This window comes from Lebetimonas sp. JS085 (assembly GCF_000523295.1).
In the GTDB taxonomy this organism is placed as follows: domain Bacteria; phylum Campylobacterota; class Campylobacteria; order Campylobacterales; family Nautiliaceae; genus Lebetimonas.
In genome coordinates this window covers 1,365,044-1,422,714 of sequence record NZ_ATHR01000001.1, presented here as the reverse complement: position 1 = coordinate 1,422,714, position 57,671 = coordinate 1,365,044, and the positions used below count along the sequence as shown (strand labels likewise).

Sequence of the window (57,671 nt, the reverse complement as noted above, 5' to 3'; positions counted from 1 at the left end):
AGAGAGCTTAAAAAACAACAACGACTATATTGCAAATAAAAATCTTTATCGTGCCATTTTTGAAAACACACCGCTGGCAATTCCCGTAATAGGAGAAAATATAGAAAATATCACTAAAGATGATATAAAAAATTTTTTTAACGAATTAAGCGAAAACGTAATTATAATCAACGGAGGAGAAAAATTTGATTACGAAAAATTTATAAAATTATTTCCAAAAAAAGAAAAAGAATATCCTTTCTTTGAGCCTATTCAAAAAAACATTAAAGAAAATAAAGAAGTAGAACAAAGTTATATCTATTTCGCAAGTGAATACAATATTGAAAAAAAAGAGATTCATTTGGCTAAAATAGCAACTTTTATTTTGGGAAGCGGGGGCTTTGGAAGCCGTATTATGGAAAAAATCAGAGTAAAAAAAGGTTATGCATATTCGGCATATGCATTTAACACTTTCAAAAAGACCCATAAAATTTTAAGCGGATATATGCAGACAAAACTTGAAAATACTGAGGATGCAATTAATTCTTTAAAAAATATAATTAACGATTTTACACAAAACGGAATAACCGCTGAAGAATTAAACGACGCAAAAAAATTTTTACTTGGTAGCGAACCGCTTAGAAACGAGACACTAAGTCAGAGACTTCTTAAAAAATTTAATGAAGTATATCTTAATTTACCTGAAAATTATTATCAAAAAGAACTTGATTTAATCAAAAACACCAAATTAAATGAAATTAACGATTTTATTAAAAAATATAAAAATATAAAAAATTTAAGTTTTTCAATTCTTACAAATGACTGATTTAAAAACACTTGAAACCGCATTAATAAAACCAAAAGATTGGGAAGATAATCATCTATATCCCTATCTTTTAAACAGACCCCAGGCATTTGAGGCCGAAATACTCGATATTCAAAAATCATCTAAAATCACCAGAATTAAATTTTTTTTAAAAAATATCAATCAGATTATGTGGGGAGTATTTTTTGTTTTTAAAAAATGGCATGAAGCTGTTTTTAAAAAAGGTAAAACTCTATATATAAGAGGAGAAATCAGAAACAACCAATTAATCCAGCCAAAACCAATAAGCAGAATAAATGAAATAACCTCTGTATATTCATCTGTAAAAATAAAAAATGAAATAAAAAAACATCTGAGCTTCGAAAATTTAAAAATACTGCCGCAGGAAATTGCCGAAACTTTGATAAAAATGCATTTTCCGACAACTCTAAAAGATATTGAAGAAAAAAAAATAGAATATGCACTAAAATGGAGCGAAATTTTTTTATATTTATATAAGCTTCAAAACAAAAAGAAAATATTTCCTTCAAATCCGATTATTTCAGAGCCGACGCCTTTTATAGATTCCCTTCCGTTCAAACTTACCAATGACCAGTTAAAAGTTATAAAAGATATACAAAACGATTTATCAAAACCCGTTCAGGCAAGAAGGGTAATAATTGGCGATGTAGGAAGCGGAAAAACAATCGTTATGCTCTCTACTGCATTTATGGCTAAAAAAAGCGCAATTATGGCTCCTACATCAATACTTGCCAATCAGATTTACGAAGAAGCGGATAAATACTTAAATGGAAAATGGACAATGGAAAATGGAAAATTATTTAAAGTGGTATTGGTTACGCAAAAAAGTAAATTCACTGAATATGATTTAAAAAACGCAGATTTATTAATAGGCACGCATGCTCTTTTATATCAGGATTTACCAAAATTAAACGCTGTAATGGTTGACGAACAGCACAGATTCGGAACCAATCAGAGAGCAAAGCTTGAAAAACTAACTTCAAGTGGAAAAGTCTTACCTCACTTTTTTCAATTCAGCGCCACCCCCATCCCAAGAACACAGGCTCTTATTATGAGCAGTTTTGTAAATGTAAGTTTGATAAAAGAACTTCCTTTTAAAAAAGATATTGATACAAAAATAATAGATAAAAGTGATTTTAAGGATTTAATAACCCATATTCAAAAAGAGATAAGCTTAGGCAATCAGGTGGTAATTGTTTATCCTCTTGTAGAAGAATCGCAAAATTTTAATTATCAAAGCATAGAAGAAGGAAAAGATTTCTGGCTTAAATATTTTGGCGGAGTCTATATAACACACGGAAAAGACAAAAACAAAGAAGATATTTTAGTCGAATTCAGGGAAAAAGGAAATATTTTAATAACAACAACCGTAATTGAAGTTGGAATTTCTTTGCCCCGTTTAACCACTATTGTAATAGTCGGAGCCGAAAGGCTCGGACTCGCAACACTGCATCAGCTAAGGGGAAGAGTCGGAAGATATGGACAGAAAGGATACTGCTTTTTATATACAAATAATAAAAACAACAATAGGCTTATTGAATTTTCAAAAACGCTTGACGGATTCAAAATAGCAGAACTTGATCTGAAATTCAGAAAAGCCGGAGACCTGCTCGACGGCAAAAAACAAAGCGGTGAAAAATTTAACTATTTTGATGAAACAAAAGATTTGGGAATTTTAGAGGATGTTAAGAGATATATTGAAAAAAATCTATCAGATTAAACTTTCTTCAATAAATGTTCTTTTTATTATAGGATAATTATTATTTACACCGTTTGAATATAAAATTTGATATAAATGCTGTTCTCCTATATAAAAAGAAACCGCAGATGAAATTAGATATAAATCCCACATTCTGTAAAATTTTTCATCAAATTTATTAATAACAGTATCTTTAATATTGTGAAACTTATTTCTCCATTCAATTAATGTTTTATAATAATGCAATCTCCAATCATCCATATCCATAAAATATAAATCACTCTCTTTTGAAGAATCAAATATTTCACTAACGCAAGGTAAATGGCCGCCGGGAAAAATATATTTTCTAATCCATTTACTTGTAGGTGCAGGATGTTGTTTGCCTATTGTATGAAGCAAAAAGAGGCCTTTTTTTTCAAGAATATTATTAACAACTGAAAAAAATTTTTTATATCTTTCTTTACCGACATGTTCAAACATACCTATTGATACGATTCTGTCAAATTTTTTATTTAATTTAGGTAAATCTTCATAATGCATTAAATAAACCTCTACTAAATTATTTAAATTTTCCTCTTTTATTTTTTCTTTGACATATTCATACTGGTTTTTTGAAAGTGTAATTCCGATACAAGGTATATTATATTTTTTTGCAGCATTAATTATAACTGAACCCCATCCGCATCCAATATCCAAAAAATTTTTTGCATTTTTTAATCTTAATTTTTCATAAATAATATTTCTTTTTTCTTCCTGGGCTTCTTCTAAACTCATATCTTTTTTTGTAAAAAAAGCACATGAATAAGTCATAGATTTATCCAACCATGATTTATAAAAATCATTACCTAAATCGTAATGATATTGAACCTCTTTTTCCTCAATTTTTTTCAGCATACCCAAAAAATTAAAAAAGAGTTTCGTAAAATCTATCTGTTTTTTTTCTTTATCCATTAAATTAACATATGTAAGACCCCCGATTAACAATTCTTCAAGAGAACCGTTTATATTTATGTTTCCATTTACATATTCTTCAGCAAAACCCATCTCTGGATTTATCAAAATTCTTTTTGCTGTTTTATAATCTTTCAAAATAACCCCTAATTTTCCATCCCCCATTTTTTTATCTGGGAATTGCACATAAATTTTTTCAGGCATATATTTATTGAATTCTTCAATAAATTTGTTTATTGTCTTTTCTAACATAACAAATCCTTTTTTTTTATTATAAAACTAAAAAAAGAAAATGTCAAAATTATAAACCTCTCAATTGATAAGTAATATCCCCCGCTCCGAAGCCTATAACCAGTCCGTCTTTTATTTTTTTAATTATTTTATTGTCTTTAATTAACATAATATTATTTCTATTAGTTTTTATCTTATCTGCAAATATAGGATTGTATTTTGAAAAATGCATTTTAAAATCAATATTTACTTCTTTTTCCCCCGCTGACCATACCGGTAAAATTATAAGTTCATCCACCCCTTCAAAACAGTTTACAAAGCCTTCTAAATTATCAACCGTCCTTGAATATTTGTGAGGTTGCCAGATGGCCGTTATTTTATCTATTCCGTTTAATTTTGCATACAAAAGTGCCGAATGAATGGTTGCTTTTATTTCTGTTGGATGATGCCCGTAATCGTCTATTAATATAAAATTATCCTCTTTTTGTAAAATATCAAATCTTTTTTTAATGCCTTTATAATTTTTAATATTTTCAGCAATTTCTTCCATTGAGATAAATTCATTTGCAGCTTCAATTGCAAGGAGAGCATCCAATACCAAATGTTCACCAAATCCGTAAACTTCAAATTCGCGAGTCTTATATTCGAAAATAGTTTTTGGCTGATTGTCTCTTAATTCATATCGTATGTTTTTAGCATCAGTTAAATAAACTTTTTTCATAGGCAAATCAAGACTTTTTATAAATTCATCATTCCCGTTTACAACCCTGATTTTTGCACTCTTTAAAAATTTTTCATAATGGGAATAAAAAAGTTTTAAATCATGATTATAAAATTCCATATGTTCAGGTTCGGTATTTGTAACAACTGCAACAAATGGATTTGAATCTATAAAACTGCCGTCGCTTTCATCCGCTTCAAACACCATTAAATCGTTATTACTAAATCTGGCATTGGAATTAAAATCTTTACTTTCAGCCCCTATCAGGGCACTGGCATCTTTTAAAACAGAAGCCAAAATAGAAGTTGTTGTGCTCTTACCGTGGGCACCGCAGACTGAAATTACCTTTTTATTATTTAAAACAAAAGGCAAAAATTCCCTTCTGCTTATTGTTTTTATACCTTTTTTCTTAGCGGCAACCCTTTCAGGATTATTTTCTTTAGCAACAGCAGTAAAAACGATTAAATCGATATCATCGGTTATGTTTTCTTCTTTTTGTGGAATATAAACTTTTACACCTAAACTCTTTAGTTTTTCTGTCAACGGAGTGGCATGTATGTCGCTTCCGCTAATTTTATAGCCTTTTGCGCTTAAAAATCTTGCCAAAGCGCTTAAACCTATTCCTCCTATACCGATAAAATGTATTCTCACTCTTGAAACTCTTTTACAAACTGATTTTTATATTTAATAACAAGATCATCTATTTCATCGTTAAACCCTGTAAAAAAATAATCTTCGTAAATTTCACTTAAATCTACATATTTTTCAAAAAATTTATCTAAACTGAATCCGGCCAACATTCCAATTACAAACATAGAAAACATCTCTTTTAGTTTAGCATCTTCAATTAAATATACCATATCATAACCAACCTGTTTAGCTTCGCTAACAGCACCTTCATCCCAAAGTTCAAGCATATATTCCATCATCGCCCTGATTGCCATTTTCTCTTCCGGATTTTTAACATCAAGAGTTTTTTGCTCTTCTATTTTTTTATTAATTATTTCAAAAGTTTCTTTTAAAATTTTTTTAAATGTTTCATCTATCTCATCTTCTCTGTTTTTTCTAACTAATTCATCCAATTTTTTATATTTTTCTACCAAACTCATAAAATTTCCTTTAAAATATTGAGTGCCGTTTTTATTTTTTCCATATCATAAACAAGAGCTATTCTGACATAACACTCTCCTGCGCTATTTCTTCCCATAAACCTGCCGGGCAATACTTTTACACCTCTTTTATATGCTTCAACAGTGAATTTTATATCATCGTCTACTTTTAGCCATATATAAAAAGTGGCTTCCGGGATATCCACCCCTAAAATTTCTTTGGCCACTTCAAAATTTTCAATATATTTTTTTCTGAAAATTTCCGGATATTCTTCATCCTCCCATGCCGCTTTTGCCGCATATTGCAAAGGCAGAGGAATGGCGCAACCTGTATAAGTCCTAAAAAGCAGATATTTTGTTAATATTTCTCTCTCTCCCGCAATAAACCCGCTTCTAAGCCCGGGGGCTGAACTTCTTTTTGAAATGGAATTAATGGCGAGTACATTTTTAAAATTTCTGTTTCCCACTTTCATACTTGCCTCAAGAATTGAAGGTGGTGGATTTTTTGTATAAAGCTCGCTGTAACACTCATCATTTAATATCACAACATCTTTTTTTAGGGCATATTCCACCCATTCACATAATTCGTCCAAATTCATAACACTTGAAGTAGGATTATTAGGAGAATTTAAAATAATAAAATCTTCATCTCCTTCAAGCTGGGACAGACTTGGTTTAAAATTATTTTTTTCGCTGAGCTCTAAATAGTTAATTTTACTCCCGGCTGCAACGGCAGCCCCTTCATAAATTTGATAAAAAGGATTCGGAAAAGCCATTTTTCGAGGCTTTAAAAAAAGCGGAAAATTAAATAAAACTTCCCGTGTCCCGAATGTAGGAATCAGTTCATCTTTTCGAAGTTCTACATTAAATCTTCTTTTTATAAAATCTCTTTGGGATTTTTTTAAAATTTCCTCCCCGGCGGTTTTGGCATATTTATTTAAATATTTAACATTTTTACATAAACTTTTTTCAATAAACTCAGGTGTTTCAAACTGCGGCTCTCCTATTGTCAAAGAAAACACCTCCTTTGGATGAGGCACATCTTTTAACAATTCATTTAATTTTTCAAAAGGATATTTTTCAAACATCACTCCTCCACTAAAGCAAGCTCTATTTTAAATCCGCTTTGAGAAAGCACTTTTACTTTTATTTTATCCCCAACATTGAAATCTTCCGGATTTTTTCCGTTGAGTTTTGATTTATGCAAAAGCCCCTCAACACCTGGTACCAATTCTACAAAAAGACCGAAATCTACGATTTTACTTACTTTTCCTTCTATTATTTCACCTGTTTTAAAATCAGGAATTTTCGGTTTGTCATCTTTACAAATCACATTTAATATATAATCTTTTGTTGCTTGAAGCTGCTCATGACTTTCACCGAAAATTTTCACTTTTCCGCTGACTCTATCCAAATCTATTGTTACTCCGAATTTAGAAATGATATCTTTTACGGTTTTACCCGCAGTACCTATAATATCTATAATTTTATCCGGTTCGACTTTAAAACTAATAGCTTTTGGAAGCACAGCTTCGTTATATTTAATCTCTTTTGCGGCTTTTTCCATAAGTTCGAGTATATAACATCTTGCGTCCCTAGCCTGATAAAGGGCCTCTTTTAAAACATCAAGAGAAATTCCCCCTAATTTTATATCCATCTGCATAGCGGTTATTCCTTCATAAGTTCCTCCGACTTTAAAATCCATATCTCCGTCATGATCTTCAAGCCCCATAATATCAGTAAGTACCGCATATTTATCACCTTCACTTATAAGACCCATTGCAATTCCCGCCGCCATTTTAAGTAGAGGAACTTTTGCGGCTTTTAATGCCAAAGAACCTGCACAGATCGTAGCCATTGAGCTACTTCCGTTACTTTCAAGTATTTCACTTACAACCCTTACTGTTTCATCAAATTCCGGGTCTAAGAGCGGCTCAATTGCCCTTTTTGCCAAATTTCCATGACCCAGTTCCCTTCTGCTCGGAGGTCCCAATCTTTCCGCTTCACCTACTGAAAAAGCCGGAAAATTATAATGAAGCATAAATCTTTCAAGCTTTTCTTCTTTATCTGTCAAATTTCCGTAAACCTGGGCATCCATATCACCGCCTCTGGTTGCAACAGCCAAAGCCTGGGTCTGTCCTCTTGTAAACAGACAGCTTCCGTGTGCTCTTGGAAGAACGTTTGTCTCTATACTTATAGGCCTTATTTCATCGAGTTTTCTTCCGTCTGCCCTGATTCCCTCATATAAAATCATACCTCTTACAATTTCTCTTTTAACTGTTTTTACAGCTTTTAAAATAACATCATAATCTTCTTCTTTATCCAATAAACCTGCTATTTTTCTTGCAAATTGTTTTAATAAATAATCCCTTTCGCTTTTGCTCAAATATTTTATTATTTCTTTTAATTCATCTATATATTTTTCTTTTATTGTTTCAATATATTCACCCGGGTCTTTTTCAACTCTCTCTTTAAATTCGGCAGGGGCTTTTTTAAATTCTTTTAAACCTTCCTCATAGGCTTTAACACCCTCTTTTATAGCATTTTGAGCAACTTTTAAAACTTCTATTAAATCATCTTCTTTTATTTCATTTGTTTTATAATTTACGATTGTATTTTCAATAGGCGCCCCGTCAAGCATTATATCTTCGACAGGAATAATCTCAATATCTTCCTGACCCTGGGCGGCAAATTCTATCATTAAAAGCTCGTCTTTGCTTCCGGTAACAAACAGATTAAATTCTCCTTTTTCAAGCTCACTTAATGTAGGGTTCACAATTATTTTACCGTCTATTCTGGTAAGTCTTACCCCGTAAACCATTTTTGAAAAAGGCAAATCACTTAAATACATGCAGGATGCGGCGGCATTCATGGCAGCAGCCTGCAGGTCACTCTCTTCATCCGCACTTACCGCCATAATAGTAAGAACGGTATTGTATCCGTATTCTTTAGGAAACAGAGGCCTGAGGCTTCTGTCAACTATTCTGGCTGTTAGGGTTTCAAAATCCCCCGGTTTTTGTTCTCTTTTTACAAACCCTGCAGGAATTTTTCCAACCGCATAGGCTTTTTCGACATATTGAACCACAAGAGGCACAAAATCCTCTTCCACAAGTTCATCCGGATTATACGTAAGCGTAGCAATCATTACCGTATTTCCGTCTTGAAACCATACAGACGAATTTGCCTGTTTAGCTAGCTTATTTAAAACAAATTTCTGAACTCTGTTATTAACTTTTAATTCTACACTGCAACTCATTTATTCTCCTTAATATAAAATTCGGTATCTATATAATCTTTTAGTTTTTGAATATAAAAAAGATTATCTACAATTTTTTCTATTTTATCGGCTGATTCTTTTGAAATAAAAGGCACGGCAACATTTATTTTTAAAACTTTTGCATTTATACAGCTTTTAATGGCACATAAAAGGGTAAGTGCGGTATTAGAGCCTAAATCAACCAATAAAATATTTTTATTCTCAATTGAAATTATACTCTCTCCCAAGCGGAATTTATGCATTTTAGGAATTATTTTTTCTTCATAAATTCTATTTGCTTCGTTATAAATATAATCATCCGTTATATCAAAAGCATTTTTAAGCTCGTCTATTATAACCAATTCTCTAAACTCACTCACGGCACCTATTACAGTTTCTTTGTTCACAGGGGAAAAAATAGGTTCAATAAACAGCATATCACCTTCTACAAAAGAATTTTTTAATCCGATTTCACGGGAGAGAAAAATTGACCTTTCATTTATGCTTAAAATTAACAAATTGTTAAAAATAGTTTTATCTATAATATTGTTTAACTGATAAATAATCTCTTCCGTTGATAATTTCATTCAAAAACCTTAAAATTTTTATGAAATTCCTCCGGGTACTGTTTTTTTATTTCATCTTCGCTGAATGTAAATTTAAAGTTTTTTATATAATCTTTTAAAATATTATAGGCTTTGTTTATTTCTTTCATTTTTTCTTCATTCCCTCCTGTGTCGGAATGATATTTTTTAGCAAGTTTCTTATAATTTTTTTCTATTTCTTTTGCGGTGCTTAAAGGTTTAATATGTAGGATTTTACAGGCTTTTTTTATTTCAGAAATGATGTTGCACCCCCTGAAATTATACTTTTTAAATCATTGTCTCTGAACCTTATACCAAGACCCAAAAACAGTGAAGCAGCACGCGAATTTAAAATATTTTCAAATCCGCCTAAAAATTCAAGATGTTTTAGATATATATATTTGGCTGCTAAATTTAAATGAGGGTTAGTGCCCCTTATATCGTTTACGGCGTTAAAATCATATATTTCGGAACTTAAAATTACTTTGTCATGGTCTAAGAAATAATCGGCTCCGATTCCTCCCGTGCTTTCTATAATACCGCCTCTTATTAAGAGATTATCAAATCTTTTTCCATATTCGGCAGTAATATATGATTTATTTTTAATATGGTTTTTATTTATATTATCCAGATTGGAATAATCTTTTGAGGAAGTCACACCCAGAATATAATATTTTGTCGGAGTCGGCAAATAAGCAATCTGTGCGTAAGATTTTGAATAACTATCACGTGAAAGAAATTTATTGTTAAATTCAACTTCAATTTGGGATTTTGTCGCACTTGAAAGAAGTTTGTCAATTTTTTTAAAGCTTTCACCCCCGCTTACAAAAAAATCTTTAGCCGAAGCTATCGCTGTTTTTATACTTTTTTTATTATCGTTAAGAATAGAATTGGCATTAACCCCTAATTTTTTATATTCGTCAATGGTGGGGCCTAATTTGGAATTAAGGGTATCGCCTGTTTTATTGAGTTTAGCAAGAAGTGTGTCCGACTTATTTATAATATCGGGAATTTTTTTGTTTATTTTTATCCCTATGTCTTTATAAGTGGCAATCAATTCATTTGCGTTATCAAGCAGACTCGGTATTTTTTTATTTGCATTTTTTATAACCGATTTCAAATCAACAGAAGCGTCTTTTATATTTGCCAAAATCTGGTGAAAATTATTTATAGTGTTTTTATCGAGAGTTTTATTTAATTTTTTGATCAATACTTTTACATCATCGACGGCACTGTTGACATTATTCATCAAATCATCTAAAGAAGCCGCATTTAAATATTTTTTTATTGTTTCGTTTTTTGAATAGTAAATATGATTTTTAGAAGGGATTATTTTTACATATTTTCCGCCGAGCATATTATCCTGAGCCAGGGTAACCATGCTTCCTTTTGGTATTTTAACCCCTTGCTTTATTATAAGTTTTAATTTCACTAAAGAATTATTAAGTTTTAAATCTTCTACTTTACCTATTTCAACGCCTCTTAATTTTACTTTTGCTTTTTTTTCAAGCCCGCTTGCATCATTAATATAAGCATAAAGAGTATAACCTTTCTGATTAAAATCCTGAAGGGATTTTACCTGAAACGTCAGATAGAGTATCGACAAAATTCCCAAAAAAACAAATATTCCCACCTTGGTTTCTGTTTTCATTTGTTTCCTTTAAAAATAAATGATTGATTTACGCCGCCTATCGGATAAAATTCCACCGACAGATTAATTATATTGTCTTTTCTGTAATTTGTTCCACTTGTTTCCAGCACAGGAACCCTGTCTTGTTTAAAGCTTATTTCATATTTATAACATTTTTTATTCATACTAACCCCCAACATCCAGTATTTTATATATTTTTCGTTTAAATCAAACGAATATTCAAAATAATATCTTTTATATATATTTGGTTTATATCCGCCTCCAAGTGTAACGGATTTTAAATTATCCCTTTGATATAGATGCGATATAAAATAATCAATTTTACCATTATTATAACCAAATTTTATATTATTATAATCTATTTTCCCCTCATCCACAGAATACTTATTGTTTTCATTAATATAATAATTTAAATAATAAAAATTTAAAATATTTTCCAAATCGGCAAATTTCCTATCATCAAGATAATAAATTTCATTTAATGTATGATCAATGTTTAAATTATTAAATTCAAAAATTTGAAACAGGCTGAAAAGCAGATAATTTTTCATTTTGGGGACATTTATCAAATCCGAATAGATTTCTTTATGTGAATAATTTTTTATATTTATGGAAAAAGAAGGATTTATAATATGATAAAAATTATTATAACTTTTTGCCAAAGAAGTAAAAAATTTAAGCTGGGTCGTTAAATACAGATATTTAGAAACCCCCAGATTATTTTTCTGATAATATTTTCCGTATCCAGAATATAAATTTTCTGTAAGCTTGAATTTCATATAATCATTAAACAGACTTTTATAAAATGAAACCGGCAAATTAATATCGGAAAAAATAAAATTAGAGCCTTTAGCTCTGTAATAATTATAAATATTAAAATCAAGTGAATCTAAAAACACCCCTCTTTTTTCCAAAAAACGGTGATAATTAATCTGCGGCAGAATCTGCCAGGTTGCAGAGTTACTGAGAAGTGAGGTGTCTATAAAATATTTAAAATACATACCGTAATAATTTTTATTTAACGCTCTTATATAATTCAAATAAGAAGTTATTATTTTATCCGTCAGATAAGAAGTGTCAAATCTGTAATTGTAAGCATCTAAATAGAAATAATCAACATCATTTGCATATTTCAAATCAAGATACAGCTTGTCTTCACCAAAAAGTTTATCTCTTTTATAATACAATGAATAACCATAATGTTTTTTATGTGCCAGATTGTTTTTTTCATAATAACTGTTTTTGTCGCTGAATAAACCGAATTTTATTTTACCCTCTGAATAAGGCGAATCAACAAACCTAAAAACAGAATAAACCCCTTTTCCCCTTTGGGTACGCACAGTAGGTATTATTTCCAAATCGGAATTTAGTGATGTTACAAAATAAATTGGTTGAGAGTATAATAAGCCTTCTTTGTTTGAATATCCTATATACGGCCTTAAAAGACCGCTTCTTCTTTTTTTGTTAAAACTAACCTGCCAATAAGGGAAATAAAACACAGGTACATTGTGGACAACCAATACAATATTTTTAAGTTTTAATAATTTTGAGAGTCTGTTATAATTTCCGCTGCTTGCCTTTATAAACCAGTCCGGCTTATCACTGCAGCATGTGGAAAAATAAGGGCTATTGAAATATAATATATTTTTTTTGGAATCGGCTTTATTTGATCTGACCCAGCCGTCTATATTTTTGTCATAAAAGAAAATATTTTTTATTGTGATTTTTTCTTTTGAATAAGCCAGCAATGAATCGCCAAGCAAAACATCCTGATTTTGATAAAAAACAGTTACGTTGCCAAAAAGTTTTATTATATGATTTTTTTCTATTACCCCGTTTTTAGCCTGTAAAAAAATATTGTTTTTATATATAATAAGCGGATTTTGAAGAAAATAGTTCCCTTTTTTTTCAATTACATCTGTTGAATATATTTTTAAGGCAAATACAACAAAAGGTACAATTAAAAAACTAATTACTCTTAACAGCAACACATTTTCCTACAATATCATGAATTGCCCTGTTGTATGGGTCAAAAACAGCATAAATCATTCCTAAATAAAAAAACATTTCATCAAAATTTCTCATCACGCTTCTTATAAACGCCCTTAAAAAACTGGGTTTGTCAAATGAATCTACATCTATTATTTCTATTTTCACGAGCATTTTCCCTATTGTTTTACCGTAAAGTGCAATAAAAATCCAATGATAAAGTGTATATGCCAAAAAAATATAAACAAAAAGAGAATCAATTAATAAAACCATTTCCTCATATGTTTTCACATTGGCAAATCTGTCATAAAAGGCCAAAATAACCAAAAAACTTATTAAAAAGTCATCTATGCTCATGGAAATGGCTCTTTGCCAAATCGAAGCTGTTTCCCGCTCTTCCCTTTTGAGTTTTTCCCCAAGCATCTATTTTCCTATTGCCTGATAAGCAATGTCACTTCTGTATTTTTTACCTTCAAAATGAACTTTTTCAACTATTTTATATGCTTCATCCCTTGCTTTTTGAACATTTTTTCCAAACCCGACACATACTAACACTCTTCCGCCGGTTGCATAAAGTTTCCCATTCATTTTTTTAACTCCGGCAAAGGCTATATACCCGTTACACCCGTTTAATTTATCTATCGTAATTTCGGCAGGCTCGCTTCTTGAATAAGGATAATTTTTACTTGCACATACAACCCCCACAGCAACCGTATCTTTTATTTTTACATCAATTTTATCAAGCTGCTTGGTCGCCCCGTTATAAAACATATCATAAAGTGAGCTATCAATTAAAGGCATAAGTTCCTCACATTCAGGATCTCCGAATCTTACATTATATTCAAGAACATAAGGTTCATTATCCACTATCATAAGTCCTGTAAACAAAACACCTTCAAAAGGTGCGCCTTCATTTTTCATTCCTTCAAGTGTAGGCTTTATGATTTTTGTTTTTACTTTTTCATATATATCCTCCGTGGCAAGAGGGGTAGGCGCATACGCTCCCATACCGCCTGTATTAGGCCCCTTATCTCCGTCAAGAAGTCTTTTATGATCCTGTGCGGCCGGAAGCAAAACAAAATCTTCCCCGTCGCATATCGCAAACATGCTAAGTTCAAAGCCGTCTAAAAATTCTTCAATTATGACTTTTTTACCCGCTTCCCCAAATGCTTTACCGCTCAGCATTTCCTCCACTGTTTTTTTTGCTTCGTTTTTGCTATTGGCGATAATTACACCTTTACCGGCACAAAGCCCGTCCGCTTTTACAACAATCGGTGTTTTTTGCATTGAATCTATAAATTCATAAGCCTTGTCTTTATCATCTGTTTCAATATATTTAGCGGTGGGAATATTGTATTTTTTTAAAAAATTTTTCATATACACTTTGCTGCCTTCCAGTCTTGCCGCTTCTTTGCTAGGCCCGAAAACACTAAGACCTTGGGATTTAAAAACATCGACAATTCCTTTTACCAAAGGATCTTCAGGCCCCACTATAGTCAAATCAATATTATTGTTTTTTGCAAAATCAGCAAGTTCATTAAAATCTTTTATATCTATATTTGTGGCAAAATCCTCGGTCGCCCCATTTCCAGGTGCATAAAAGATTTCAGCTTCGTTTTTTAAATGATAACCGATGGCATATTCTCTTCCCCCGCTTCCGATTATTAAAACTTTTTTCATAATAAGCCTTTTTTACGAAATTATATCAAATTACCCGCCAATCCTGCCTACTCACCACTCACCACTCACTACTCACTAATATTATGTCCTGTAATTAATGAAAAAGCAATTGGCCATACCAATATTAAAATAACCGCAACAGCCGCGACAACATACCAGATATTAGGTTTGGCTTTTTTCTTTACACATTCAATATCAGGATTATGAATGCCCCCACAGTTTTGTATATCCCTGTCCAATTTGTTCAGATATAAATAATAATAACAAAAACCGCCCAGCAGCGAATTTACAATTATAACACCCACAGGGGAAACATATCCCACCATTAAACTGACAACCAACACTCCGAAAGCTTCGTTAAGTGCTTTTCTGTACAGCAGATAAAACCATCCGAACAAAAATCCCCAAAGATGAAATTTCGCCCTGCATTTTCCAAGACCATCTTCACCCATTATTTCTTCAAATTTTTTTAAATCTTTTTCATTAAGGTGATAATAACTCTTTTTTAAAATTTCCAAATATTTATTTTTCATAAATATTGCCTTTTTTTAGTAAAATTATAATTAAAAAAGGACATAAATGAAAATAAAGGTCCCAAAAGCAATAGATATCAACATAAAAAATTCCGAAAGTGTAAGCAGACTCTCTTTTGCGGCAAAAAACGGCGGGATAACGGCGGCAGTGATGATACCTTCCCACAAGCCTATTTTTGACAAACTTCATTTGGCTTATAATTTAAAAAGGGCACATGAATCCGATTTTAATCTTTTGATAGCTATTGAGGGAATACATGAAAACAGACTTTCTAACATTTCAATTCTAAAAAAAAGGGGTGCAAGTGCAATTTATATAAATTCGGATGAGGATATGAATTTAATAAAAAGAGTCTTTGAATATGCACAATTTCTGGATATACCTGTTTTTGTAAACTGTAACAGCAAGTCCCTCAGCGGTATTATGAATGACAGTGAAACAGCATATTCCCTTGGTATAAGCGGAATCCCGAATTATGCGGAAAGTGCGGAAGTCGCTAAAATATACGAACTTTCCCGTCATTTTGACGCTAAAATAGTGTTTTTGTCAATAACAGCAAAAGAATCGCTTGAAATATTAAAAAATAAAAACAAAAATATTTATATAGACGTGGCAATAGACAATTTATATTTTACGGACGAAATGTTAAAAGAATTCAACACCGTATATAAGACTTTTCCGCCCCTCAGAAGCGAAGAAGATAAAAACGCCCTTTTAAAAGCATGTGAAAAAGGGATAATAGATTTTATATCTTCAAATCATATCGCTGCAAACAATAAAGACCTTCCCATTGAGGAAGCGGAATACGGAATAAGCAAACTTGATATTTTTACCCAGCTTGTCTATTCTCTTCCTTTAAAAAAGGAGACTGTCACAAATTTAATATCCACTAATCCTGCAAAATTATTTAATATACAAATAAATGATTACATTACCCTTGAAAAAGGCGAATTTGAAATAAATACCGAAAATTTTGCAAGCAAAGGGAAAAATTGCCCATATAAAAAGATTAATTACAAAATAGTTGAGTAAATAAGACTAAAATTTCTTTACTTTTCCCCTATTTTTTGATATAATATATTAATCTTAAATTAAGGAGGGGAAATTGAAATTTTTTGAAAAAATAGATAATACTAAAATAAAATGTCTTTTATGCAGACATCACTGCATTTTAAAAGAAGGCCAGGTTGGAATCTGCGGCATAAATATGAATAAAAACGGAGAACTTGTAAATTTAGTATACGGGCATCCGTCCTCTGTAAATGTAGACCCGGTTGAGAAAAAACCGCTTTTTCATTTTTTACCGGGAAGTGCGGTTTTAAGTTTCGGAACAGTGGGATGTAATTTTAAATGCCCGTTTTGTCAAAACTGGCAAATTGCCCATACAAGTAAAGTAAATGATAAAATTTACGTATCACCGCAGGAAATGGTAAATCTTGCTATTGAATATAAATGCAATTCTATTGCGTATACATATAATGAACCGAGTGTTTTTTATCCGTATGCAAGAGATGTGGGTATATTGGCAAAAGAAAAGGGACTTAAAAATATTTTTGTTACAAACGGTTTTGAAAGTGTGTATGAAATAGAAGATATGAAAAGCTGGGTGGATGCATGTAATGTAGATTTAAAAAGTTTTAAAAAAGATTATTACAAAAAAGTTTTAAAAGGCGATCTTGATTATGTACTCGATACAATCAAAAGATTAAAAGATGTCGGAATTTGGCAGGAGATTACCACTTTAATAGTCCCGGGAGACAATGACAGCGAAAAAGAATTAACACAAATCGCCGAGTTTATTGCCGGAGTTGGAGTGGAAATTCCCTGGCATATTACAAGATTCCATCCGGATTACAAAGTCCAAGACAAAGGCCCTACTCCTATTGAAACAATGCTTAAAGCCTATGAAATAGGTAAAAAAGCGGGGTTAAAATATGTATATCTCGGTAATGTGGCAATGCCTGTAATTACATACTGTCCAAAATGCGGCGAAGAGCTTATTGTAAGAAGTATTTACAAAATTGAAAAAAATATTTTAAAAATAGATGAAAATGGAATCGGACACTGTCCGAAATGTGGTGAAATTATCGAAGGAATATGGAAATAAATAGTAAGTAGTGAATAGTGAATTGTGAGTTTGCCCGGCCGCTTGAAAAGCGGCGGGGTGATAAAAGTCAAAATTAAAAGGAGTGATTATGAGAAATGCGGTAGTAAAAGAATGGTATGGAGTGACATGCGAAGGAATTGAGGGTTATATAAACCATTTTAATAAAATTATAGATGAAAATGTGGATAAAATTAAAGCAAAAGAGATATTTTCCTTAAAACCAAAAGCTATAATAGTTCCGCATGCAGGATGGGTTTACAGCGGATTTAGCGCAAATTTTGCTTATAGAATCGCAAGCAACACCAAGCCTAAAAGAATCCTGGTAATAGGCCCGAGCCACAAATTTCCGATTGAAGGAATAAGTGTAACATTGGAAGAATCATATGAAACCCCTTGCGGCATACTGCCTATAGATAAGAATTTTTCAATTGAACTTATGGAAAAATTTGATGTAGCTAATCTTGAATATGTCCATGTAGAACATTCGACAGAAGTTCAAATGCCTTTTATTTATCATTATTTTGGGGAAATTCCTGTAGTTGAATTAATTTACGGAAACTATTCGCCAAATAAATTAAAAGAAATAATAGAATTCGCAATTGATGAGAATTCTTTAATTGTAATTTCAAGCGATTTAAGTCATTATTATGATATAAAAACGGCAAATGCACTTGATTCACACTGTTTGCAGGCCGTTAATGATTTGGATTTATTGGAACTTGAAAAATGTGAAGCCTGTGGTAAAATAGGTATAGCAGCCATTATTGAAGCAGCAAGGGAAGAAAAATTAACACCTTTTATTGTAGATTACAGGACAAGCGCCGATGTAAGCGGCGATGAAAGCCAGGTTGTCGGATATATGAGCGCCTTATTTATAAAAAGCTAATAATTTTTTGTTATAATTTACAAGTTTAACACTTCTTAAAAAGGAGGGTTAATGGCAAAGGGTAAATTTAAAATGAAGAGGAAAAGAAGAAGAGTTTTATATTCCAGATAATTCTTCTTTTCGAAAGAGAAAAAATGTGATAAAATTTGATAAATTAAAAAATGAACTGTTAATATCCAAAAATTTAAACACTTCAATAACTTTTCTTTCAAAGCTTCTTGATAATTTCAATATTGAAATTGTCAATGTAAAAGAAAATAACGATACCCTGATTTTAAAGATTAATATAACACATCAGGATTTTTTTGAAAAATATAAAAAAATTTTCTTTGATATTATAAAAAAAGCTATTAACAAACAAATAACTTACAACTGTAAATTATATTATTTTGCATGGGTCGGGTTTGATTTAAGAAAAATCGCTTTATTAAGAGCTGTTTTAAAATATCAAAAACAGCTTTTTTATGAATTTAATGAAAGTGCAATTATTAAAACTTTTATTAAAAATTCTGATGTGGTGGAATCGGTTATCAATTATTTTCTTCAAAAATTTTCAAAAAAAGATGATTATTCATATCTTGAGAACAGACTTGAAGAAAAATTAAACACCGTCAATGAATTAAGTGAATATAAAATTTTAAAAATATTTTATTTAATTATAAAAAATATACTTCGGACAAATTATTTTCTTAATAAAAAAACAATTTCTTTTAAAATTGACACTTCCAAATTAAAACCTTATCTGTTTTCTGTTCAACCCAATATTGAAAGTTTTGTTTATCACGAACAATTTAACGGAATCCATTTAAGAATGAGTAAAATTTCACGAGGGGGGATAAGATATTCAAACAGGGAGGATTTCAGGGAAGAAATCAAAGATTTAATGAAAGCGCAAGTTGCAAAAAACGCAATTATTGTCCCTGACGGGGCAAAAGGTGGATTTTATATTTTTTTTAATCCGACAAAAACTGAATTTAAAAAAATTTATACACTTTTTATAGATGCACTGCTTGATTTAGTAGACACCGCGGATACAACAAATTTAATTAAATATGATGAAACGGACAATTATTTCGTAGTGGCGGCTGACAGAGGTACGGCCAATATGAGTGATATTGCAAATGAAATATCGCTAAAAAGAAATTTTAATTTAAAAGATGCCTTTGCAAGCGGAGGCAAAAACGGATATTCACATAAAAAACTTGGCATTACAGCAAAAGGTGCACTTACCTCAGCCGGAAGACATTTTTTGGAATTGGGCAAAAATGTTTTAAAAGATGAAATAAGTGTAGTGGGAATAGGCAGTATGAGAGGTGACGTATTCGGCAACGGAATGCTTCTTAATAAAAACTTCCTACTTCTTGCGGCTATTTCTCATAATGAAATTTTTATCGACCCGACCCCTGATTCAAAAATTTCATATAACGAAAGAAAAAGACTTTTTTTAGAGGGAAAAAACTGGGATGAATATAATAAAAATTTAATTTCAAAAGGCGGGGGTGTTTTTAAAAAAGGTTTAAAAAAAATTAAAATTTCCCCGGAAATGAAAAAGGTGTTTTCTATAAACGAAAATTATTTATCAAGTGAAGAATTAATAAAATATCTTTTAAAAGCAAACGTCGATATGCTCTATTTCGGAGGAATAGGAACTTACATAAAATCAAGCGAAGAAAACAATATCTATATCAGTGACAAACAAAATGAAAATATAAGAATTAATGCTGATGAAATAAAGGCAAAAGTTATTTGTGAAGGTGCAAATTTGGCTATGACTTTAAAAGCCAGATATGAATACGCTTTAAACGGGGGCAAAATACATCTTGACAGTATTGACAATTCTGCAGGGGTAAATATAAGTGATTATGAAGTAAATCTGAAAATTTTATTAAACGATTTGGTGGAAAAAAATATAATTTCCAAAAAAGAAAAAAATGAAATATTAATAAATCTTACAGAAGAAGTTGTAAACAAAGTCTTAAAAAACAATTATTTACAGCCTTTAAGAATCAGTCTTGATGAAATAAAAATATATAAAGAAAAATTAATAAATATAATAGAAACATTGGAAAAGCATATCGAAATATTTAAACGAGAAAATTTTTCTATCCCCAAAAACTCTGAAATAGAAATAATTTTTTATAAAAACAGGGTAATTAAGCCGGTTTTGGCTATATTGTTATTATATTCAAAAATTTTCTTAAAAAATTATATTTTAAAAAATTTTTATAAATGCAAATATGCTTCTACATTTTTAAAACACTATTTTCCGTCTTCTGTTTACAGCTCTTACAGCGAATATGTAAATTCACATTTGCTAAAAAATCAAATCATAGCAACACAAATAACTAATGAAATAATAAACAATTACGGCATTTCTTTTATAAATAATTTCAAAGAAAAAGAATTTCCTTATAAAATTACAGCCTATATAATATTAAACGATTTAATTAATGCAAACAGCATAAGGGAAGAAATATATTCCCTTAATTTTCAAATCGAATATCAAAAAATATACGATATGCTTATAGAGTTGGAGGAAACGATAAAATTTGCCTCCAGATGGCTTATTAAAGAATTAGAAAACGAAAATATCAAGCCTTTGATGCTTATCACATACAAAGAAAAACTTAAAAATATTTTTTCAAAAAAGTATAAAAATTTTAAAAATAAAAAAAATATAGGTATTTTTCTTGAATGGAAAGAACTGTTTAAATTTCTTCCGGCAATTATTTATTTTAACCATAAATATTCTTTTAAACTGGAAAATATTTTGAAACTTTTTGAAATTACAATAAAAAAATTCCAAATAAACAAATTATTACACAGCATAAAGCACATAAAGCCAAAAAGCAGAATAGAAAAAAATTTAAAAGAAGAAATAGAATCAATGATAGAATATTTTGTAATAACATTTAACGAAGAAATTTTAAAAACCGGCTTTAATGAAAACAAAATTAATAAATCAATAAATAGTTTTTTAGAAATAAAAAAAGAAGAATACAAGCATATGATAAATGAAACTGATGAACTATGCAAAGAACACAGCAAATCGTTACTGGAAATTTCTCATATAAGTAACATTCTTATATTGAATATGCTAAAATAACATTATGAATACTCAAAATCAAATTAAAAAATATTTAATTTTACTTTTAGACACCTTTGTTATAGGGCTTATAGGGACAATTTGCGCAAGTATATTTATTTTTTTACTGGATTTAATAAGCAAATTTACACTGGGTTATATTGCCGGTTATATTCCCGCAGACACCATAAATATAATCAGCTCGCATATTAATCATCCTTTTAGTCCTGTAAATTTGATTATTGTAATTGTAACAGGGGGATTGATTTCAGGATTTTTAGTCTACACATTTGCACCCGAAGCAGAAGGACATGGAACAGACACTGTTATCAGAGCTTACCATAGGGCTGGTGGATATTTGCGGCCTATTGTAACACCTATTAAAATTATCGCCTCAGCTATAACCATAGGAACAGGTGGAGCAGCCGGAAGAGAAGGTCCTACAGCACTTTTTAGCGCGGGTATAGGTTCCATTTATGCCAATATTAGACATGCTTCTATTGAAAAAAGAAGACTTTTTGCGATTATTGGAATGGCTGCGGGACTTTCTGCAGTATTTAAAGCTCCTATGGGAACGGCAATATTTTCAATAGAAGTTCTTTACAGCGAACTGGAATATGAAACAAGAGAACTGTTGTTTGTTTTTTTCGGGCCTTTAATAGCTTATATATTTTCCGGTTATATTTTCGGATGGCAGCCTATTTTCACAATGCCTTCCAATTTGCAGATAACGGATATTAAAACCTATATAGAAATTATTCTTCTTGGAATTATAAGCGGAATAGTATCGGTAATACTGCCGAATATATTTTATTATACAAGAGATTTTTTTAGAAACTTACCTATAAAACCTCATTTTAAACCTGCGCTCGGAGCATTATTTGTAGGAGTAATAGGAATTTACATACCCCAGGTTTTAGGGGGTGGATATGGATGGATTCAACAGGCGATAAACGGAAATTTTACTGAAAAAATTTTAATAATATTATTTGCTGGTAAAATATTGGCTTTTTCCTTAACTATCGGTTCCGGCGGTTCCGGTGGTGTATTTGCACCTACATTATTTATAGGTGCTACACTTGGAACATTCCTGGCCATAATTTTTCACAATACAAGTGCAATTTTCAGTGTTATTGCAATGGCGGCTGTTTTTGGAGCGGCGGCAAGAACACCACTTGCCGCAATAGTAATAGTGGTTGAAATGGCTGGTGGATATTCACTGTTGCCTGCTACTATTTTAGCAGTATTTTTTTCTTCTATTACACATAAATTAATATGTTCTGTATTTAATGTAAAATACATAAGCTTGTATGAAGCACAGTTATTAAATAAAAATTATTCTATTTTTTATCAAATAAAAACATTAAAAAATATACTGTTTTGCTATCAGGACTTATTACAGCTAAATCCTTCTGAAATTGAAAAAGAAGAAATTGTTGAACTGCTTGAAAGCGGAGCTCCTATAAAACTCCCAAACAACAAATATCTGTTTTTTGGAAAAATAAACAAAAATGCAGAACTAAAAAAAGAAGGATATATTAAAAAATTTAAAGATTTAAGGGTTTTATATATATTCAGAAACGGTGAGTGGTATCATCCAAGCGAAATAGAATGTTTAAAAGAAAACGATGAAGTTTTGGTTTACGGAGCACAAAGCGCCATAAACAAACTCAGCTCTTACTTTACACCTGTTTCAGAATATTTTTCAAAATTAAAACGTCAGCATGAAAAATTGGAAGAGGATATAAATAAACCTATACCTATTAAATAGATTTGATGATTTTATTGGCTAAGCCTAAATCTATATCCCCTCTTTGTTTTAATCTTTTCATAATTTCGCCTATATTTTTTCCGCCTATTTCATTAATAATTTCTTCTATAATTTTTTTGCTCTCTTCTTCACTTAACATTTTAGGCAAAAATTCCTCGTATATTGAAAGTTCTTTTTTGGCTTCTTCCATTCCTGCATCGATACTTTCTTTTGCCATTTTGGCAAGTTTCCTGGCAGCTTCAATTATATGTTTTTCACTTATCTCTTCATTTTTTGATTTTGCAAGTTTTTGGGCAGTGTCTACAAGCATCATTAATGCATTGGCTTTTGTTTTATCTTCTTTTTTTGCTTTAATCATCATTTTTTTAAGTTCAATTATTGTCATTTTTTCTCCTTTGATTTATTTTCCGACACAAAAACTTCCAAACATTTTATCAAGCATTTCGTCATATTCAAAAGGTCTTGTTATTTCACTTACAGCTTTTATGGCATCCTGGATATTATAACTGAAAAGCTCAAGTTCGCCGGTATCTAAAAATTCTTCCGCTTCATTTATTGCTTTGAGTGATTTTTTTATCATTTCAATTTGCCTTAAAGATGTGAGTATATGCTCATTTTCACCCTCTTTATTGTCCAAAAGTTTTTTTATGGCTTCAATTAATTCATTTATATCTTTTTTTGCTGAAATTTTTACAATTTCAAAGTTTTTAAACCTGTTTAAATCTATATTTATACCCAGATCAACTTTGTTTATCACTATAATAGCCTCTTTTTTTGAATTTTTAATTAAATCAAATATTTTTTCATCTTCTTTATTGAAATTATTGGCTTCAAAAACACCCAAAATAATATCGCTTTCGTTAATTGCTTTTTTACTCCTCTCAACACCTATTTTTTCTATTTCGTCTTTGGCAACCCTTATTCCGGCAGTGTCTATGATTTTAATTAAATGTGAACCTATTTGTATATCTTCTTCAATTGTATCGCGCGTAGTCCCTGCGAGGGAGCTTACTATCGCCCTGTTTTTATTTAAAAGAGCATTTAAAATAGAGCTTTTACCTACATTTGGTTTACCGACAATTGACACTTTATATCCGTTAATGACACCTTGGCGTCTCTGGCTCGCTTCAAGTGTTTTTTCCAGAACATTTTTTATTTCATTTAGTTTTTTTCTAATCTCTCCTCCAAGACTTTCAGGCAAATCCTCTTCGGCATAATCTATAAACACCTCAGAATAAGCCATAATTTCCACAAGCCTGTTTCTGATATCCTCCACAAATTCTTTAAGTTCGCCTTCTAACTGACGTGAAAGAACCCTCGCCCCCTCAACACTTCTTGTTTCAATTAATTTGGCTATAGCTTCAGCCTGGGTTGCATCAATTTTCCCGTTTAAAAAAGCCCTTTTGCTAAATTCTCCCGGATTTGCCAATCTGGCACCTGCTTTTAAAACTTCTTCCAATATAAGTCTGCTTACCACATATCCCCCGTGGCATTGAAATTCAATTACATCTTCCCCTGTAAATGAATGTGGGGCTTTAAAATAAATTACAAGGGCTATATCTATGAGATTGTTTTTTAAATCGTATACTTTTGCCAAGGTGGCGATTCTGGGGGTTAATTCTTTTTTTATCAGTTTTTTAGCAATACTTAAAGCCCCCTCTCCTGATATTCTGAGTATCGAAATAGCGCCTACCCCGTTAGGAGTTGCTATTGCCGCTATAGTGTTCATGTCTTTCGCCTATTACAATATATTTTTCCCTGTTTCTTTCTTTGAGGGCGACATATTTTTCAGGAAATTCTTTTCTTAATATTTCAAGCGCCAAAAAAGCCAAAATTCCGTCAAACGGTTTGGTTTTTCCGTATCCTCTGATTTTTACTTTTTCAATAAAAGGAGCTAAATAGTTTTTAAGCATTTCGGTTTGTGTTTTTAAAAACTCTGCAATTTCAAGTCTTACTTTAAATCCGTATTTTTGATTAATCCAGCTATAGAGCATATAATTTAAGGCGTTATATCTATATCCTTCTTTACCTATCAGCAAAGCAGCGTCGGGACCGTCTATTTTTATTCCCACTGTTTCATCGTTTATTTTATAAACATCTATTGTGTCAATATTAAAACAGGAATTATTAAATAAATTTATTAAACTTTTTTTTATCTCTCCAATAACCTCCTCTATATTTTTTTCAGGTTCTTCCACCTCAATTACAGCGGTTTTGGAAAAAAAACCCAAAAAACCTTTCGAAGGATACTGAAGTATTTTTATATTAAGCTCGGTAACAGAGCAGTTAAATGTTTCACTCGCCTTTAAATAGGCTTCTTCAAGAGTTTTAGCTTCTATGCGCACTTTTTTTCTCCATTAATTTATTTATTATATATTGTTGCAAAATTGAAAGAATATTGTTCGTTGTCCAATAAAGAACCAAACCTGCCGGAAATGTTGCCATCATAAAAGTAAACACAAGAGGCAGAAATTTAAATATTTTCTCCTGCATAGGATCCTGGAAATTGGTAGGTGTCAGCCTTTGATGCAGATACATACTAACCCCCATTAAAACAGGCAAAATAAAATAAGGGTCCATTGAACTTAAATCATGTATCCATAAAAATGACGCCCCTTTTAATTCAATGGAATATAAAAGAAGTTTGTAAATACCGTAAAAAATAGGTATTTGAAGTACTAAAGGCAAACACCCTCCTAAAGGGTTTGCCCCATGCTCTTTATAAAGTTTCATCATATGTTGTTGAAGTTTTTGAGGGTCTTTTTTATATTTTTGTTGCAATTCTTTCATTTTAGGGGCAAGTTCTTTAAGTTTATACATACTTATCATTCCCTTAAAAGTAAGAGGAAATAAAACAATTCTCACAATAATAACAAGGAAAATAATGGCAATACCCCAGTTTATCACTATTTTATGCAGCCAGTCAAGCAATATAAACAGATTTCTCGCAAAAAATGTTCCCACTCCGTATTGAACAACATCAATAAGTTCTTTATTAATTCCGGTAAGTGTGTCCACATATTTTGGGCCAATATATCCGGTTAATTCAATATTTTTATCTGTGTTTATAAAAATCAGGGGATTATTTTCTTTATTCGGATAAACAATTGCTTTCAGAGGTTTTTTTGAAAAGAAAAGAGTTGTGTAATATCTGTCAAACCCCGCTATGACAATTGCATTATCATATGTTTTATTTTCAGCATCTCCGTCTTTGATTATATCAAGCGTACCATCGCTTTTTTTGATTAACGCACCGTGAACCGTCAGTTTATCGACTGCGGCTGAAGGCCTGCTTCCCGGGGTGATAAAATAATCAACATTTTTTGATAACTCAATCTTTAAATCATAATGGCCGTCTTTATAAAACGTAATTATTTTTTTTACCGTTAGAGTCGGCAGTTTTTGAGTTAAAGTTATTGTTGCTTTGTCTTTAAGTTTAATTAACTTTTTATCAGATATGTAATCTGTTTTAAAAGCAGCTTCATTTATTTTGGCATCATCAAACCTTATCTCAAGAGGTTTTACATTTGAAACAAGTTCCAGCTTTTTACCGTTTTTTGAAAATTTTTTTTGTTCCAATTTGAAAGAGGCGATTCTTCCGAGTGAATCGATTTTGATTTCATAATTTTTAGCAATTATTTTTGCTATTATTTTTATGTTTTTTTCACTGACTTTATTTATTTTTGTTTTTGTAACTGTGTGTATATTAACACTTTTGTTCTGTTGTGCACTCTGTTTTTGAACCTGCGGTTCAATAACAAAATATTCATAAACAGCAAAAAAAATAAATGAAATCAATGTTGCAATTATAATATTTTTCATATTGGGTTTATTCATACTTCTGCCTTTATCACATAATATTTATTTTTTTTTAGAGGAATTAACCAGTATTTTACAGGAAGTTTTTTATATTTAATGTTTTTTAGATTCAATTCAATTACAGGATAATCGATTCCGCCTTTAAAAAGCTGATTACAGGTTAAAATTCTTTTAATAGAAACAATAAAAGCTTTAAGGGGATTATTCAATTCAAACTGAATCTTACTATATTCTGAGCAACTGGGATAATATCTGCAGTTATTACCAAGCATCGGACTTATAAACAACTGATACAAATCAATTGATTTTATTAATAGCTTTTTTAAAATCATATATAAGCTCTTTAAAATTTATTTGTGAAACATCTTCTTTTGCAATAATTGCAAAGAGTCCTTTTTCATCTTTTGCCAACACCCTGATTCTTCTTTTTATTTTATTTCTAACCACCGCTTTTTTCGAAATTTTTTTAGACACAATCGGGGACACTCTCAAACTTTCAGACGGGAGAAAATATATAACAAAATATTTAGAATAAAATTTTCTCCCTTTTTTTATAATATATTCTATTTCCTTAGAACTTAAACCGCTAATCTTTTTCTGCCTTTGCTTCTTCTTCTTGCAAGTACTTTTCTTCCGTTTTTAGTTTTAAGTCTCGCTCTGAAACCGTGGGTTCTTTTTCTTTTTATTTTACTTGGCTGATATGTTCTTTTCATTTATACTCCTTTTTTAAGCTGAAATTTTACCAAACAAATTAATATAATCCAAGCTTTCCGTCTTTTCTTCTGTATATCACTCTTTTTTCTCCGTTTTTATCTCTAAACACCATAAAATAAAGGCCTGATTTTTTATATTCTTCAATAGCTTCATCTATACTTAAAGGTTTTTCCACATCAAGAGGAACCTCGACAATTTCATCCTGACTTTCTTCAACTATTATTTCTTCCAATCTGTCTTTTTTACGATAATCTTTAATTTTATCATGATATCTTCTTAATAATTTTTCAAGTTTGTCTTTTGCCTTGTCAAGTGCGGCATACATGTCTTTATCTTTAAAATGGACAACCGCTGTGCCTTTTTCAGGTATATTCATTATTATTTCTGCATTAAAAAAATCTCTTTTGTCTTTTTCTATTGTTACAACCGAATGAAGAATCCCCAAATTGTATTTTTCTATTTCATTTATTACTTTTTTGATATGGTCTTTCATAGCCTCTGTTAATTCAACATTTCTGCCAACAACTGTTACGTTCATAATTCTCCTTTTATTTAAAATTGATTAGGAATTATAGCAAATTTATGGATTTTGAAGTGTAAATCTGACTTTTCTTATGTAAAAAGAAGGATTTTTTGAAGTTACTGTTACATAAATTAATGCACTTCCATTCGTATCGGCCGTGTTTATATTTGAACAATACCCACTGCAACTGCTTGTATTACAATCCGTTAAAAAATAATGATATGTTATATTTACATCAAAAAAAGTATCACTTAAACTGATATGTTTTAAACAGTTATTGTTATAATCATGCCCCTGCATTGCCATAATTGCATATTCTGTTGCGGCCCTGCTCATAAGCTCCGCCCTGCTGTCCATTGAGACTTCGGCTGTATGTTTGTTTGTCGCAGCGGCAAATTCCAGACTCATAACACCTATAATAGCAACAACTATTACAAAAACAAGGGTAATTAGCAGGGAAAATGATTTTTTCAAAATACAACCTTTTCTTTACATATTGTTAAATTATAATCACGTAGATTTTTATTTGCAGATGTAATACATACATAAATTCTCAAAAGGCCGTTTTCTTCTTTAAACTTAAATTTGGTAACATGAGTGGCCAAAATTGAGACATTCCCATCTGTATAATTTTGATCAAGCCATGGAAAATAATTAAATCTGAGTGTAAGATTATATTCATTGCCGCTTTTTACCGGAACAACCGCTTCCGCTGAATTAATTATATAATATCCTTCATAAACCGTTGTTGAATTGGATTCATCAACAGCACTTAAATTTAATTCAGTGTCACTTAATTTGCCTATGGCAAAAACTCTTGTCGCGTTATGTTCATACCAGCCGTAAGAATTGTTTATATCACTGAGATCCCCTCTTCCGTCAGCTCCACTGAAAACTAAAACATCCCGTTTATTGTTAAAAATATTATTATATCCGTTAATTCCCCATGTATGAAACCAGTTACCGTCTATTTGCTGAACAATTGAAAAATTACTGTCGGGAGTGGATATATTGTATTCATCGCCTCCGTTTGAGGAATTTGTATCTTTTAAATCCACAAAACCGCTCCAGCCGGGCTGGATTTTAGTACCGTTCCACATCCCTCTTTTTGAATAAACAGAATAATTAAGCCATTCCAATACCCGATATTTCCAGCTGTTTTGCGGGGTTAACTGCGAAACGGCGATAAAATCTCCGTCTGGAATTCCACTGTCATTACAATGACTCGCAATTACACTGTTTTTTATTCTTGTTTTTAATTTGGATGCAATAATATTAAGGGTTAAATCTGTTTTATAAGCAAGCCTGTTCATCTCTTTTTGCATAACATAATTATTTGCAAGTTTTTGAAGAATTTCAACGCTGATTGTTCCGAGTATTCCCAAAATCACTATTACAATGGTAAGTTCTATTAATGTAAATGCTTTTTTCATCTGCTTATTTCCTCTAAAGATAAAAATTTACTCGCCCCTATGTTGCATGTTGGATAATAAATTGTCACATTATTGTCACTTGTTATTTTTATAAGTTTTATATTCGTTTTATTTGCAATATTATTATAGTTATATGAAAAAGACAAATTTTGGTCATTATAACTGGCATTATCTTCGATATAATAAATACGCACTGTTAAATTCACACCGTTTATCATTTCCGAAAAATTATTAAAATCATCTATATCATCATAGGCGGAAATGTTATTTTCCCCTGAATCTGTACCAATATCGGAGACACCCAAACTGCTTCCACTTCTGAATATATTATTATTAAATTCAGCTTTACCTCTTCTTGCAGGGCCCGTATATATAGAATTAAAATTTATTAAAAGCTCACTTTCCCCATTGCTTGCATTCAAATCTTTATAAAAATTATCCCCTAAAGTATTGTTTTCATCAAAATAATAAGGCAAAATCATTGTAAGTAGACTCATTTCATTTAAAACCGTTTCTTCTTTTGTAACCGTTTTTGCAGTTTTGAAAACACTTTCAAGGATTAAAGGAAAAGTAGCCGCTATAATTCCTAAAACCACAATGGAAATTACAATTTCAAATAATGAAAACGCTTTATAATTTTTTTGATTTTTCATAAGTTTTTTTTACTACCTTTATCATAGTACTTCTTATTTTATTATCTTCTATTTCCAAGACACCTTCTGCCGTTGTACCTTTTGGAGACATTACTTTGTCTTTTGTTTCGCTAAAAGGCAAATTAATTGTGCTGAAACTTTTAAAAAGTCCTTTAACAAGCTTGTTTGCGACATCTCTTTTAAAACCTATATAAACGCCACCGTCACTTATCGCTTCCGCTATTATAGCCAAAAATGCAGGACCGCTTCCGATAATAGCTGTTGCTTTATCTATTTCATCATCATTTTCAAGCCAAACGACATCCCCTATATAAGAAAACAATTCCTCCGCTCTTTTTTTTACATCAATATTCCCAGTTACAGCAGTAGTGGATGACCCGTAGGCTGCTGCTATATTTGGCATTGCTCTTATATACGCTTTTGCTTTAATATATTTTTGAAGTTCTGTTAAACTTTTACCGGCTAAAATAGAATAAAGAGTTTTTGCTTCACCTTTTATTCTCATAGAAACCTCAGCAAGCGCATAAGGCTTAACGGCTAAAATTATTTCTCTATCAGTTATATCAAAACCGTCTAATAAAAAATATTCACATTCAAATTCTTTTGAAAAATTTTTTAATTTATCTTCATTTCTGCCCACAACTGCAAATTTTTCTTTTCCTCTCATTCCCGTTGCAATAGCCCTGGCCATTGCCCCATAGCCGAGTATATAAATCACTTCTTTTCCTTTATGTAATTTCTAAGAGGATCGCTCAGAGAATAAGGATATTTATCTAAAATCACCTGTCCCATAATTTTCTCATCATTGTTAAAAATAACAGGAGCGGCGAAATTAATTGTCGAATCTACAAACGGTTTATTTATTATCATAATGTTTAAAACAAAATAATTACTGTTTTCATTTAATTTGAGCTTTTTTTGGGCATCTTCGTCTATTTCAAAAAAATAATCCTCTCTTAAAACAGCGGGATTGATTAATGTAAAAGAGATATTTCCGTTTTGAAGTTTAAAAAAATTGGGTTCAATCTCTTCCAATTCAAATTTATCTATATTTTCAAATCCAAGAACAGGCAAAGCAACTTTATATTCCATCAATATCCTTTTTTTGCATTTACAGCAATAATTATACCTAAATTTTTAAAAATGAAAAACTTTTTTCCATTATCCACCATGGCCGTTTTTCAAGCAGCCAGGTTAGTTAATTCGCTTTGCTCATTTTCGCTCATTTTCCATTATCCATTGATAAATTTGTGTTATAATTTCGCAAAAAAGGAACAGCATTGAGAGAATACAACCCTCATGAATATGAAAAAAACACATATGAAACATGGGAGACGGAAGGTTTTTTTGAAGTAGATTATAAAAAAGAAAAAAATTTTTGCATTATGATGCCCCCTCCCAATGTCACCGGAAGTCTTCATATAGGCCATGCATTAACCTTTACCCTTCAGGATATCATTGTAAGATATAAAAGAATGGACGGATATGCCACACTTTGGCAACCGGGAACAGACCATGCCGGAATTGCCACCCAAAATGTTGTGGAAAAACAGATTTTGGCGGAAGGTAAAACAAAAGAAGAAATAGGAAGGGCCGAATTTTTAAAAAGAGTATGGAAATGGAAAGAGTTTAGCGGCGGCACTATTACAACCCAGCTTAGACGCCTGGGGGCAAGCCCTGCCTGGTCCAGGGAAAGATTTACAATGGATGAAGGTCTACAAAGAGCTGTAAGGGTTGCTTTTAAAAAACTTTATGATGAGGGGCTCATTGTAAAAGGCAATTATATGGTAAACTGGTGTCCAAAAGACGGGGCACTAAGTGATATTGAAGTGGAATATGAAACACACGAAGGCGAGCTTGTTTATATTAAATATCCAATCGTAAATAGCGATGAATATATAGTAGTTGCCACCACAAGACCTGAAACATACTTTGGGGATACTGCTGTTATGGTAAATCCGGAAGATGAAAGATATAAACATTTAATAGGTAAAAAAGTAAGACTTCCTCTGATAAACAGGGAAATTCCGATTATTGCGGATAGCTATGTTGACATGGAATTTGGAACCGGTGCGGTAAAAGTAACACCTGCTCATGACCCAAACGACTATGAAGTGGGGCTTAGACACAATCTTCCTATAATAAAAGTATTTGATGAAAAAGGTATTTTAAACGAAAACGCCGGAGAATTTGCCGGACTTGACAGACTGGAAGCAAGAAGTAAAGTAGTTGAAAAACTTGAAAGCAAAGGATTTATTGAAAAAAAAGAAAAACATATTCATCAGGTAGGCCACTGTTACAGATGCAAAAGCGTAATAGAACCCTATGTTTCAACCCAGTGGTTTTTGAAAAAAGAAGTGGCAAAAGAGGCTATCGAAGCCGCCAACAAAGGCGAAGTAAAATTTCATCCAGCACAATGGAAAAACAATTACGATGCATGGATGAGAGAGCTTAGGGACTGGTGTATTTCACGCCAACTATGGTGGGGGCATCAAATTCCCGTTTATTACTGTGATGAATGCGGACATGAATGGGCAAGCGTGGAAGAGCCGAAAGAGTGCCCTAAATGCCGCTCAAAAAATTTCCATCAGGACCCTGATGTTCTTGATACATGGTTTAGCTCCGCCCTTTGGCCTTTTTCTACGCTTGGATGGGAAAACGGTGAATGGGGGAAAGGGACCAAATGGAAAGAAGTTGATTTAAAAAGATTTTATCCAAACAATCTTCTAATAACAGGCTTTGATATTTTATTTTTCTGGGTTGCAAGAATGATGATGATGGGTGTTCATTTCTTAAAAGAAGTGCCTTTTAGGGATGTTTATTTACATGCCCTGGTAAGAGACGAACACGGCCAGAAAATGAGCAAATCAAAAGGAAACGTAATAGACCCGCTTGAAATGATAGATAAATATTCGGCCGACATTATGAGATTCACCCTTGCAATACTTGCCGTTCAGGGAAGAGATATAAAACTCTCAGAAGCCAAAATGCTTGAATCAAGAAACTTTACCAATAAATTATATAACGCCGCAAGATTTTTAAAAATGCATAAGGAAAAATTTAATGATTTAAAAAATCAGGAGATTAAAACAGACCTCGGTAAATGGATGCTTTATAAATTAAATAGAGCCATTAAAAACGTAAGAGCTGAACTTGATGAATACAGATTTAACGATGCGGCAATGACTCTTTACAGATATTTATGGCAGGATTTTTGCGACTGGGGAATTGAGCTTGGCAAAGTTTCTAAAGATTCGATTGCCGAACTTGGCTCAATATTCAAAGAATCAATGAAACTGCTTCATCCTTTTATGCCTTTTATTACTGAATTTTTATACCAGGAATTAAGCGGCACTAATATAAAAGAAAACACAATTATGCTAAAAACATATCCAAAACCACTAAAAACAGAAAAACCGGCGGATTTTGATATGATTATTGAAGCGATTGTAAGCCTCAGAAGAATAAAAGCTTTAACCGGAAGTAATTTCAAAAAAGCTTATGTCTTGGCAAATTTACCCGAAATGGCAAAAAAATACATTAAAAAACTTGCAAAAATAGACGAAGTTGAATTCGTTGATAAACCGATTGAAAATGCCATAAGGGATATAAGCGACAACCTTGAAACAATGGTAAGCAAAGAAGAAATCGACATAACGCCTATTGTAAACAGACTCAACAAACAAAAAGAAAAATTAAATAAAGAAATAACAAAGCTTGAAAAGAAACTCTCAAATAAAAATTTCATTGAAAAAGCGCCGAAAGAAGTAATTGAAAAAAATAAAAACGAATTAAATGAACTTAAAGAAAAATTAGAAAAAATTGAAGAAGAATTAAGGAAATTAAATGTTTAAAAAAATCCTTTTTATTATCCCTTTTGTGTTTTTGGGCTGTTCTAACAAAAATGTTGTACATTATGAAAACTTAACGGCTCTTACGTGGCACAATAAAATATCAAAAGATGTAAAAGCAAACAATCTTGACCAGGCTGATGATGATTTTCTCTCTCTGGAAGCAGAGCATCCGGCATCTCCATATATAAAAACAGATATACTTATTTTGGCTTTTGCCCATGCAAACACCGGAGAATTTGAAGTTGGAAAATTTTATCTTGACGAATATGAAAAAAGATATGCCTCTTTGGCTGAAATTCCATGGATTGAATATCAAAAAATAAAATTCGATTTCCTCAAATATAATAATCCTTTTACAAATCAAAAAGAACTCTTAAATCTGATTACCGAATGTAAAAATTATTTAAAAAATTACCCAAATTCCGAATTTAAATATGAAGTAAACACAATTTTAGCCAAAGCTGAATTGACAAAAAATTATTTAGATGTTAGAATATATAACCTGTATAAAAAATTAAATAAACCTAAAGCTGCAGACAAATTTAAAACAGATATTCCAAAAAATTCAAAAGAACCTTCTGTTCCATGGTATAAAAAAATATTTTATTGGTAAAGGTGGATTATGACATTAGAAAATTACGAAAAACTTCCAAGCGTTTTACCCGTTTTGACAGAAAAGGAATTAATATATCCGTTTATGATAATTCCTATTTTTCTTGAAAAGAAAGAGGATGTTTTAGCCATACAAAAAGCGATAAACGACCATTCCCTGATTTTTGTATCAATTAACGACAATATAGGCACATACGGTACAATAGGTACAATTATCAGAAAAGTTACCCTGCCTGAGGGAAAAATAAAAATTCTTTTTCAGGGACTCAGCAGAGGTAAAATTTTTGAAATAGAAGACAAAAATCCGACAATGGCTCTAATAGACAAAGTTAAACCGATAGCTGAAGATGAAAAAGAGATAAAAGCGCTTCTTGAAACATTAAAAGAGCATATAATAACCCTAAGCGAAATAAATCCTTTTTTCCCAAAAGATTTTATAAAAATAATTGAAAACAATAAAGATGCCAACAGAGTTGTGGATATCATAGCAAGCTCTCTTAAACTTCCGGTGGAAAAAGGCTATGAATTATTCAAAGAAATTGATACAAAAGAAAGAATTATAAAACTTATTCATTTTATTTTGGAAGAAATAGAATCAATAAAAATTAAAAACGAACTCTCCAAAAAAGTAATGGAACAGGTTCAGGAAGTAAACAGGGAGCATTTATTAAGACAACAGTTAAAATTAATTCAAAAAGAACTCGGAATAAAAAATGAAATAGAAGAAGAAATAAAAGAATATTATGAAAAACTTGAGAGTCTCAAAAAATATATGCGAGAAGATGCATATAAAGAAATTAAAAAACAGCTAAACAGACTCTCCCGTATGCATCCCGACAGCGCCGAAGCCACAACAACACAAAATTATATTGAATGGGCGCTTGAAATACCTTTTGGAAAATATACAAAAGAAGAATTTTCAATAGATGAACTTAAAAACAGGCTCAATAAAGACCATTACGGGTTAAAAAAGCCGAAAGAAAGAATTATAGAATACTTCGGTGCAAAAGAGCTGGCCAAAAAAAGGGGTGAGGAATTTTCCGGGGCAATAATATGTTTTGTGGGCCCTCCGGGTGTTGGTAAAACTTCTCTTGCCAATTCTATTGCCGGCTCTCTTGAGAGAAAAATCGTAAGAATCGCTCTTGGAGGACTTGAAGACGTAAATGAACTAAGAGGCCACAGAAGAACATACATCGGCGCAATGCCCGGGCGTATTGCACAAGGGCTTATTAACGCAAAACAGTTAAACCCTGTAATGGTACTTGATGAAATAGATAAAATTTCAAGATTCAAAGGTGACCCAACAGCAGTGCTTTTGGAAGTATTAGACCCAGAACAGAATGCACATTTTAGAGATTTATATTTAAATTTTGAACTTGATTTAAGCAAAATTTTATTTATAGCCACGGCAAACGACCCAAACACCATACCGGCTCCTTTAAAAGACAGAATGGAGATGATTTTTGTTGGAAGTTATACTCCGCAGGAAAAATTTCAAATTGCCAAAAGATATCTTATCCCTCAGGAGATGAAAAAACATTCTCTTAAAAAAAGCGAAATTTCTATTTCAGACGCAGCGTTAAAAGAAATAATAGACAAATATACAAAAGAAGCGGGTGTAAGGAACCTTAGAAGAATAATTGCTAAAATAATGAGAAAAGCCGCTTTACTTGTTTTAGAAGATAAAAAAGCAAGAGTAAATATCAAAAATTTAAAAGATTTTCTTGATAAAGGTTATTTCGGAATAGAAGAAGTCTGCAAAAAAGATAGAATCGGGGTTGTAAACGGACTTGCATGGACCCCAGTAGGAGGGGATGTGTTGAGAATAGAAGCCGTCAAATATAAAGGCAAAGGACAAATAAGCCTTACAGGGCAGCTCGGAGACGTTATGAAAGAATCCGCACAAATTGCATATACTCTTGTAAAAGTTTTAATTGATACTAAAAAAATTGAAACACAAAAAAGCAGAGAACCCATTTATTACAAATACAACATTCACATTCACGTCCCAGAAGGTGCCATTCCAAAAGACGGGCCTAGTGCTGGAATCACAATGACCACGGCAATTGCAAGCATTTTCAGTAACAGGAAAGTTCACTCAGACATTGCAATGACAGGGGAAATAACATTAAGCGGGGAAGTTTTGCCGATAGGAGGTCTCAAAGAAAAATTAATAGCTGCATATAAAGCAAAAATTAAAAAAGTTTTAATTCCGCAAAAAAATTATGAAAGAGACTTGGACGATATTCCACAAGAAGTTTTAAACGGTCTTGAAATTATTCCGGTTAAAACAATAGATGAAGTGTTAAAAGAAGCCTTAATTTAATGGAAAATGAAAAATGGAAAATGGAAAATTAAAAATTAAATTATTTTTTTTATTTTTACCCATTTTTTTATTTGCTTCTGTAAAAAAAGAACTTGTTAAGTTTTATAAACACTATTATCCAAATATTGAAATTGTTTCTATTTATACTCAAAAACCGTTTCCCAAAAAATATAAAAAAATTTCTTTCAAACTTATTAACCCGAAATTTCCAAGCGGAAATTTAATTATAGAGAATAAATATTATTTTTACCGGATAAAAGCAAAATTAACAGTTTATAAAACCATAAAAGTAATTAAAAAAAACGAATCTGTTTTACCTTATGTCAAAAAAGAAAAAATAGATTTCAGACATTTTTATTCCCCTCCTCTGCTTAAAATACACAAAAATTTGATAGCTTCAAAAGTTATTTCCAAAAATGCGGTGATTACCAAAGAAAACACAAGAATAAAGCCCGCTGTTTTACAAGGAGACAATGTAAATGTGGTTTTTAAAGGCATAGGTGTGGAAATATATTCCAAAGGCACAGCGCTAAACGATGCAAACATTGGTGAAAAAATAAAAGTCGAAATAAATCATAAAATTTATGAAGGTGTTTTAAATAAATCATATGAAGTGGAGATTCAATGAAAATTTTAGTCGCCATCAGCGGGGCAAGCGGGGCAAGTCTTGGAATTAAACTGTTTGAATTAATACCAAAAACTTATGAAAAATATTTAATATTAAGTGAAAGTGCAAAAACGGTTTTGGAAAATGAAGAAAATATTTTTTTTAACACTGACCTCTCAGCCCCTCCGGCAAGCGGAAGTTTTCAGATAGATACAACATTTATAGTTCCTTGCAGTATGAACACACTTGCCAAAATTTCAGCCGGCATTGCGGATAATTTAATTACAAGAAGTGCCCTTGTTGCAATAAAAGAAAAAAGAAAATTAATTTTAGCTCCAAGGGAAATGCCTTTTAGTTCCATTCACTTGGAACATATGACAAATCTTGCAAAATTATCCAATATTTTTATAGCACCCCCGGTAATAGGATATTATCACAATCCAAAAACATTGGAAGAGATGGAAAATTTTTTAATCGGTAAATGGCTGGATTTGGCAGGCATTAAACATAATCTTTTTAAAAGATGGAATGGGAGTAATAGTGAAAATAGTGAAAGCCTGTCCGCGCACTTGCAAAGCGGCGGGGTGGTGAGTGGTGAAAATAATTAGAAGTAAAAAAGAATAAAGGAAAAAGATGCAAACAAAAGCTGTATATCCGGGAACATTTGACCCTGTAACCAACGGTCATATAGATATAATAAACAGAGCCTGCAGGATGTTTGATAAAATTATAGTTGCAGTTGCCGACAACAAAGATAAAAAAACGATGTTTAATCTTAAAAAAAGAGTTGAATTTATGAAAAAAGCCACTGAAAAATTCAATAAAGTTGAAGTAAAGAGTTTTTCGTCCCTTTTGGTGGACTTTGCAAAAAAAGAAAATGCCAAAATAATTATAAGAGGTCTAAGGGCGGTAAGTGATTTTGAATATGAACTGCAAATGGGCTATGCCAATAAAACACTGGACAAAGAAATAGATACAATATATTTGATGCCAAACCTCGAAAATGCATTCATCTCTTCAAGTGTGGTAAGAAGTATTTTAAAATATAACGGAGGCATAGAACATTTAGTCCCAAAAGAAATTATAAAGGACATTAAAAGTGTATATAGCGTTTGAAGGAATCGACACCGCAGGCAAAAGCACCCAAATAAATTTATTAAAAAAAGAATATAAAAATTTTTTGTTTGTAAAAGAGCCCGGATACACTGAATTTGGAAAAAAATTAAGAGAGATAATATTAAAAGAAAAAATATCTAAAAAATCGGAACTTTTTTTATTTTTGGCAGACAGAAGCGAAACGATGCAAACAGTAATAAAACCGAATCTTGATAAAACAATAATAACCGATAGAAGTGCAATAAGCGGTATTGCATACGCAATGGAATTTTTCGATTTTGACTTGCTTGTCAATCTAAACAAATTTGCAACGGATGGAATTTTTCCAAATCTGACAATTATATTAAAACTGGACAAGGAAACACTAAAATACAGACTTTCACTTAAAAAACATGACAATATTGAAAAAAGAGGAATTGATTATCTATTAAGAATTCAAAATAATATTATTAACACATGCAACAGACTTGAAATTCCGTATCTTCTGTTGGATGCCTCAAGTTCAGTAGATGAGATATATTTTCGAATAAAAAAGGCAATCAGTGGGTATATTAAATAAAATAAAAAAAGACTTTTTAGCCGTTAAAACAAGAGACCCGGCTTTTAAAAACAATCTGGAGCTGCTTTATGCATATCCTGGCGTCTGGACATTGGTTTGCTATAGAATATCAAATTCCATTTATAAAAAAGGTTTTAAAAGGTGTGCCAGGTTTATTATGGCAATAAATCAGTTTCTGACAAATATAGATATACACCCGGGAGCCAGTATAGGGGAAAATGTTTTTATTGACCATGGAATCGGGGTAGTGATAGGTGAAACTGCAATAATAGGAAATAATGTAACTATATATCAGGGCGTAACACTTGGAGGAGTCAGTTTAAATCCAGGGAAAAGGCATCCCACAATAGAAGACGATGTAACAATAGGCGCCGGGGCTAAAATACTCGGAAATATAACCATAGGCAAAGGCAGTAAAATCGGTGCAAATTCTGTTGTGGTAAATAATGTGCCGCCTTATTCAACAGTTGTGGGAATTCCAGGAAAGGTTATCAAAAGAAAAGATTATTCACCTCTTGCGCATAATAAACTTCCCGATATTGAAAAAGAACTGTTCGAATATTTAATGGACAGAATAAAAATACTTGAAGAAGCCGTTACAAACAACAATAAGGACATCATAGAAAAAGATGAGGAAATAGAAAAAAAATACAGGGATTATTTAGAAGCCCTTAAAAACCGCTGATTAATCCAATTGAATATTTTTTCTGTGATATCTTTGGACTATATCGAGCCCATCAAATTAACTGTGTAAATAAAAACCAAAGACTAAAACTTTAAAGATATTTTACTAAAATATCTTGGAAATATATCACAAGTTGAGGATAAATTTCCGACCAGTTTCTAATCCTACTGTTTTTCCATTTTTGCATAACCTCCTGTGTTGAAGTAAAAAGGACTTTAAAAGCTGCTTCTTTTGAAGGGAATGAGCCTTTAGATTTTGTTTTCCTTTTTATGATAGAATTTAAAGATTCAATTGGATTTGTTGTATAAATAAGCTTTCTAAGTTCTTTTGGATACTTAAAAAAAGTAGCAAGCTCATCCCAGTTTCTTTTCCATAAATCATAAATATGAGGGTATCTTTTGCCCCATTTTTCATTGAAATATTCAAGATTTTGAATGGCTAAATCCTCAGTATCAGCTTGATATACTGATTTTAAATCCTTTGCAATTTCTTTTCCTGTCTTTGTAAGAGACAAATTTTAAAGAGTTTCTTATCTGATGAACTACACATCTTTGAATTTCAGCTTTTGGATATACGGCTTTAATAGCTTCATTAAATCCGTTTAGTCCGTCTATTGAAAATATTAAAACATCTTCTACACCTCTGTTTTTTATTTCATTAAGTATTGAGAGCCAATATTTAGAAGTTTCATTCTCTTCACTTATCCATATACCTAAAATATCTTTTTTACCTTCTATAGTGATTCCCAGCATTATATAACAGGCTGTATTTTTTATATTTCTCTCAACCTTTATTTTTAATACGGTTGCATCCATAAAAATTATAGGATAAATACTTTCCAAAGGTCTATTCTGCCATTCAATAGCTTTTTCTAAGATTTTTTCAGTAATATTTAATATGGTTTCAGTTGAAAGCTCATATCCGTATAAATCATCAAGATGGTGCTGAATATCTTTTACACTCATCCTTTTGCATATAAAGATAAAATTAAATCTTCCGTCCCATCTAAAAGTCTTTGTCTTTTTTTTACAATTTTAGGCTCAAATGTTGAATTTCTGTCCCTTGGAATATTTACTTCAATTTCTCCATATTTAGATTTTAAATTCTTTGTAGAGTATCCATTTCTGTAATTGCTATTATCAGATTTTTCATTTTTCTCATAACCTAAATGGTTTGTCATTTCACTTTGGGTTGCTGTTTCTATCATCTCTTTGATTAAATTTTTTAATTCATTTTCAAGCTCTTCAATTGTCACTGGATTTCCTGATTTTAATCTTCTTTTATATTCTTCAATGTTTAAAATACTCATGTGTAAATCCTTTACTTTTATTTTTTTATTTTATCATCTCTCAACATCTATATTAGGATTTACACAGTTTTTTTGATGGGGCCAATTTATTCTTAAATTGCTTATTCATGATAACTTATACCAATTCTCAATTAATTAGTTACTTTAAAAGTATCTAAAACTACCATTATTTTAACGCTTTAATCATTTTCATTATTCATTTTCCATTTTCAATTGGTATAATTTATTTTTTTAATATTTGCAAATAATTTTTATAAATAGGCTCGTCCACGTACAGCCCGTTAATTGTAAAAGGCCCGATTTTTTCAAATCTTTCAACTATCATTTTAGCAAATTCCAAATCTTCTTTGAAAATATTGTTTGCTATTTCCACCTGAGATGGTGTAATGCATCCTACTCCCTGAAAACCTAAATTTTTTTGAAGCAGACACCATTTGGAAAATCCTTCCAAATCCTTGTATTTTTGATAAACAAACCCTATTGGGGTTTTTTCAATAAATCTTGATTTTAAAGAAAATTCACTTAAAATATGATGAATTAAAGGATTGTTTAAATCAATTATAGAATGATTTATATTTAAGGAATTCAATAAATCATAAATCCCTATATAAAATGTGGTTAATCTCGGATGTATTAAATCTGTTAAATTATGAAACGCTTCTTTTGTTTCGATTGAAGCGTGTAATTCTTTGTTTGTAAGAATAGAAGCGTCGTTAATATCTTCAATTCCTTTTATTTTAGGAATTCTAAAACCGTCAAAAGAGAACCTGTCTAAAAATTTAATATCTTCGCTTCCGCCTTCGTTTAGGGCGTTGACTCTTATTATTATTTCTTTATCCAATGTTGAGATGTTACTTAAAAATACGGCTATCATTATTTTAGCTATCTCTTTTTTTTCTTTTGCCACCCCGTCTTCAAGATTCAATATAATAATATCCGCCGGTATTTCGTCTATTTTATTTAAGTGTTTAACCTGATGTCCGCTTACCATCAATGCACTTTTTCTTTTAGTTTTTTTTGTTTTTAGCTTTTTATTTCCTATTAAAGACAAAGCTTTTTGTATATTATTGCTATTTACTATTTCTTCTAACTCTTTTATATTTTTAAAAATCATTTTTTGCTCCTTAAATAAAGTAAAATACCCTCTATCTCTTCTTCTGTCAGATAATTGTATCTCGGCATAACAGTAAGCTTTTTGTGAAACAGAGCTTTTTTTAATGTAATTAAATTAATATTTTGAATGTTAGGTGCTTTGATATAAGTTTTTAATCCGTTTTTATAAAAATATGTAACTATTTTGCCTTCTCCTTTTTCTCCGTGGCATTTGGCACAGCTTATTCCCCTTGGATTATTGTAAAGCATTTTCCCGTATTCAAAATTTGTAATAAACCAGTCGGTTTTTGCAGATAAAATTGAAAAACTAAGCAAAAGAAGAAGCTTATTTAACATTTAACAACCTTTATGATAAAATTCTAACATTCATTTTAGCAAAAAAAGGAATAAAATGAGAATTTTAGATGGTAAAAAATTATCCGAAAAAATTAAAAATAAAGTTAAAGAAGAAGTGGATAAATTGAAAAAAGAGGGTATAACTCCGGGACTTGCCGTTATTTTAGTAGGGAATGACCCTGCGAGTCAGACATACGTAAAAATGAAAAAAGGGGCATGTGAAAAGGTGGGAATGTATTCTGTAGTTCATGAATTTCCTGAAAGTATAAGTGAAAAGGAACTTTTAACCACTATTGAAATGATTAATAAGAATCCAAATTTACACGGTCTTTTGGTTCAGCTGCCTCTTCCAAAACATATAGATACCACTAAAGTTCTTGAAGCGGTGGCACCTGAGAAAGATGTTGACGGATTTCATCCGTATAATATGGGGAAACTTTTTGAAGGGCTTGAGAGTTTTGCCCCATGTACGCCTCTAGGGGTAATGGAGCTGTTTAAAGAATATAATATAGATGTAAAAGGAAAAGATGTATGTATTGTGGGAGCCAGCAATATTGTTGGAAAACCGATGTTTTCCCTTTTGCTTAACGCATGGGCAACCGTGGATATATGCCATATAGAAACAAAAGATTTGGCGACACATACAAAAAGGGCGGATATTGTAATAGTAGGTGTCGGGAAGCCTAATTTGATTACGGCTGATATGATAAAAGAGGGTGCCATTGTAATTGATATTGGAATTAATAAATTAAAAAACGGTAAAATTGTCGGAGATGTGGATTTTGAGAGAGTTAGTAAAAAAGCTTCATTCATAACCCCTGTTCCCGGTGGAGTGGGGCCGATGACAATAGCCATGCTTTTAAAAAACACAATAAAAGCTACAAAGCTTCAGAGAGAGAGTAAATGAAAGAAAAACTTAAAAAATTTTATAATTGGTCTAATAGTTGGAGTGGAACCATTGTAATAGTCTTAATTATTATTTTCTTTTTAGCCCAGGCTTTTGTAATTCCAAGCGGGAGTATGAAAAGAACTCTTCTTCCAGGAGACGCACTTTTTGCAAAAAAATTTGCTTACGGAGTGCCGATTCCCCATATTCCATGGCTCGAAATTCCAATTTTACCGGATTTCAGGGGGGACGGGCATTTAATAGACGGTCCGAAACCAAAAAGAGGGGATATTGTAATATTCCGTTATCCTGTAAATCCAAAACTGCATTTTGTAAAAAGATGTGTTGGTGTAGGCGGAGATAAATTAATGGTTAGAAATAAAAATTTATATTTAAGAATTCAAAACAGTGATGAAGAAACAAAAGAGTTTGCGAAAAAAATGAAAGCAGAGATTGTAAATATAAACGGGGAAATCTGGATTAAAAATCCTTATATGAAACTTCATCCCGGGATTCATCACGACTCTAAAGTTGATTTTCCGGAAGAAGTGATAAATTACGGTCCTGTAATAGTGCCTAAGGGTCAGTTTTTTATGATGGGTGATAACAGAGACCACAGTGATGACAGCAGATTTTGGGGGCCTGTGCCTTATAAACTGATTGTCGGAAAACCCTGGTTTATTTATATGAGCTGGGATAAAAATTATACAATCAGATGGCACAGAATCGGAATGACTATAAACGATATTGAAAAAGAACTTAGAGAGGGTAAAAAACCGTATTTAACATATGGATGTAAATAAATAGTGAGTTGAAAGCTTGCCCGGCCGCTTGCAAAGCGGCGGGATTGTGAGTAGTTAGATAGTGATTTGTGAATTGCCAAGTTCAAAGAGGCCGAGTTGCCAAGAAGGCAAGTAGCTAAGAGGCTAAGTACTTAGTGAAAAGTGAAAAATGAGCGAAAATGAGCAAAACGAATTACGCTCACCTGGCTATCAAAAATGGCCATGGTGGAAAATGATGGAGGATAAATGGAATATTTAATTAAATATGGTGCTTTAATAATTGCTTTTATTATTGCAGTTGTAGGCCATGAAATTATGCATGGGGCTGTTGCAAAATATTATGGAGATGATACTGCAAGCAGGGAGGGAAGGCTTTCAATTAACCCAATAAAACATATAGACCCATTTGGTACCGTTGTTTTTCCAATTATTTTATTTTTGTCTCAAAAATTAGCGGGAGTCAGTGATCCTATAATTTTCGGGTGGGCCAAACCGGTACCTGTAAATATTTTTAAAGTAGTTGAAAACGGCGGCTATATTGGGGCTTTTAATGTTTCCATTGCAGGAATTACATATAATTTTATTTTGGCTTTGATTGCATCAAGTTTAATAAGCTTTTTTGAACCCAATGGATTGATTAGTGCTTTTATGTTTTTATTTTTTTATTATTTAATTATTGTAAATATAATTTTGGCGGTATTTAATTTAATTCCGGTGCCTCCGCTTGATGGAGCCAATGCCATTAAATATCTTTCTCTGCAGTTTAAAATATATTCTATTGCCAGATTTTATAATAAAATAGAGCCTTACGGGATGATTATATTACTAATTATTTTATTTACCCCTATTGCAAATTATGTTTTTTATCCTGCAGAAGTTATTATAAGCTGGCTTTTGCATTAAATTAAAAGTTAAAAATTAAAAGTGAAAAATTTCACTTTACATTTTACACTTTTCACTTCTTAAACCAGCTTTTCACTTTTTCAATCGCTTCTTCTAAAATATTTTTATGTTCTTTTACTTCATTTCCGAAACTTTTATGAAGTTTTTCAAGGAGTTCTTTTTGCTCGTCAGTCAGTTTTTTTGGATAGACAATATTTATAACTGCTATCAAATCGCCTTTATATCCGCTGTTTGGATCGGCAATTCCTTCATTTTTAAAAATAATTTTTGTTCTGTCTTTTGTGCCGGGTTTTATTTCTATCTCTTTTTCACCTTCAAGAGTAGGGATTTTAACGTTGTCTCCTAATATTGCGCTTGTAAAAAATACAGGTATTTCAACTATTAGATTATTACCTTTTCTTTTGAATATTTTTGATTCTTTTACTTTAAATATCAAATATAAATCGCCTCTGTATCCGCCTTTTGTTTCGTTTCCCCTGCCGGCTATTCTCATTCTCATACCGGTGTCAACCCCGGCAGGAATATCTATTTTAACTTTTTCTTCTTTTACAATGTAGCCTCTGCCTTTACATTCAGAACATTTCTTCTTAACAATAAAACCTTTTCCCCGGCACTGCGGGCATGTCTGGGCTATTCTCATAAATCCGTTGCCCATTACCACCTGTCCCCTTCCATGACACATTGGACATGTTTCTTTTTCTTCGGCACCGCTTCCTTTACATTTAGGGCATATGGAAAAATATGTTGTTTTTATTTCTTTACTGACACCGTACACCGCTTCTTCAAAATCAAGTGTAACTTCTATTGCCTTATCAATCTCATAAGGAAGAGGCTCTTCATGCTGCTGGCTTCCAAAGCCTCCTCCAAAAATATCGTTAAACATATCGAAAATATCATTAAAATTAAAATCGGTTTTATACCCTCTGCCCTCTAAGCCTTCTTTTCCGTATCTGTCATAAACAGCTCTTTTTTCATCATCACTTAAAATCTGATAAGCCTCATTGATTTGTTTAAATTTTTCTTCAGCCTCTTTATCTCCCGGATTTTTGTCGGGATGATATTTCATTGCGAGTTTTCTGTATGCTTTTTTTATCTCTATTGCTGTTGCGGTTCTGCTCACACCCAATATTTCATAATAATCCAATACGCTCCTCCTCTTTTTTTAATGAAATTATATCTTTATTTATGTTAAAATTCATTTAAAAAAGGCAAGTAATGTATGAGATTAATAAAAATGAACTCGACGAGCTTTTAAAAAGGCATAAATTAACAAAAGTTGATTATGAACATATTATAGAAATTTTAGGCAGAACTCCGAATTTGGTGGAACTTGGTGTTTTCAGTGCGATGTGGAGTGAACACTGTTCATATAAATCTAGCAAATGCTATTTAAAAGGATTTCCCACAGAAGCTCCGTGGGTGATTCAGGGTCCGGGTGAAAATGCGGGTGTTATTGATATCGGGGGAAACATGGCAGCTGTATTTAAAATGGAAAGTCATAACCATCCGAGTTTTATCGAGCCTTATCAGGGTGCCGCTACAGGGGTTGGAGGAATACTGAGAGATATTTTTACCATGGGGGCAAGACCGGTAGCCAATCTTAATGCAATCAGATTTGCCCATATTAAAGGTAACGATGAAACAGCCAAGCTTCATAGACACTTACTCAGCGGAGTGGTTGCCGGCATAGCCGGATACGGTAACTGTATAGGTGTTCCTACAATAGGGGGAGAAACATCATTTGAAGAGTGTTATGCGGGAAATGTTTTGGTAAATGCATTTGCCCTCGGGATTTGTCCTCAGGATGAAATATTTTATGCAAAGGCCGAAGGTATCGGAAATCCTGTAATTTATGTGGGAAGTAAAACCGGAAGGGACGGACTTGGAGGTGCCGTTATGAGCTCTGACAGTTTTAAAGAGGGAGATGAAGACCAAAGACCGACGGTTCAGGTGGGCGACCCTTTTACAGAGAAACTTTTAATGGAAGCATGTCTTGAGCTTTTTAAAACAGATTATATTGTCGGAATTCAGGATATGGGAGCCGCAGGGCTTACAAGCAGCAGCTTTGAAATGGCCGGAAAAAGCGGAAGCGGCCTTAAAATGCATTTGGATAAAGTTCCTATGAGGGAAGAAGGGATGAATCCGTATGAGCTTATGCTAAGCGAATCTCAGGAAAGAATGCTTATTTGTGCTAAAAAAGGGTATGAAGACAAAATAATCGAGATATTTAAAAAATATGATTTGGATGCCGAAGTTATAGGGGAAGTGACAAATACCGGAAAAGTGGAACTGTTCTGGCATGGAGAAAAAGTAGCCGACATTCCTGTTGCCCCGATTACCGAAGAAGCACCGGAGCTGTGCCGCCCTGTAAAAGAGCCTGAATATATAAAAACAATAAAAGATGTTGAAATACCTGAAATTAATCCACAAATTGCTTTTGAAAAATTAATCGTTGAAAGTGAAATTGTGGATAAAGCATGGATTTATGAGCAGTATGATTCAATGGTACAGACAAATACAGTGGATACTAAAAGAGTGGACGGGAGCATAATCAGGGTAAAAGAAAACGGTAAATTTATAGGAATGAGTGCGGACTGTAATGCCAGATTTTGTTATATAAATCCTCGTCTCGGAGCTTCCGCCGCTGTTATGGAATCTGGAAGAAATATAGCGGTTAAAAAAATAACTCCTCTTGCAATAACTGACTGTCTGAATTACGGAAATCCGGAAAATCCTGAAATTATGTGGCAGTTTAAAGAGGGGTGTGAGGGTATAAAAGAAGCGTGTAAGGCTTTAAATACACCGGTAGTCAGCGGAAATGTTTCACTTTATAATGAAAATGAGGGTGAAGGAATATTCCCTACACCTGAAATTGCAATGGTAGGAGTAGGGGACAGCTTTAGAACCGGTGAAATTAAAAACGAAGGTAATATAATCTATTTATTGGGAGAAACCAAAAGCGAATTTGGAGGAAGCCTGTATCTGAAAGTTTTTGGAGGTATTGTGGCTGGAGTTCATCCCGAAGTAGATTTTGTAAAAGAGCTTAAACTCTGGCGCGTACTTCAAAGCGATTTGATTGAAAGTGCAAAAGATATCTCAACTGGCGGACTTGCAATTGCCGCATATAAATGGGCATGTGTCAGCAATAAAGGGCTTGGAATTAATGTAAATATAAAACAGCCTATTGATATATTTTCTGAGAGCTTAAGCAGGGCTTTTGTAGAAATCGCCCCTGAAAACTGTGAAAGTTTTGAAAATTTATGCAATACCCTTGGGTTAAAATATGAAAAAGCCGGAATTGTTGGCGGAGATGAAATAAAAATAAATGAAATTAAAATACCTTTACAAAAAGCGAAAGATATTTATTTTAATACTTTTCCTAAAATTATGAGAAACGAATTTGATATAGCAGATGATTTGGTTTAAAGGCTTGTTTTGAAATACAGATACATAGGAAAAAGTGGACTTAGAGTCAGTGTTCTAAGTTTAGGAACAATGACATTTGGAAGTATGAGCGATAAAAAAGAGGCTTTTAGAATTTTAGATAAGACATATGAGAGTGGTATAAACTTTATAGACACTGCCGAGCTTTACCCAGTACCTCCTGAAGAAAAATATGCGGGAGAGACTGAAAAAATAATAGGAGAGTGGTTAAAAACAAAGCCAAGGGATAGCATAATCCTTGCAAGCAAAGTAGCGGGTGCCGCAAGCGGATGGTTTGTGCCTCCTATTAGACATGGGCTTACAGCAATGGACAGGTTTCATATAAAAAGGGCGGTTGAAGGAAGTTTAAAAAGACTTAATACTGATTATATAGACCTTTATCAGCAACACTGGCCTGATACAGTTGTGCCTATTGAAGAGACAATGAGGGCTTTTGATGAATTGGTTAAAGAGGGGAAAATAAGATATATTGGAACTTCCAATGACAGTGCATATGGGCTAACAAAAGCAAATACTATTGCAAAATATGAAGGGCTTGCAAGGTTTGAGAGTATTCAAAATAATTTCAGCGTGCTAAATCCAAGATTTTTTGATGAGCTTGAATATGTTTGCAAAAAAGAGCATATTTCACTTCTTCCATATTCTCCTATAGCTGGGGGAATTTTAAGCGGAAAATACAATACTTCAAATCCTCCAAAAGATGCAAGGTTTATGCTGTATCTTAATTATCCAAACAGCCGTGTCAGAAACCATGCAAAAAGATTTTATAATGAAAAAACACTTAAAGCAACAGATAAATTTTTAGAGGTCGCAAAAAAATATAATATTCATCCTGTAACTTTAGCAGTAGCATATTCAAAACATTTCGATTTTGTAGCTTCTACAATTATTGGAGCAAGAAAGCTTGAACAACTTGAGCCTTCTTTAAAAGCCGCTGAAATTAAACTAAATAGAGAAATTCTAAAAGATATTAAAAAAATTCAAGAAGAAATTCCATATCCTATGGGATGAAAACTCAAAGATTAAAAAATTTTTTAATTTCAGGAAGAAGCTTTTCTTCTATCTCTTTATATGTTTTTTGAAATTTTTCATAATCTTTTCCATCAGGGTCTTCAAAACCTACATGTATTTTAGGCACTGGTTTTGGAAAAACAGGGCAGGTCTCTTTTGCGTTATCACATACTGTTACTACTAAATCAAAGTCATCATTTATCACTTCATCTAAATTTTTTGAATGATATTTATCATCCCATATTCCATGTTCTTCTAAAACTCTTTTTGCATTTGAATTAACCTTGCCAGCAGGCTTTACTCCCGCACTTTCAGCTTCAATACCTTCAAGTTTAGCATTTACAAGCGCTTCACCAATTATACTTCTGCAGCTGTTTCCTGTACACATAATTAAAACTTTTTTCATTTTTTTCTCCTTAAATTAAAGTTAAAAGAACTATAAATAATACAGGTGGTGTAATTATAAGTCCAAACTTTGTATATTCTTTAAATGTAATTTTAATTCCTTTTTTATCTAATACATGCAGCCAAAGAAGTGTGGCTAAAGAGCCAAAAGGTGTCATTTTTGGTCCAAGATTTGAACCGATTATATTTGCATAAATCATAGCTTCATTTCCTATATGCTTTAATGAAATATCCATAATCATAACTGTAGGTAAATTATTCATAATTGCACTTAAAATAGCAGATATAAATCCTGTTGCAATAATTGCCAAATTATTATTTATTTCAAGCAGATGTTTTAAAATTATACTCAAATAATCTGTCAGACCTGCATTTTTTAGTCCATATACCACAATATAAAGCCCAATACTAAACCATACTATCTGCCAGGGAGCTGTTAAAATAATTTCTTTTGCATTAACTATTTTATTATGTGAAATTAAAAGAAAAATTAAAGCCCCTCCTAGCGCAAATATTGAAATCGGGATATGATAAAAATCTCCAATAAAATATCCGGTTAAAAGTAATGCTAAAAAGAAAAAAGAAAAAATAAATAGTTTTTCATCTTTAATTACACTTTTTGCAGGTGGCAGTAAATTTATATCAATTTTATTTGGAATTTTTTTTCTTAAAAACAGCCATAAAATAAAAGTTGAAGCTATTGTATTTACAATGAAAGGAAAAAACATATTTTTAAAATATTCAAAAAATCCTATATGGAAAAAATCTGCCGTTATTATATTTGTTAGGTTTGAAAATACAAAAGGAAGAGACGCAGAATCACTTATAAATCCACCTGCGAGTAAAAATGCAGTTATTGTTTTTAAGTTTAGTTTTAACATTTTTAATTTTGATAGTAATATAGGGGTTAAAATAAGAGCTGCCCCGTCATTTGCAAAAAATGCTGAAACTACACTTCCAAGAAGCATAGAATTTATAAACATTAAGTTTCCATTGCCGCGTGAAAGTTTTGCAATTTTTATTGCCATATATTCAAAAAATCCTAATTTATCTAAAACCATAGAAAGAATTATAATCCCAATAAATGCAAGTGTCGCATCCCAGACTATTTTAATTACTTCAATAACATCGTTAAAATTTACAACTCCTAAAATAAGAGCTATAAATGCTCCGATTATTGCAGTAGTTCCAATTTGCAGGCCTTTTGGCTGCCATATAATAAAAATTAGGGTAATCAAAAAAATTGAAAGTGCTATAATCATTCAAATTTTTTATAAATATTAGGGATTTGTTTTGTAATTTTTCTATGAGTAATTTTTCTTAATGTATATTCTATAATAAAAGCCAATATGAAACTTCCTGTTAAATACCAAATAATACTTATATCTTTTTGTGCATTATAATAAAGAGTTAAAATTACCACTAAAAACATAAAAAAAAATGCGAGAAAAACAAGATATTTGTTCGCATCTGTTCTATGATACACTCTTAAGTGCCCTAAATGGACAATGCCTTGAATTATTAAAACACTTAATGCTGCTACAGTTGTAATTTCTGTTAAATTTAAAAATAAAATTATAGGAATAATCAAAGCTACACTTATTAAAAGACCCTCAGTGGAATGAAAAATATTATATTCATATTCTTTTGGAAGTTCCCCGTTTTTTGCTAAGGTATAACTTATTTGTGTAGTTGCATAAAGTGTTGCATTTATTGCACTTGCAGTTGAAATAAGAGCAGTTATTGCCATAATTTTAAATCCAAGTTCTCCTAATACAGGTTTTGCTGCAAGAGCTAACGCATAATCTTTTGCTTTTATAACTTCTTTTAAAGGTAAATTTCCTAAAACGGTAATACTAATTGTCACATATAAAATCATTACAATTAAAATTGATAAAAGCATTGCTCTTAGCATATTTTTTTTAGAATTTTTCATATCTTCAATAGTATTTGTAATAACGCTAAAACCTTGATAAGCAAAGAAAGTAAGCCCTACAGCAAAAAACATATTAATAATTGGAGGAGTGTTTTTAATAGAAAGATATTCGGTGTTTATAGTAAAAAAAGCTAAAATGGTAAAAATAACTAAAACTGAGAGTTTAATAATTACTATTATATTTTCACTTTTAGCAACAAGATTTGCACCTATTAGATTTACTATTGTAAAAAATGCAAGAATTCCAAGACCAAAAGAATTGATGGTAAAAGTTGAAGAATGTCCAAAAAGCCTTGCTCCATATTCTCCAAAACTCTTAGTAACTGCTGCAATAGTGATAAGCTCGGCAAAATAAAACATTACACTCATTCCACCTGAGAAGATATTTACATTAAATTCTTGGACTAAATATTCAACTATTCCTCCTCGAGATGGATATCTAAGAGCTAATTTTGCAAGGGAATAACCGCTAAGAAAAGCAATAATCCCTCCAATTACAAATGAAACCCATACAATATTTCCTGCAATACTTCCGGCTTCTCCAATTACAATAAATATCCCGGCTCCAACCATAGAGCCAATACCTAAAAATATAGTGCTCCACAGCCCAAAAGCTTTATTTTTCATAGATAAATTTTTTCCCTTTCTTCTACGATATGGGCTTTTTTATTCATTTCATTTAAAATTACAGAGCGGAAAATTACCTGTTTGTCATATTCCCCGTGAATCAAAAATATTTTTTCAAGTGTTTTAAATTCCCTCAACCATTCAATTAATTCTCTCTGGTCTGCATGGGCTGAAAAACCGTTAATCGTATAAAGTTTGCTTCTGACAATAATATCCTCATGATAAATTCTGATATTTTTTGCCCCGTTTATCATATCTCTCCCGAGTGTTCCGACTGCCTGGTAACCTACAAAAATAACAGCGTTTCTCGGATTCCAGATTCTGTGTTTGAAATGATGAAGTATTCTTCCTCCGTTGCACATACCGCTTCCGGCCAAAATTACACAGCCTCTTTCAATATCATTAATTTTTTTTGACTCTTCCACATCTTTTACAAAACGCAGCTGTTTAAATTCAAATGGATGGTTTTTATATTTTTGGCAGCTTTTTTTAAGTAATTTATGCCATTTTTTATAAACAGAGGTTACTTTATCCGCCATTGGAGAATCAAGAAACACTTTTGCATCTTTTGGAAGAGATTTTTCATCGCTCATTTCTTTAAGCAGGCATAAAATCTGCTGGGCCCTTTCTATTGCAAATGTCGGAATTAATACATTTCCGCCGTTCATAAGTGTTTGAATAACCGCTTTTTTGAATTCCGTTTTGCTCTCTTCAAAACTCTTATGAAGTCTGTCTCCGTAAGTTGATTCAATAAACAGGGCGTCTGCATATGTCGGTTTTTCAAGAGGAGGTAAAATATTGTTGTTTTTGTTTCCCAAATCCCCGCTGAAAACTACTCTTTTTTTAAGTCCGAATTCTTCAAAAGTAAATTCAATAAAACTACTTCCCAGTATATGTCCGGCATCTTTATATTTTACTTTTAAATTTTTATATTTAAAACTTTTATTATATTCTATTTTTCTTTTTTTCATTTTTTTAAAAATAGATTTTACTTCATCAACGGTGTAAAGAGGTTTTCTGATTAATTTTTCTTTACCTTTTCTCTGGGCTTTTTTAAATTTTGTTTCGTAATCCTCTTCCTGAAGTTTTGCAGCATCAAGTAAAACAATTTTTGCTATGTCAAATGTAGCCGGGTGTGCAAAAACCTCTCCTTTAAATCCGTATTTGTAAAGAAGGGGAATTCTTCCTACATGGTCTAAGTGGGCATGTGTTAAAAATAAAGCGTCAATTTCTTTAGGATTAAATCCTAAAGGTTCGAAATTTTTATATTCATCATGTCCCTGAAACATACCTGCATCTATCAAAACCCTGCTTTTTACAGTATCTAAGATATGCATAGAACCTGTTACTATTTTTGCTGCACCATGAGATTCTTCGTAAGCTTGTTTTTTTAGTATCATTTTTGCTCCATTTCAGCGATATCTTTTATAATTTTCAATACGCTATCCGGGTTTAAACTCATACTTTCAATTCCGATATTGACTAAAAATTCTGCAAAATCAGGGTAATCGCTTGGTGCCTGACCGCAAAGGCCGTTATATTTGTTGTGTCTTTTTGCTCCGTCAACCGCCATTTTGACCATCTTTTTTGCACCCTCGTCCCTTTCATCATAATCGAAAGCAACTATTTGAGAATCTCTGTCAACCCCTAAAGTTAACTGTGTTAAATCGTTTGTTCCAATACTTATTCCGTCGTAAATTTCAAGGAATTTATCTATCTGGATTACATTGTTTGGTATTTCACACATCATATAAATAGGCACATTACCCAAACCGTTTTGAATCATTGCCTCTTTTACCCTTTTTGCCTCATCGATTCTTCTGCAAAACGGTATCATTAAAACAATGTTTTCAAATCCCATCTCACAGATTGCCCTTTTCATAGCAAGACATTCAAGCTCAAACCCTTCTTTATAATTCGGATGCGTATATCTGGCGGCCCCGCGGAATCCGAGCATTGGATTGTCTTCTACAGGTTCAAAATGCCTTCCCCCTAACAGATTAGCATATTCATTTGATTTAAAATCGCTCATTCTGACAATACATTTTTTAGGATAAACGCTTGCTGCAAGAGTCGCCACACCCTCACTTAATGTTTTTATAAAGAAGTCCTGGGCATCTCCGTCAAAAGGAAAGGCAAGTTCATCAATTAAAGCTCTTTCGGTTTCACTGAGTAATTCCGTATGTTTGATCGCCATAGGGTGTGCTTTTATGTAATTTGTAATAATAAATTCCATTCTAGCAAGACCTATTCCATCAACAGGAAGTTTGGCAAGTGAGAACGCTAGTTCCGGATTTCCTAAATTCATCATAATTTTTGTTTTTGGACGAGGAAGCTTTGAAATATCAACTTTTTCCACTTGAAATTTAAGTATTCCATCATATACTTTTCCAACTTCCCCTTCAGAGCAGCTGACTGTTACCGGTTGGTTGTCTTTTAATATTTTAGTCGCATTTTTTGCCCCTACGATTGCAGGTTTTCCAAGCTCACGACTCACAATTGCAGCGTGGCAAGTTCTCCCTCCTGTTTCTGTGATAATTGCACTTGCTATTTTCATAACAGGTTCCCAGTCTGGGCTTGTTGTAGGTGCTACTAAAACATCCCCTTTTTCAAATTTATCGGCCTCTGCCATTGAATGCATAATACATACTTTCCCAGCTCCTATTTTTTCTCCCACGGCATTTCCTGTCAGAAGCACTTTACCTTTTTCAAGCAGTTTGTATATTTCAAATTCTGTCGCCTTTTCCTGGGAATGAACTGTTTCAGGTCTTGCCTGAACCATATAAAGTTTTTCATCTATCCCGTCTTTTGCCCATTCCATATCCATAGGTGTGTAATGATTGTTTACTTCGGAATAATGTTCTTCTATTTTTATAGCCCAGTCTGCAAGTTTAAGTACTTCTTCATCAGAAATAGCAAATCTTCTTCTTTTTTCTATAGGTGTTTTAAGGTTTTTTGTAAACTGTTCTGCCAGATTTGCAGTTTCAAGTGTTTTGCTAAACACCATCATTTTTTCTTTTTCACCTAATTTTCTTTTTAAAACCGCCTTTTTCCCTTTTTTAAAAGTCGGTTTATGCACAAAAAAGCTGTCCGGATTTATAGTTCCCTGGACCACATTTTCCCCAAGCCCCCAGGCAGCATTAATAAATACAACATCTCTAAATCCTGTTTCTGTATCAATACTGAACATTACTCCGCTGCTTCCCAAGTCACTTCTTACCATTTTCATAATAACGACTGAAAGATATACTTTAAGTGGGTCGAAATCGTGGGTATATTTATAACTTATACTTCTGTCTGTAAAATTAGAAGCGATACACATTTTATATGCCCAAAGCAGATTATCTTCGCCTTTTATATTAAGATATGTTTCATTTTGCCCGGCAAATGAAGCAGTTGGTGAATCTTCCGCAGTGGCGGAGCTTCTTACGGCTAAGCTTACATCTTCTCCGTATTGCTCTTGAAGTTTGTGGTAATTTTCTAAAATCTCTTTTTTCAAATCTTCAGGAATTTTGGCTTTCATTATCAGATTTCTTGCAGTTTTACCCACTTTTTTAAGTTCATCAATATTGTCAGGATTGAAATTTTTAAATAGCTGGGCTAAAGGCTCGTTTAAATTATTTTTTTCTAAATAATGTCTATAAGCGCTTGCAGTTACAGCAAATCCGTTTGGGACATTTACACCAAGAGGTGTCAGATGGTTATACATTTCACCTAAACTTGCGTTTTTACCTCCCACTTCATCCACATCTTTAATTCCAATTTCACTGAACCATTTTATAAATTCACTCATTTTCTTCTCCTTAAAATTTTTATTGCATCTTCTACTGATTTGTTTTCGCATGTTATTGCATAAATTGCATTTGCCATTTTTATAGCTTCATCTATTGGTCTTTGATGTATATTTCTTCCTGTCCCGTTTCCCCTGGAACCGCCTATATGAATTTGGGCATATAATTCTTTTAAAAATTCTGTTTCGTCTATTTTTTTACCGCCTTCGCATAATACTCCGGTATTTCCTGCAGCAGAAGTTGCTTCTTTTAAAAGTTCAGGTTTGAATTTTCCATTTTTGTAAGGCACTTTGACTTTTGCAAAATCAGCCCCGAGACATGCGGCTACACCTGCAGCCCCTGCTATTATATGAGGGTCGTGCTCGTCTTTTACAAATTTTCCTTTTGGATACATCCATAAAACAGCAATCATTGCGTTTTTGTGGGCATCATGTACTATTTTAGCCGCTTCGCTTAACATTTCCCTTTCATATTCGCTTCCCAGATAAACGGTATATCCAACACCTTTTATATTAACTCCCATATCGTTTTTAAGTTCAATCACATTTTTCATATCAATCATCTGTTTTGAATACGGGTCTTTTGCAGAATAGGGGATTATATTTGTTTTTGAATTTAGTTTTACTAAATAAGGCACATCAGGATAAAGATTTGCATATCTTGTAATCAGTCCGAACTGAGTGGCAAAAACTCCTATTTTTGCGTTTGCTGCTATTTTAAATAAATGTTCTGGATTATTGTCGTCCTGCGATATTCCTTCGCCGTAAAAATCATTATTCAAATGTTCAATTTTCTGGTCTCCTGCAAAAAGCATAAGTCTTCCGGTATTGTTTGTAATTTCTAAAAAATTTTTTAGAAATTCCTCTTTTTTACCTATCGGCACATCTGCCGGGATATATTTTTTCATCTCCCGCTCCTTAAAAGTTTTATTTATTGTAACGCTTTTTTTCTTAAGTATTGCTTAAATTAAATTATAATACCGTAAATTATAGTAATAATTCCTAAAATAATTAAAAAAATGCTTGCTAAAAAAGTGATTTTTTTGCTAAAAATATATGAATACAAAGCTTTTAAAATATTATTGCTTCCTGCCGCTATTATAACTGCGCTTGCAATTTCATTTATATTAATGGAGATTTTGCCTGTG

At 32.0% G+C, this 57,671-nt stretch carries 55 protein-coding genes and 1 pseudogene (2 of these 56 running past the window's edge); 20 read left to right on the top strand and 36 right to left on the bottom strand.

Going from position 1 to position 57,671, the window contains the following annotated elements; genetic code table 11:
• Positions 1-805 carry the 3' portion of a pitrilysin family protein gene (locus DZ68_RS0107925; RefSeq protein WP_024788075.1) on the top strand. The gene continues 335 nt to the left of window position 1, outside the view, so 805 of the gene's 1,140 nt are visible here — the last part of the coding sequence; the start codon falls outside the window, past its left edge; it ends in the stop codon at positions 803-805.
• Positions 798-2,546: an ATP-dependent DNA helicase RecG gene (gene recG / locus DZ68_RS0107920; RefSeq protein ID WP_024790965.1), complete on the top strand. Its 1,749-nt coding sequence runs from the start codon at positions 798-800 to the stop codon at positions 2,544-2,546. The genes DZ68_RS0107925 and recG overlap by 8 nt, the downstream gene beginning before the upstream one ends.
• Here the strand turns inward: recG and DZ68_RS0107915 are convergent.
• The 12 genes from DZ68_RS0107915 to DZ68_RS0107860 form a co-directional block, all read right to left on the bottom strand.
• On the bottom strand, positions 2,538-3,728 hold the full coding sequence (locus DZ68_RS0107915) for a class I SAM-dependent methyltransferase (protein WP_024790964.1): 1,191 nt from the start codon (positions 3,726-3,728) through the stop codon (positions 2,538-2,540). The genes recG and DZ68_RS0107915 overlap by 9 nt on opposite strands.
• Before the next feature lie 49 nt (positions 3,729-3,777).
• On the bottom strand, positions 3,778-5,079 hold the full coding sequence (murC, locus tag DZ68_RS0107910; RefSeq protein ID WP_024788073.1) for a UDP-N-acetylmuramate--L-alanine ligase: 1,302 nt from the start codon (positions 5,077-5,079) through the stop codon (positions 3,778-3,780).
• Positions 5,076-5,537 carry a hypothetical protein gene (locus DZ68_RS0107905; RefSeq protein ID WP_024788072.1) on the bottom strand — a complete coding sequence of 154 codons (462 nt, stop codon included), beginning with the start codon at positions 5,535-5,537 and terminating at the stop codon, positions 5,076-5,078. Before DZ68_RS0107905 ends, murC begins: the two co-directional genes overlap by 4 nt.
• The gene (locus DZ68_RS0107900; protein ID WP_024790963.1) at positions 5,534-6,628 is read right to left on the bottom strand and encodes a succinyldiaminopimelate transaminase; all 1,095 of its coding nucleotides are present in this window, start codon (positions 6,626-6,628) and stop codon (positions 5,534-5,536) included. Before DZ68_RS0107900 ends, DZ68_RS0107905 begins: the two co-directional genes overlap by 4 nt.
• Positions 6,625-8,793, bottom strand: coding sequence for a polyribonucleotide nucleotidyltransferase (locus tag DZ68_RS0107895; RefSeq protein ID WP_024790962.1), 2,169 nt, complete (start codon positions 8,791-8,793; stop codon positions 6,625-6,627). The genes DZ68_RS0107900 and DZ68_RS0107895 overlap by 4 nt, the downstream gene beginning before the upstream one ends.
• Positions 8,790-9,380, bottom strand: a complete 591-nt coding sequence (locus DZ68_RS0107890; RefSeq protein WP_024790177.1) for a hypothetical protein — start codon at positions 9,378-9,380, stop codon at positions 8,790-8,792. Before DZ68_RS0107890 ends, DZ68_RS0107895 begins: the two co-directional genes overlap by 4 nt.
• Complete coding sequence (locus DZ68_RS11250) at positions 9,377-9,601, bottom strand: J domain-containing protein (RefSeq protein ID WP_255327396.1); 225 nt, start codon at positions 9,599-9,601, stop codon at positions 9,377-9,379. Before DZ68_RS11250 ends, DZ68_RS0107890 begins: the two co-directional genes overlap by 4 nt.
• A 23-nt stretch (positions 9,602-9,624) precedes the next feature.
• Entirely contained in the window at positions 9,625-11,028 is a 1,404-nt protein-coding gene (locus DZ68_RS0107880; protein ID WP_024788069.1) for an MlaD family protein, read from the bottom strand.
• A complete protein-coding gene (locus DZ68_RS0107875; RefSeq protein WP_024790961.1) occupies positions 11,025-13,016 on the bottom strand; it encodes an LPS-assembly protein LptD in 1,992 nt (663 codons plus the stop codon). Before DZ68_RS0107875 ends, DZ68_RS0107880 begins: the two co-directional genes overlap by 4 nt.
• Positions 12,997-13,440: an RDD family protein gene (locus tag DZ68_RS0107870; protein WP_024788067.1), complete on the bottom strand. Its 444-nt coding sequence runs from the start codon at positions 13,438-13,440 to the stop codon at positions 12,997-12,999. Before DZ68_RS0107870 ends, DZ68_RS0107875 begins: the two co-directional genes overlap by 20 nt.
• Positions 13,441-14,697, bottom strand: coding sequence for a phosphoribosylamine--glycine ligase (gene purD, locus DZ68_RS0107865; protein WP_024788066.1), 1,257 nt, complete (start codon positions 14,695-14,697; stop codon positions 13,441-13,443).
• A 68-nt stretch (positions 14,698-14,765) separates the two neighbouring features.
• On the bottom strand, positions 14,766-15,230 hold the full coding sequence (locus tag DZ68_RS0107860) for a DUF2628 domain-containing protein (RefSeq protein WP_024788065.1): 465 nt from the start codon (positions 15,228-15,230) through the stop codon (positions 14,766-14,768).
• Between the two features lie 46 nt (positions 15,231-15,276).
• On the opposite strand from DZ68_RS0107860, the gene DZ68_RS0107855 reads away from it, so the two are divergent.
• The 5 genes from DZ68_RS0107855 (at position 15,277) to DZ68_RS0107835 (ending at position 23,080) form a co-directional block, all read left to right on the top strand.
• Positions 15,277-16,263 carry an amidohydrolase family protein gene (locus DZ68_RS0107855; RefSeq protein WP_024788064.1) on the top strand — a complete coding sequence of 329 codons (987 nt, stop codon included), beginning with the start codon at positions 15,277-15,279 and terminating at the stop codon, positions 16,261-16,263.
• Positions 16,264-16,336: 73 nt separating this feature from the next.
• A complete protein-coding gene (amrS, locus tag DZ68_RS0107850) occupies positions 16,337-17,338 on the top strand; it encodes an AmmeMemoRadiSam system radical SAM enzyme (RefSeq protein ID WP_024788063.1) in 1,002 nt (333 codons plus the stop codon).
• Between the two features lie 88 nt (positions 17,339-17,426).
• Positions 17,427-18,224 carry an AmmeMemoRadiSam system protein B gene (gene amrB, locus DZ68_RS0107845; RefSeq protein WP_024788062.1) on the top strand — a complete coding sequence of 266 codons (798 nt, stop codon included), beginning with the start codon at positions 17,427-17,429 and terminating at the stop codon, positions 18,222-18,224.
• 136 nt (positions 18,225-18,360) lie between these two features.
• Positions 18,361-21,330: an NAD-glutamate dehydrogenase domain-containing protein gene (locus DZ68_RS0107840; protein WP_024788061.1), complete on the top strand. Its 2,970-nt coding sequence runs from the start codon at positions 18,361-18,363 to the stop codon at positions 21,328-21,330.
• 4 nt (positions 21,331-21,334) lie between these two features.
• The gene (locus DZ68_RS0107835) at positions 21,335-23,080 is read left to right on the top strand and encodes a chloride channel protein (protein WP_024788060.1); all 1,746 of its coding nucleotides are present in this window, start codon (positions 21,335-21,337) and stop codon (positions 23,078-23,080) included.
• Here the strand turns inward: DZ68_RS0107835 and DZ68_RS0107830 are convergent.
• From DZ68_RS0107830 to fliW, 13 genes are read right to left on the bottom strand one after another with little or no spacing between them, the layout of a single operon-like run.
• A complete protein-coding gene (locus DZ68_RS0107830; protein WP_024788059.1) occupies positions 23,073-23,465 on the bottom strand; it encodes a GatB/YqeY domain-containing protein in 393 nt (130 codons plus the stop codon). The genes DZ68_RS0107835 and DZ68_RS0107830 overlap by 8 nt on opposite strands.
• 15 nt (positions 23,466-23,480) lie before the next feature.
• Positions 23,481-24,809, bottom strand: a complete 1,329-nt coding sequence (gene mnmE, locus DZ68_RS0107825) for a tRNA uridine-5-carboxymethylaminomethyl(34) synthesis GTPase MnmE (protein WP_024788058.1) — start codon at positions 24,807-24,809, stop codon at positions 23,481-23,483.
• Complete coding sequence (locus tag DZ68_RS0107820; protein WP_024788057.1) at positions 24,778-25,425, bottom strand: Jag N-terminal domain-containing protein; 648 nt, start codon at positions 25,423-25,425, stop codon at positions 24,778-24,780. The genes mnmE and DZ68_RS0107820 overlap by 32 nt, the downstream gene beginning before the upstream one ends.
• Positions 25,409-26,917, bottom strand: coding sequence for a membrane protein insertase YidC (yidC, locus tag DZ68_RS0107815; RefSeq protein ID WP_024788056.1), 1,509 nt, complete (start codon positions 26,915-26,917; stop codon positions 25,409-25,411). Before yidC ends, DZ68_RS0107820 begins: the two co-directional genes overlap by 17 nt.
• Complete coding sequence (yidD, locus tag DZ68_RS0107810; RefSeq protein WP_035003207.1) at positions 26,914-27,231, bottom strand: membrane protein insertion efficiency factor YidD; 318 nt, start codon at positions 27,229-27,231, stop codon at positions 26,914-26,916. The genes yidC and yidD overlap by 4 nt, the downstream gene beginning before the upstream one ends.
• A complete protein-coding gene (gene rnpA / locus DZ68_RS10635) occupies positions 27,197-27,454 on the bottom strand; it encodes a ribonuclease P protein component (RefSeq protein ID WP_236617401.1) in 258 nt (85 codons plus the stop codon). Before rnpA ends, yidD begins: the two co-directional genes overlap by 35 nt.
• 23 nt (positions 27,455-27,477) lie before the next feature.
• On the bottom strand, positions 27,478-27,612 hold the full coding sequence (gene rpmH, locus DZ68_RS0107800; protein ID WP_024788053.1) for a 50S ribosomal protein L34: 135 nt from the start codon (positions 27,610-27,612) through the stop codon (positions 27,478-27,480).
• 38 nt (positions 27,613-27,650) lie between these two features.
• The gene (gene hpf / locus DZ68_RS0107795) at positions 27,651-28,151 is read right to left on the bottom strand and encodes a ribosome hibernation-promoting factor, HPF/YfiA family (protein ID WP_024788052.1); all 501 of its coding nucleotides are present in this window, start codon (positions 28,149-28,151) and stop codon (positions 27,651-27,653) included.
• 42 nt (positions 28,152-28,193) lie between these two features.
• Positions 28,194-28,610, bottom strand: coding sequence for a hypothetical protein (locus tag DZ68_RS0107790; RefSeq protein WP_024788051.1), 417 nt, complete (start codon positions 28,608-28,610; stop codon positions 28,194-28,196).
• A complete protein-coding gene (locus tag DZ68_RS0107785) occupies positions 28,607-29,569 on the bottom strand; it encodes a type II secretion system protein (protein WP_024788050.1) in 963 nt (320 codons plus the stop codon). Before DZ68_RS0107785 ends, DZ68_RS0107790 begins: the two co-directional genes overlap by 4 nt.
• The gene (locus DZ68_RS0107780) at positions 29,566-30,222 is read right to left on the bottom strand and encodes a type II secretion system protein (RefSeq protein WP_024788049.1); all 657 of its coding nucleotides are present in this window, start codon (positions 30,220-30,222) and stop codon (positions 29,566-29,568) included. The genes DZ68_RS0107785 and DZ68_RS0107780 overlap by 4 nt, the downstream gene beginning before the upstream one ends.
• Entirely contained in the window at positions 30,200-30,940 is a 741-nt protein-coding gene (gene proC, locus DZ68_RS0107775; protein WP_024788048.1) for a pyrroline-5-carboxylate reductase, read from the bottom strand. The genes DZ68_RS0107780 and proC overlap by 23 nt, the downstream gene beginning before the upstream one ends.
• Positions 30,937-31,314: a flagellar assembly protein FliW gene (gene fliW / locus DZ68_RS0107770; RefSeq protein ID WP_024788047.1), complete on the bottom strand. Its 378-nt coding sequence runs from the start codon at positions 31,312-31,314 to the stop codon at positions 30,937-30,939. The genes proC and fliW overlap by 4 nt, the downstream gene beginning before the upstream one ends.
• A 188-nt stretch (positions 31,315-31,502) precedes the next feature.
• Between fliW and DZ68_RS0107760 the strand changes: the two genes are divergently transcribed.
• Genes DZ68_RS0107760 through cysE form a run of 8 tightly spaced genes read left to right on the top strand, consistent with a single transcriptional unit; the run spans position 31,503 to position 39,981 of the window.
• Complete coding sequence (locus DZ68_RS0107760; RefSeq protein WP_024788046.1) at positions 31,503-34,076, top strand: valine--tRNA ligase; 2,574 nt, start codon at positions 31,503-31,505, stop codon at positions 34,074-34,076.
• Positions 34,069-34,689, top strand: coding sequence for an outer membrane protein assembly factor BamD (gene bamD / locus DZ68_RS0107755; protein WP_024788045.1), 621 nt, complete (start codon positions 34,069-34,071; stop codon positions 34,687-34,689). Before DZ68_RS0107760 ends, bamD begins: the two co-directional genes overlap by 8 nt.
• Before the next feature lie 9 nt (positions 34,690-34,698).
• Entirely contained in the window at positions 34,699-37,014 is a 2,316-nt protein-coding gene (gene lon / locus DZ68_RS0107750; protein ID WP_024790960.1) for an endopeptidase La, read from the top strand.
• A 13-nt stretch (positions 37,015-37,027) separates the two neighbouring features.
• A complete protein-coding gene (flgA, locus tag DZ68_RS0107745; RefSeq protein ID WP_024790959.1) occupies positions 37,028-37,642 on the top strand; it encodes a flagellar basal body P-ring formation chaperone FlgA in 615 nt (204 codons plus the stop codon).
• Positions 37,639-38,229, top strand: a complete 591-nt coding sequence (locus tag DZ68_RS0107740) for a UbiX family flavin prenyltransferase (protein ID WP_024788043.1) — start codon at positions 37,639-37,641, stop codon at positions 38,227-38,229. Before flgA ends, DZ68_RS0107740 begins: the two co-directional genes overlap by 4 nt.
• 25 nt (positions 38,230-38,254) lie before the next feature.
• A complete protein-coding gene (gene coaD, locus DZ68_RS0107735) occupies positions 38,255-38,737 on the top strand; it encodes a pantetheine-phosphate adenylyltransferase (RefSeq protein ID WP_024790159.1) in 483 nt (160 codons plus the stop codon).
• Positions 38,721-39,296 carry a dTMP kinase gene (gene tmk, locus DZ68_RS0107730; protein WP_024788041.1) on the top strand — a complete coding sequence of 192 codons (576 nt, stop codon included), beginning with the start codon at positions 38,721-38,723 and terminating at the stop codon, positions 39,294-39,296. The genes coaD and tmk overlap by 17 nt, the downstream gene beginning before the upstream one ends.
• Positions 39,280-39,981 (top strand): serine O-acetyltransferase, encoded by a 702-nt coding sequence (gene cysE / locus DZ68_RS0107725; protein ID WP_024788040.1) that lies wholly within the window; start codon positions 39,280-39,282, stop codon positions 39,979-39,981. The genes tmk and cysE overlap by 17 nt, the downstream gene beginning before the upstream one ends.
• Positions 39,982-40,072: 91 nt before the next feature.
• On the opposite strand, the pseudogene DZ68_RS11370 reads toward cysE, so the two are convergent.
• From DZ68_RS11370 to DZ68_RS0107710, 3 genes and pseudogenes are all read right to left on the bottom strand, one after another.
• Positions 40,073-41,290, bottom strand: a pseudogene (locus tag DZ68_RS11370) (IS256 family transposase).
• A gap of 223 nt (positions 41,291-41,513) precedes the next feature.
• Entirely contained in the window at positions 41,514-42,404 is an 891-nt protein-coding gene (locus DZ68_RS0107715; protein ID WP_024790958.1) for a CoA ester lyase, read from the bottom strand.
• On the bottom strand, positions 42,401-42,739 hold the full coding sequence (locus DZ68_RS0107710; protein WP_024788039.1) for a cytochrome c: 339 nt from the start codon (positions 42,737-42,739) through the stop codon (positions 42,401-42,403). Before DZ68_RS0107710 ends, DZ68_RS0107715 begins: the two co-directional genes overlap by 4 nt.
• A gap of 55 nt (positions 42,740-42,794) precedes the next feature.
• On the opposite strand from DZ68_RS0107710, the gene folD reads away from it, so the two are divergent.
• The 3 genes from folD (at position 42,795) to DZ68_RS0107690 (ending at position 45,310) form a co-directional block, all read left to right on the top strand.
• Complete coding sequence (folD, locus tag DZ68_RS0107705) at positions 42,795-43,646, top strand: bifunctional methylenetetrahydrofolate dehydrogenase/methenyltetrahydrofolate cyclohydrolase FolD (RefSeq protein ID WP_024788038.1); 852 nt, start codon at positions 42,795-42,797, stop codon at positions 43,644-43,646.
• Entirely contained in the window at positions 43,643-44,428 is a 786-nt protein-coding gene (gene lepB, locus DZ68_RS0107700; RefSeq protein WP_024788037.1) for a signal peptidase I, read from the top strand. The genes folD and lepB overlap by 4 nt, the downstream gene beginning before the upstream one ends.
• Before the next feature lie 225 nt (positions 44,429-44,653).
• Positions 44,654-45,310: a site-2 protease family protein gene (locus tag DZ68_RS0107690; RefSeq protein WP_024788036.1), complete on the top strand. Its 657-nt coding sequence runs from the start codon at positions 44,654-44,656 to the stop codon at positions 45,308-45,310.
• Positions 45,311-45,362: 52 nt separating this feature from the next.
• Here DZ68_RS0107690 and dnaJ read toward each other — a convergent pair whose 3' ends face one another.
• A complete protein-coding gene (dnaJ, locus tag DZ68_RS0107685) occupies positions 45,363-46,454 on the bottom strand; it encodes a molecular chaperone DnaJ (protein ID WP_024790957.1) in 1,092 nt (363 codons plus the stop codon).
• A 71-nt stretch (positions 46,455-46,525) separates the two neighbouring features.
• Between dnaJ and purL the strand changes: the two genes are divergently transcribed.
• Both purL and DZ68_RS0107675 read left to right on the top strand, forming a co-directional pair.
• A complete protein-coding gene (gene purL, locus DZ68_RS0107680; RefSeq protein ID WP_035907237.1) occupies positions 46,526-48,736 on the top strand; it encodes a phosphoribosylformylglycinamidine synthase subunit PurL in 2,211 nt (736 codons plus the stop codon).
• A 9-nt stretch (positions 48,737-48,745) separates the two neighbouring features.
• Positions 48,746-49,765 carry an aldo/keto reductase gene (locus DZ68_RS0107675; protein WP_024788033.1) on the top strand — a complete coding sequence of 340 codons (1,020 nt, stop codon included), beginning with the start codon at positions 48,746-48,748 and terminating at the stop codon, positions 49,763-49,765.
• Between the two features lie 4 nt (positions 49,766-49,769).
• On the opposite strand, the gene DZ68_RS0107670 is transcribed toward DZ68_RS0107675, so the two are convergent.
• The 7 genes in view from DZ68_RS0107670 to DZ68_RS0107640 are tightly spaced (at most 59 nt apart) and all read right to left on the bottom strand, a layout consistent with a single transcriptional unit that may run on beyond the window.
• Positions 49,770-50,171 carry an arsenate reductase ArsC gene (locus tag DZ68_RS0107670; RefSeq protein WP_024788032.1) on the bottom strand — a complete coding sequence of 134 codons (402 nt, stop codon included), beginning with the start codon at positions 50,169-50,171 and terminating at the stop codon, positions 49,770-49,772.
• A gap of 10 nt (positions 50,172-50,181) precedes the next feature.
• Complete coding sequence (locus tag DZ68_RS0107665) at positions 50,182-51,432, bottom strand: arsenic transporter (protein ID WP_024788031.1); 1,251 nt, start codon at positions 51,430-51,432, stop codon at positions 50,182-50,184.
• Positions 51,429-52,733: an APC family permease gene (locus DZ68_RS0107660; RefSeq protein WP_024788030.1), complete on the bottom strand. Its 1,305-nt coding sequence runs from the start codon at positions 52,731-52,733 to the stop codon at positions 51,429-51,431. Before DZ68_RS0107660 ends, DZ68_RS0107665 begins: the two co-directional genes overlap by 4 nt.
• Positions 52,730-54,133: an MBL fold metallo-hydrolase RNA specificity domain-containing protein gene (locus tag DZ68_RS0107655; protein ID WP_024790956.1), complete on the bottom strand. Its 1,404-nt coding sequence runs from the start codon at positions 54,131-54,133 to the stop codon at positions 52,730-52,732. Before DZ68_RS0107655 ends, DZ68_RS0107660 begins: the two co-directional genes overlap by 4 nt.
• Positions 54,130-56,526 (bottom strand): phosphoenolpyruvate synthase, encoded by a 2,397-nt coding sequence (gene ppsA / locus DZ68_RS0107650; protein WP_024790145.1) that lies wholly within the window; start codon positions 56,524-56,526, stop codon positions 54,130-54,132. The genes DZ68_RS0107655 and ppsA overlap by 4 nt, the downstream gene beginning before the upstream one ends.
• Entirely contained in the window at positions 56,523-57,431 is a 909-nt protein-coding gene (locus DZ68_RS0107645) for an aldolase (RefSeq protein WP_024790144.1), read from the bottom strand. Before DZ68_RS0107645 ends, ppsA begins: the two co-directional genes overlap by 4 nt.
• Positions 57,432-57,490: 59 nt before the next feature.
• Positions 57,491-57,671, bottom strand: the 3' end of a protein-coding gene (locus DZ68_RS0107640) for a DUF4010 domain-containing protein (RefSeq protein WP_173391319.1). 1,055 nt of this gene lie beyond the right edge of the window; the window shows 181 of its 1,236 coding nt (coding positions 1,056-1,236); its start codon lies off the right edge, out of view — the gene reads right to left on this strand; its stop codon occupies positions 57,491-57,493.

Bases quoted from the DNA above. Each gene is read 5' to 3' on its own strand.
- DZ68_RS0107895 (WP_024790962.1), bottom strand. From the start codon at position 8,793: ATGAGTTGCAGTGTAGAATTAAAAGTTAATAACAGAGTTCAGAAATTT.
- yidD (WP_035003207.1), bottom strand. From the start codon at position 27,231: ATGATTTTAAAAAAGCTATTAATAAAATCAATTGATTTGTATCAGTTG.
- flgA (WP_024790959.1), top strand. From the start codon at position 37,028: ATGGAAAATGGAAAATTAAAAATTAAATTATTTTTTTTATTTTTACCC.
- DZ68_RS0107690 (WP_024788036.1), top strand. From the start codon at position 44,654: ATGGAATATTTAATTAAATATGGTGCTTTAATAATTGCTTTTATTATT.
- DZ68_RS0107870 (WP_024788067.1), bottom strand. From the start codon at position 13,440: ATGCTTGGGGAAAAACTCAAAAGGGAAGAGCGGGAAACAGCTTCGATT.
- rpmH (WP_024788053.1), bottom strand. From the start codon at position 27,612: ATGAAAAGAACATATCAGCCAAGTAAAATAAAAAGAAAAAGAACCCAC.
- DZ68_RS0107860 (WP_024788065.1), bottom strand. From the start codon at position 15,230: ATGAAAAATAAATATTTGGAAATTTTAAAAAAGAGTTATTATCACCTT.
- DZ68_RS0107855 (WP_024788064.1), top strand. From the start codon at position 15,277: ATGAAAATAAAGGTCCCAAAAGCAATAGATATCAACATAAAAAATTCC.
- mnmE (WP_024788058.1), bottom strand. From the start codon at position 24,809: ATGAACACTATAGCGGCAATAGCAACTCCTAACGGGGTAGGCGCTATT.
- hpf (WP_024788052.1), bottom strand. From the start codon at position 28,151: ATGAACGTAACAGTTGTTGGCAGAAATGTTGAATTAACAGAGGCTATG.
- ppsA (WP_024790145.1), bottom strand. From the start codon at position 56,526: ATGAGTGAATTTATAAAATGGTTCAGTGAAATTGGAATTAAAGATGTG.
- folD (WP_024788038.1), top strand. From the start codon at position 42,795: ATGAGAATTTTAGATGGTAAAAAATTATCCGAAAAAATTAAAAATAAA.
- DZ68_RS0107830 (WP_024788059.1), bottom strand. From the start codon at position 23,465: ATGACAATAATTGAACTTAAAAAAATGATGATTAAAGCAAAAAAAGAA.
- bamD (WP_024788045.1), top strand. From the start codon at position 34,069: ATGTTTAAAAAAATCCTTTTTATTATCCCTTTTGTGTTTTTGGGCTGT.
- fliW (WP_024788047.1), bottom strand. From the start codon at position 31,314: ATGGAATATAAAGTTGCTTTGCCTGTTCTTGGATTTGAAAATATAGAT.
- yidC (WP_024788056.1), bottom strand. From the start codon at position 26,917: ATGAATAAACCCAATATGAAAAATATTATAATTGCAACATTGATTTCA.
- DZ68_RS0107670 (WP_024788032.1), bottom strand. From the start codon at position 50,171: ATGAAAAAAGTTTTAATTATGTGTACAGGAAACAGCTGCAGAAGTATA.
- amrB (WP_024788062.1), top strand. From the start codon at position 17,427: ATGAGAAATGCGGTAGTAAAAGAATGGTATGGAGTGACATGCGAAGGA.
- purL (WP_035907237.1), top strand. From the start codon at position 46,526: ATGTATGAGATTAATAAAAATGAACTCGACGAGCTTTTAAAAAGGCAT.
- DZ68_RS0107780 (WP_024788049.1), bottom strand. From the start codon at position 30,222: ATGAAAAATCAAAAAAATTATAAAGCGTTTTCATTATTTGAAATTGTA.
- DZ68_RS0107835 (WP_024788060.1), top strand. From the start codon at position 21,335: ATGAATACTCAAAATCAAATTAAAAAATATTTAATTTTACTTTTAGAC.
- DZ68_RS0107660 (WP_024788030.1), bottom strand. From the start codon at position 52,733: ATGAAAAATAAAGCTTTTGGGCTGTGGAGCACTATATTTTTAGGTATT.
- DZ68_RS0107665 (WP_024788031.1), bottom strand. From the start codon at position 51,432: ATGATTATAGCACTTTCAATTTTTTTGATTACCCTAATTTTTATTATA.
- DZ68_RS0107740 (WP_024788043.1), top strand. From the start codon at position 37,639: ATGAAAATTTTAGTCGCCATCAGCGGGGCAAGCGGGGCAAGTCTTGGA.
- DZ68_RS0107890 (WP_024790177.1), bottom strand. From the start codon at position 9,380: ATGAAATTATCAACGGAAGAGATTATTTATCAGTTAAACAATATTATA.
- recG (WP_024790965.1), top strand. From the start codon at position 798: ATGACTGATTTAAAAACACTTGAAACCGCATTAATAAAACCAAAAGAT.
- DZ68_RS0107915 (WP_024790964.1), bottom strand. From the start codon at position 3,728: ATGTTAGAAAAGACAATAAACAAATTTATTGAAGAATTCAATAAATAT.
- DZ68_RS0107655 (WP_024790956.1), bottom strand. From the start codon at position 54,133: ATGATACTAAAAAAACAAGCTTACGAAGAATCTCATGGTGCAGCAAAA.
- DZ68_RS0107715 (WP_024790958.1), bottom strand. From the start codon at position 42,404: ATGATTTTTAAAAATATAAAAGAGTTAGAAGAAATAGTAAATAGCAAT.
- DZ68_RS0107905 (WP_024788072.1), bottom strand. From the start codon at position 5,537: ATGAGTTTGGTAGAAAAATATAAAAAATTGGATGAATTAGTTAGAAAA.
- DZ68_RS0107880 (WP_024788069.1), bottom strand. From the start codon at position 11,028: ATGAAAACAGAAACCAAGGTGGGAATATTTGTTTTTTTGGGAATTTTG.
- purD (WP_024788066.1), bottom strand. From the start codon at position 14,697: ATGAAAAAAGTTTTAATAATCGGAAGCGGGGGAAGAGAATATGCCATC.
- DZ68_RS0107785 (WP_024788050.1), bottom strand. From the start codon at position 29,569: ATGAAAAAAGCATTTACATTAATAGAACTTACCATTGTAATAGTGATT.
- DZ68_RS0107645 (WP_024790144.1), bottom strand. From the start codon at position 57,431: ATGAAAAAATATATCCCGGCAGATGTGCCGATAGGTAAAAAAGAGGAA.
- lon (WP_024790960.1), top strand. From the start codon at position 34,699: ATGACATTAGAAAATTACGAAAAACTTCCAAGCGTTTTACCCGTTTTG.
- coaD (WP_024790159.1), top strand. From the start codon at position 38,255: ATGCAAACAAAAGCTGTATATCCGGGAACATTTGACCCTGTAACCAAC.
- lepB (WP_024788037.1), top strand. From the start codon at position 43,643: ATGAAAGAAAAACTTAAAAAATTTTATAATTGGTCTAATAGTTGGAGT.
- DZ68_RS0107710 (WP_024788039.1), bottom strand. From the start codon at position 42,739: ATGTTAAATAAGCTTCTTCTTTTGCTTAGTTTTTCAATTTTATCTGCA.